The organism is Variovorax sp. MPBD4-3 (assembly GCF_058809745.1).
On the sequence record NZ_JBXASW010000023.1, the window covers coordinates 1 to 54,502 of the forward strand.

Sequence of the window (54,502 nt, forward strand, 5' to 3'; positions counted from 1 at the left end):
CACCCCAACCCTCCCCCGGTAGGGGAGGAAGAAAAACCGTTCAATCCTTCTTGCCGATACCCAGGTAGGTATCAATGATCCGCTGGTCATGCAGCAGGTCGCGCGCCTTGCCTTCGAGCGCCACGGCGCCCATCTCCAGCACATAGGCGCGGTCGGCCACCTGCAGCGCGGCGCGTGCGTTCTGCTCCACCAGCAGCACCGACACCCCGTGGCTCCGCAACTGCGACACCACGCGCAGCACTTCGCGCACCACCAGCGGCGCCAAGCCCAGCGAGGGCTCGTCGAGCATCAGCAGGCGCGGGCGCGCCATCAGCGCGCGGCCGATGGCCAGCATCTGGCGTTCGCCGCCCGAGAGCGTGGAGGCCATCTGAGGGCGGCGTTCCTTCAGGCGCGGGAAGATCTCGAAGATCTCGTCCATGCGCGCGCGCTGGTCGCGCTTGCCCTTGCGCCACTGGTAGAAGCCGCCGAGCAGCAGGTTGTCTTCGACCGACATCTCTCCGAACAGCTCGCGCCGCTCGGGCACCAACGCCACGCCGCGCGCCACCATGGTCTCGACGCCGGGGCGCGCGATGCGCTCGCCGTCCAGCATCAGCTGGCCGGTCGATTGCAGCAGCCCCATGGCCGCGCACAGCAGCGTGGTCTTGCCGGCGCCGTTGGGGCCGATCACCGTGACGATCTCGCCTTCGTTCACCTGCAGGCGCACGCCGTGCACCGCTTCCACGGTGCGGTAGGCGACGCAGAAGTCTTCCAGTTGAAGAATGGGATGGCTCATCGTGCGTCTTCCAGCAATTCGTCGTCGGCGCCGCCCAGGTAGGCTTCGAGCACGCGCGGGTTGGCCTGCACTTCGGCGGGCGTGCCGGTGGCGATGACGGTGCCGAACTCGAGCACCGTGATGCGGTCGGCCAGGTTCATCACGAACTCCATGTCATGCTCCACCACCAGGATGCCGAGGCCTTCGGCGCGCAGCTGGCTCAGCAGCTCGGAGAGCGCGCGCTTTTCCAGGTGGCGTAGGCCGGCGGCGGGTTCGTCGAGCAGCAGCACCGAAGGCTGGGCGGCGAGCGCGCGGGCAATTTCGACCACGCGCTGCTGGCCGAGGGAGAGCGATGCGGCGGGGGTCTCGGCATGCGCGCCGAGGCCGCATCGGTCGATGTGCTTGCGGGCTTCGGCCATCAGCGCGGCTTCTTCGGCGCGGTCCAGGCGCAGCATGGCCGCGAGCCAGCCGCGCTTCGCACGCAGGTGGGCGCCGAGCGCGACGTTCTCGGCCACGCTGCGCTGCCCCAGCAGGCGCACGTGCTGGAAGGTGCGGCCCAGGCCCAGCGCGGCAAAGGCGCGCGAAGGCTTGCCCGACATCGGCTGGCCCACCAGGCGCACTTCGCCCGTGGTCGGGTCGTCCACGCCCGAGATCATGTTGAAGAAGGTGCTCTTGCCGGCGCCGTTGGGGCCGATCAGCGCATGCACCTCGCCGGCCTTCAGCGTCATCGAGATGTCGTTGTTGGCCACCAGGCCGCCGAAGCGCTTGCTCACGCCGTCGGCCTGCAGCAGCAGGGTGCCGGCGGCGGGCACCGCGCGCTGCGCGAGCGGTTCCATCGTCGACGCGGCGGGACCGGCGCCGGCGGCGCGCGGCACTTCGCGCACCCAGCGGCGCGACAGCCGCGCCAGCGTGGGCCACAGGCCGTCGGCAAAGCGCTGCAGCACGAACAGCATCAAGAGGCCGAACACCACCACCTCGAAGTTGCCGCTGGTGCCCAGCAGCGCGGGCAGCACGTCCTGCAGCTTCTCCTTGAGCAGCGTGATCAGCGTGGCGCCGAGCACCGCGCCCCACAGGTGGCCCGCGCCGCCCACCACCGCCATGAACAGCATCTCGATGCCGATGTTGAGGTTGAAAGGCGTGGGGTTCACGAAGCGCTGCATGTGCGCATAGAGCCAGCCCGAGATGGCCGCGAGCAGGGCCGCCAGCACGAACAGCTTGATGCGGTGGCGCGCGGTGTCCACGCCCATCGACTCGGCCATCAGCCGGCCGCCCTTGAGCGCGCGGATGGCGCGGCCCTCGCGCGAGTCGAGCAGGTTGTGCATGGCCCACAGCGCGAGCAGCAGCACGGCCCAGATCACCACGCCCAGCATGCGCGGCGTGGCGAAGGAGACGCCCGCCACCACCAGCGGCGGAACGCCGGTGATGCCGGTCTGGCCGCCGAGGAATTCCATGTTGCCGAGCAGGAAGTACAGGCTCAGGCCCCAGGCGATGGTGCACAGCGGCAGGTAGTGGCCCGAAAGCTTGAGCGTGACTGCGCCGAGGGCCCAGGCCAGCGCGAAGGTCAGCACCAGCCCCAGCAGCAGGCCGAGCCAGGGCACCAGCGCCGAGCCCGCGAGGCCGCCGAGCCAGCCGGCGGCCGTGGGCGAAGTGCAGATCCAGGCCGTGGCATACGCGCCCATGCCGACGAAGGCAGCCTGGCCGAAGGAGGTCATGCCGCCCACCCCGGTCAGCAGCACCAGGCCCACCGCCACCAGGGCGTAGAGGCCGATGTTGCTGAGCACCGAGACGGTGAACTCGGGCAGCCAGCCCCAGGCCAGCGCGAGCGCGACGATGAAGACCAGCGTGAGCACGCGCGGCGTCACCAGCGGGCGGCCCTCGGGCGCCGCGTTCGCGGCGGTGGAAGCGGTGGTCGACGGAGACGGGTTCATTCCTCGTCCTCCACATGATGGCTGTTGAGCGAGCGCCACAGCAGCACCGGAATGATCAGGGTGAAGACCAGCACTTCCTTGTATGCGCTGGCCCAGAAGGAAGAGAAGGCTTCGAGCAGGCCGACCAGCAGCGCGCCCGCGAGCGCCAGCGGATAGCTCGCGAGCCCGCCGACGATGGCGGCCACGAAGCCCTTCAGGCCGATCAGGAAGCCGGTGTCGTAGTAGACCGTGGTGATGGGCGCGATCAACAGCCCCGAGATGGCGCCGATGACGGCGGCCAGCGCGAAGCTCAGGTCGCCCGACAGTTCGGTGGGAATGCCCGACAGCCGTGCGCCCACGCGGTTGATGGCGGTGGCGCGCAGCGCCTTGCCGATCATCGAGCGGCCGAAGAACCAGAACATGGCGATCACCAGCACCAGCGTGACGCCGACCACCACCAGCGACTGTCCGTTGACCGGAATGCCGCCGAGGTCGAAGCGCGCCTCGGAGAACGCGCTGGTGCGCGAACCCTCGGCACCGAAGAAGAAGAGCCCCAGGCCGACCAGCACGCCGTGCAGCGCCACCGAGACGATCAGCAGCATCAGCACGCTGGCGTCGGCCAGCGGGCGATAGGCGACGCGGTAGAGCAGCGGGCCCAGCGGCGCGATCAGCACCAGCGTGGCGAGCGACTGCATCGCGAGCGACGTGGGCTTCAGGCCCAGTATCAGCACGGCGGCCACGGCCGGGAAGCCCACGCACCAGGTCAGCGCCGAGCGCCAGTCGACGACGGCACCGCGCTTCCAGCGCCATGCTTCCACCACCAGCACGATCACCGCCAGCGCCAGCAGCAGCCACAGCGTGGAAGGCGCGCGGCCGCCCTGCAGCGCGGCCATGGAGAGCGCACCGAAGGCGACGAACTCGCCCTGCGGGATGAAGATCACGCGCGTGACCGAAAACACCAGCACCAGCGCGAGCGCCATCAGTCCGTAGACCGCGCCGTTCACGATGCCGTCCTGCCCCAGCAACAGGGCAATCTGCAAATCCATAAAACAACCTTCGGGCGTCGCCCGTGACTCAGTTCAGGAACACCGAGGAACCGGCTTTGCCGGGCCTCAGGTGTTGCCCCCGGCAGGGGGTGGGAGAAGCGACACGAAGTGCGCGGAGCCTGGGGGTGAGCCCAGGATCAGGGTTGATACTTCCAGGCGCCGTTCTCGATCTTCACCATCACGCGCGCACGCTGGTCCAGGCCCAGGTGGTCCTGCGCGGTCATGTTGAACACGCCGTGCGCGCCGGACACATCCTTGGTCTGCTCCAGCGCGTCGCGCAGCGCCGCACGGAATTCGGGCGTGCCGGGCTGCGCCTTCTTCAGCGCGGCCGGCACGGCCGAGCTCATCAGCAGGCCGGCGTCCCAGGCGTGCGCGCCGAAGGTCGAGACCGAGCCCTTGCCGTAGGCGGCTTCATACGCAGCCACATAGGCGAGCGCGGACTTCTTCACCGGGTTGCTGGCCGGCAGCTGGTCGGCCACCAGCACCGGGCCGGCGGGCAGGAAGGTGCCTTCCACGTCCTTGCCGCCCACGCGCAGGAAGTCGGCGTTGGCCACGCCGTGGGTCTGGTACATCTTGCCGCCGTAGCCGCGTTCCTTCAGCGTCTTCTGCGGCAGCGCGGCCGGCGTGCCGGAGCCGGCCACCAGCACCGCGTCGGGCTTGGCGGCCATGATCTTCAGGGCCTGGCCGGTCACCGAGGTGTCGGTGCGGGCATAGCGCTCGTTGGCCACGACCTTGATCTTCTTCAGGTCGGCGGCCTTGGCGAATTCCTGCGACCAGCCTTCGCCGTAGGCGTCGGAGAAGCCGATGAAGGCGACGGTCTTCACGCCGTTGGCGGCCATGTGCTCGGCGATGGCCAGGGACATCATGATGTCGTTCTGCGGCGTCTTGAACACCCACTTCTTCTTGGCGTCCATCGGCTCGATGATGCGCGCCGACGCGGCCACCGAGATCATCGGCGTCTGCGCTTCGCTGGCCACGTCGATCATGGCGAGCGAGGCCGGCGTGGTGGTCGAGCCCAGGATCACGTCGACCTTGTTCTCGGCGATGAGCTTGCGCGTGTTGTTGACGGCCGCGGTGGTGTCGGAGGCGTCGTCCAGCACGATGTAGTTGATCTTCTGCCCGCCGATCGTCTTGGGCATCAGCGAGATGGTGTTCTTCTCGGGGATGCCCAGCGATGCTGCCGGGCCGGTGGCCGAGATGGTGACGCCGACATTGACGTCGGCCCACGAGGCGGCGGCGGTGGCGCACAGCGCTGCGATCAGCAGGGGCTTGAAGAATTTCATTTGGACTTGTCTCCGGGTTGAAAAATTGTTGAGGACTGAAGTATCTATCACCGCTCGTCGAAGGAGAGCGTGACGCATTCGGTGAGGGGGTGCGCCTGGCAGGTCAGCACGAAACCCGCGGCCACCTCATTCTTGTCGAGAGCGAAGTTGCGCTCCATTCGGACTTCCCCGTCCACCAGCTTGGCGCGGCATGTGCCGCACACGCCCGACGTGCAGGAGAACGGCACTTCCAGCCCCGCCGCCGAAGCCGCGTCGAGGATGCTGGGCTGGCCTTCGGTGAAGGTGATCTCGCGCTGCAGGCCGTCGCGCACGATGGTGATGCGCGACTGCTTGGCGTCGCCCGGCTGGGCCTCGTGCACCACCGCGCCCACCTGCGTGGCCGAGGGCAGCGCCACGCCGAAGCGCTCGATGTGGATGCGTTCCTCGGGCACGCCGGCCGCGAGCAGCGCGGCCTCCGCCTCGTCGTTCATCTGGAACGGGCCGCACACGTACACATGGTCGATCTGCGCTGCAGGCACCACGCTGTGCAGGAATTCGCCGATCTTCTCGCGGTTCATCACGCCGAAGCCCAGGGGCGAATCGGTGTGCTCGTCGGAGAACACGTGCTGCAGCACCAGCCGGGTCATGTAGCGGTTCTTCAGGTCCTCGATTTCTTCCTTGAACATCGTGGACTGCAGCTGGCGGTTGCCGTAGATCAGCGTGAAGCGGCTCGCGGGCTCGCGCGCCAGCACCGTCTTCATGATCGACAGGATCGGCGTGATGCCGCTGCCGCCCGCGATGCCGACGTGGTGCCGCGCCGAGGCCGGCTCGATGGGCACGAAGAAGCGGCCCTGCGGCGCCATCACCTGCAGGGTGTCGCCGGGCTGCAGGCTGGCGTTGATCCAGTTGGAGAACACGCCGCCGCGCACCTTGCGCACGCCGACGCGCAGCTCGCCGTCGTCGAGGCCGGCGCAGATCGAATAGGAGCGGCGCAGGTCCTGGCCGTCGATGTCCTTGCGAAGCGTGAGGTACTGGCCTTGCGTGAAGCCGAACACTTCCTGCAGGTCGGTGGGGACTTCGAAGGACACGATGACGGCCTCGGCCGTATCGGGCTCGATGGCCTTCACGCGCAGGGGATGGAAGAGGGTGCTCATCGCGGGGTTGCTTTTCTAGATCGGCTTGAAGTGTTCGAACGGCTCCTTGCACGCCATGCAGCGGTACAGGGCCTTGCAGGCGGTGGAGCCGAATGCGGAGAGGCGCTCGGTGCGCTCGCTCGCGCAGCGCGGGCAGGCGATGCGCTCGCCGGCGATGCGGCCGAAGAGCTTGATCGGCATGGCGGTGTTGGCCGCGGTTTCCGGGGTGAGGTGGGCGGGTGGCGCGATGCCGTAGGCCTTGAGCTTGGCGCGGCCTTCCTCGCTGATCCAGTCGCTCGTCCATGCGGGCGCGCGGCGCAGCGTGGCGCGTGCGCGGCCCAGGCCGGCCTGCTCGACGGCGGCCAGCACGTCGTGCTCGATGGCTTCGGTGGCGGGGCAGCCGGAGTAGGTGGGCGTGAGCACGATCTCCAGGCCGTCTTCGTGCGCGATCACCTCGCGCACGATGCCCAGGTCGCAGACCGACACGGCCGGCACCTCGGGGTCGGGCACCGTGTGGAGCACGGCCCACGCCGCATCGACGCGCGACGCCAGCGCGTTCATCACCACACGCCTCCGGGGAAGCTGCGCTGCAGGTGCTGCATCTCGGCCAGGATGTAGCCCATGTGCTCGCTGTGCACACCGTGCTTGCCGGTACTGCGGAAGGCGGCTTCCTTGGGCATGGCGAGGCCGGCGGCATCCAGCACCTGTTGCATGTCGGCGAGCCAGGGCTCGCGCAGTTCGCTCCAGGCCGGGCCGAGGCCGCTGGCGCTGGCTTCGGCATCCACGGCGTCGCTCTCGAACAGCTCGGGCACGTAGAGCCAGAGCTGCTTCAGCGCTTTCTCCGTGCGGTGGCGCGATTCTTCCGTGCCGTCGCCCAGGCGCACGACCCAGTCGCCCGAGTGCTGTTGGTGGTAACGCGCTTCCTTCACCGCCTTGCCGGCGATGGCGGCCACCTCGGCGTCGCTCGATGCGGCCAGGCGCTGCCACAGCAGCTTGAGCAGCGTCGACACCATGGTGTTGCGCACCACGGCAAAGGCGAAGTCGCCGCGCGGCAGCTCGGCGATGGTGAGGTTGAAGTAGTCGCGCTCCTCGCGCAGGTAGGCGAGCTGGTCTTCGTCATGCTCGCGGCCGGCGCCTTCCAGCTTGCCGGCGTGGGTGAGCAGCGCCCGGGCCTGGCCGACGAGGTCGAGCGCGATGTTGGCCATCGCGATGTCTTCTTCCAGCACGGGCGCGTGGCCGCACCACTCGCCCAGGCGCTGTGCCAGCACGAGGCAGGTGTCGCCGATGCGCAGCAGGTATTGCACGGCGGGCGTGCGGTTCAGTTCGATCGATGCTTGCATGGTCCTGGCCCTGCTCACATGTGGTCGACCGACTTGGGCAGCGCGTAGAAGGTCGGGTGGCGGTAGACCTTGTCTTCCGCCGGGTCGAAGAACATGTCCTTGTCGCCCGGGTCGCTGGCCACGATCTGCTCGGAGCGCACCACCCAGATGCTGCTGCCTTCCTGGCGGCGGGTGTACACGTCGCGCGCCATCTGGATCGCCATCTTCGAATCGGCCGCGTGCAGGCTGCCGCAGTGCTTGTGGTCGAGGCCGGCCTTGCTGCGCACGAAAACTTCCCACAGGGGCCATTCTTGTTTCTGTTCGACGGTCATGCCGCCTCCTTCATCGGTTGCTTGTTGGCATGGGCCATCGCGGCTTCGCGCACCCATGCGCCTTCTTCCCAGGCGTCGACGCGGGCCTGCAGCCGCTCGCGGTTGCAGGGGCCGTCGCCGCCGATCACGCGCCAGAACTCGCTCCAGTCGATGGCGCCGAAGTCGTGCGCCTGGCGCTCCTCGTTCCACTTCAGGTCGGGGTCGGGCAGGGTCACGCCGAGGATGCGCGCCTGCTCCACCGTGGCGTCGACGAACTTCTGGCGCAGCTCGTCGTTGCTGAAGCGCTTGATGCCCCAGCGCATCGACTGCGCGCTGTTGGGCGACTGGTCGTCCGGCGGGCCGAACATCATGATCGAGGGCCACCACCAGCGGTTGACCGCGTCCTGCACCATGGCCTTCTGCGCGTCGGTGCCGTGGGTCATCATGGTGAGCAGGGCTTCATAGCCCTGGCGCTGGTGGAAGCTTTCCTCGCGGCAGATGCGGATCATGGCGCGCGCATACGGCGCATACGAGCAGCGGCAGATCGGCACCTGGTTCATGATGGCGGCGCCATCGACCAGCCAGCCGATGGTGCCCATGTCGGCCCAGGTGAGCGTGGGGTAGTTGAAGATCGAGCTGTACTTGGCCTTGCCGCTGTGCAGCGCGTCGAACATCTGGTCGCGCGAGGTGCCCAGCGTCTCCGCCGCGGCATACAGGTAGAGGCCGTGGCCGCCTTCGTCCTGCACCTTGGCCAGCAGGATGGCCTTGCGCTTGAGCGTGGGCGCGCGGCTGATCCAGTTGCCCTCGGGCAGCATGCCGACGATTTCCGAGTGCGCATGCTGGCTGATCTGCCGCACCAGCGTCTTGCGGTAGTGCTCGGGCATCCAGTCTTTCGCCTCGATGAAGTCGCCGGCGTCGATGTGGGCGTCGAAGCGCTCCTCGAGCCGCATCTCTTCGGCGGAGCGCACGGCCTTCTGCTTGCCGTCGCCTGCGTCCTTGCCCATGGTGTCCATTGCCTGGGTGTACATGTGCGTGTCCTTTGGAAAGAGGGTTGAAGCGGCGCGCGTTCAGCGCGGCCGGGTGTCGAACACGCGCCGGGCCTTGCCGGTCTGCGTGCGTTCGATGGAGTCGGGGTCGAACACGCGCACCGTGGTCGAGATGCCGACCAGCGTCTTCACGCGGTCCTGCACCCAGCTCGCGATGGCCTTGCGTTCGCTCTCGTCGATGCTCGTGCGCGGCTGCAGCTCGCAGTGCACCTCGACCTCGTCGAGCAGCCCGTCGCGGCGCACGTGCACCTGGTAGAGGCCCGACAGGCGCTCGTGCGCGAGCACGATCTCCTCCACCTGCGTGGGAAAGACGTTGACGCCGCGGATGATCATCATGTCGTCGCTGCGCCCGACGATCTTGCCCATGCGGCGGAACGCGCGCGAGGTGGGCGGCAGCAGCCGCGTGAGGTCGCGCGTGCGGTAGCGCACGATGGGCATGGCCTCCTTGCTCAGCGAGGTGAAGACCAGTTCGCCTTCTTCGCCGTCGGCCTTCAGCTCGCCGGTCTCGGGGTCGATGATCTCGGGGTAGAAGTGGTCTTCCCAGATCACGGGGCCGTCCTTGCTCTCCACGCATTCGCTGGCAACGCCTGGGCCCATCACTTCACTGAGGCCGTAGATGTCGACCGCGTCGATGCCGGCCTTGGCCTCGATGTCGCGGCGCATGGCTTCGGTCCACGGCTCGGCGCCGAAGATGCCGATCTTGAGCGAGCTGTCTTTCGCGTCGAGGCCCTGGCGCTCGAACTGCTCGATGATCACCTGCATGTAGCTGGGCGTGACCATGATGATGTCGGGCTTGAAGTCCTGGATGAGCTGCACCTGCTTCTCGGTCTGGCCGCCCGACATCGGGATGACGGTGCAGCCCGCGCGCTCGGCGCCGTAGTGCGCGCCCAGGCCGCCGGTGAACAGGCCGTAGCCGTAGGACACGTGGATCATGTCGCCGGCACGCCCGCCGGCCGCTCGGATGGAACGCGCGACCAGGTCTGCCCAGGTGTCGATGTCGTTCTTCGTGTAGCCCACCACGGTCGGCTTGCCGGTGGTGCCCGACGAGGCATGGATGCGCGCCACCTGCGTGCGCGGCACGGCGAACATGCCGAACGGGTAGTTGTCGCGCAGGTCGCTCTTCACCGTGAACGGAAACTTCGACAGGTCGGCCAGCGACTTCAGGTCGCCCGGGTGCACGCCCTTGGCGTCGAAAGCCTTGCGGTAGTGCGGCACGTTGTCGTACGCGCGCTGCAGCGTGGCGCGCAGGCGGGTCAGCTGCAGTGCCGCGATCTCGTCGCGGCTGGCGGTTTCGATGGGGTCGAGTTCGCCGGGGGCGGGGTGTCTGGCTGTCATGGTCTGGATGTCTCCTCAGGCAGCGACGGCGGGGCGGCCCTTGGCCGTGTAGGAGCGGCCGCGGAACATCGCGATGCGCTCGCCGCGCTGGTTGGTGATTTCGGTGTCGTACACGCCGGTGCGGCCGGCCTTCGACACTTCGTGGCAGCGCGCGGTGAGCAGGTCGCCCTCGCGCGCCGGGGCGATGAAGTCGATGGAAAAGCCCGAGGCCACGGTCAGCTCGTTGTACGAGTTGCAGGCGAAGGCGAAGGTGGAGTCGGCCAGCGTGGCCATGAAGCCGCCGTGGCAGGTGGCATGGCCGTTGAGCATTTCGGAGCGCACGCGCATCTCGATCGTGGCCTGGCCGGGGCCGACCTCGACGATGCGCATGCCCAGGCCCTTGGTGGCGTTGTCGTTGGCGAACATGCCGTCGCGGACGTATTCGGCCGTCTGCTGCGGCGTGCGTTGTGTGTCGGTCATGCTCAGCGGTCCTTGAAGACGGGCGCGCGCTTGGCGCGGAAGGCCTCGACGCCTTCGCGGTAGTCGTCGGCGTTGCCCAGGTCGCGCTGGACGCGGGCTTCTTCGGCGAGGGCGGCGTCCAGGTCCATGTCCTGCGCGGCGGCCATGGCCTGGCGGGTGGCGACGAGGGCGCGGGTGGGCATGCCCGCCAGCTTCGTGGCGAGCGCGGCGGCTGTTTCGGCCAGGGCCGCGTCGTCCACGCACTGCCAGATCAGGCCGATGCGCGCGGCTTCCTCGGCGGGCAGCTTGTCGCCGAGCATCGCGATGCCCAGCGCGCGGGCCGAGCCGACGAGGCGCGGCAGCAGCCAGGTGCCGCCCGTGTCGGGCACGAGGCCGATCTTGGTGAAGGCCTGGATGAAGCTGGCCGAACGGCCCGCCACCACGAGGTCGCAGCACAGCGCCAGGTTGGCGCCCGCGCCGGCGGCCACGCCGTTGACGGCGGCAACCACCGGCACCGGCATCGAGCGCAGGCGCGCGACGAGCGGGGCGTAGTAGCTGGAGATGACATGGCCCAGGTCCTTGGGCGCGGCACCGGGGGTGTGGTCGGGCGCGACCGACGGGTCGGCCAGGTCTTGCCCCGCGCAGAAGGCGCGGCCGGCGCCGGTGAGCACCACGCAGCGCACGCCCTCGTCGTTCGCCGCCGCTTCGAGGGCGGCCATCAGCTCGGCATGCAGCCCGGTGGTGAAGCTGTTGAGCGCCGCGGGGCGGTTCAGGCTCAGCGTGCGCACCGCGCCCGCGTTGCTCATGAGTACCAAAGGCTCAGTCATTGCGTGTCTCTTTCGTCCTTCGTGGGAGGCGGCCTGGCGTGCAAACACTATTGACCGACCGTTCGGTTGATTTTAGGATCGACCTCGATTCCGACACAAGCGGGGTCGCTTCAGGGCAAACCCTGAGACCCGAAGACCAAGGAGACCGAATGCCCAGCTATTCCATCGACGGCGTGATCCCGGTCGTCGATCCGAGCGCCTACGTGCACCCCACGGCCGTGCTGATCGGCGACGTGATCGTCGGCCCCAACTGCTATGTGGGCCCCTGCGCCAGCCTGCGCGGCGACTTCGGCCGCATCGTGCTGGAGGAGGGCTCGAACGTGCAGGACCACTGCTGCGTGCACGGCTTTCCCGACAACGACACGGTGATCGAGGCCAACGGCCACATCGGCCACGGCGCGATCCTGCACAGCTGCATCGTGCGGCGCGACGCGCTGGTGGGCATGAACGCGGTGGTCATGGACGAGGCCGAGATCGGCGAGAAAGCCATCGTCGCGGCCTGCGCCTTCGTGCCGGCCGGCATGAAGGTGCCGGCGCGCTCGCTGGTGGCGGGCATCCCGGCCAAGGTGAAGCGCGAGCTGACCGAGGACGAGATCGCCTGGAAGCTGGAAGGCACGCAGACCTACCAGGCCCTCACGGTACGCAGCCTCGCCAGCCTGCACGAGGTGGCGCCGCTCGCCCGGGTGGAGCAGGGCAGGCCGCGCCTGCCGGCCACCGACGTGCGCTCGCTCATCGCGACCAGGCGCGGCTGATCTCGATCGCGCTTCGTGCAAGATCGCGCGTTGTTCCAACAGCCCAACCCAGGAAACCGACCCGATGCCGCGTGGAAGATCCGCCACCTACGACGACCAGCGTGAACTGATCCTCGCGCAGGCCGCGCAACTGTTCGCGCGCAGCGGCTACCCCGCCACCTCGATGAACCAGGTGGCAGAGGCCTGCGGCCTCTCGAAGGCCACGCTCTACCACTACTACAAGGACAAGAGCAGCCTGCTGATCAGCATCGCCGAGACGCACGTGTCCAAGCTCGCGGCCCTGGTGGCCGAGGAAGAAGCCTCGACGCAGACCGACGAAGAGCGCCTGCGCCGCTTCATCTACCGCATCGTCGAGGAATACGCCGGCGCGCAGGACGCGCACCGCGTGCTGACCGACGACGTGCGTTTTCTCGAAGAGGCCGACCGCGAGCGCGTGCTCGACAAGGAGCGCGAGGTGGTCGCGGGCTTTGCGCGCGCAGTCTCGGCATTGCGCCCCGGCGCGCCGAGCGACGACCTCGCCAAGCCGCTGACCATGCTGCTGTTCGGCATGATCAACTGGATGTTCACCTGGATGAAGCCCGACGGCCGGCTCGACCACGCGGCCATCGCGCCGATCGTGGCCGATCTGTTCCTGGGCGGCATCGGGGCGGTCAAGACGCCGCAGATCACGAAGAACACGCGCTGAAGCATCCGTGGCCTTCCACGGTTCGGCGCTTCTGCACGAACACGCCGTCGCGATCGCTGGCAGTACTCAGGGCGCGACGTGCGTGTGGTAGATCTTGCTGACCACGGTCCACTTGCCGTCGAACTTCAGCAGATTGAAGAAGTCGGTGAAGCAGAAGCCCGAAATGTCGTTGGTGTCGATGCGGGCGCTGGCGGCGGTGCCCACGATGTCGATGCCGACGATCACGCCCTGTGCTTCGGGCGACGGGCGGAAGGCGCTGTCGATGGTGTCGAACAACCCCTGGATCGGGCCGCCCGTCAACTGGCCATCGGCCCCGACGCCAAAGATGGTCGCCTGCTCGCTGAAGGCCGGTTTCATGATGCTGCTGCTGGCCTGCTTGCCGCCTTCGTTGTACTTCTGCAGCACTTCGGCGATGGCCTTGTATTCCTGGACGTAGATGGGATTGCTCATGGTTTTCCTGGTTGAGGTTGGAGAGCGTTGGGCTCCGTCATTCGTTGCGTTGTATTGAACGATTCATTCGATGAATCATTGACCTCTTCATCGATATTTGAGATGCTCGTGCGGTGATTGGCGAACTCAAGACCTTCATCGCGGTGTGCAAGCACGGCACCTTCGCGGCAGCGGGGGACCGCATCGGTCTTACCCAATCCGCGGTGAGCAGCCAGATCAAGCGGCTGGAAGAGGCCTTGGGTTTCGAACTGTTCGATCGAACCGGGCGCTCCGCCACCTTGAACGTTGCGGGGCAGACGACCCTGCCGCGCGCCGAAGAGATCTGCGCGCTGTTCGCAAAACTCGGGGAGCTGCCCGAGGACAATGCCACCAGAGGATTGCTGCGCATAGGCTCGATCGCTTCGGCCCAGCCCACGTTGCTGGCACGCGCGCTCGAAAAGCTCCGCAAGGCCTTTCCACTGGTACGCGTGCATGTGTCGCCGGGCGTTTCGATGCGCTTGATGGATGACCTCGATGCGGGAAAGATCGATGCGGCGGTCATCATCCGCCCACCTTTCGGCCTGCCTTCCGATCTGACGTGGCAGGCGCTGATTCACGAGCCTTATGTGCTGGTGGTACCCAAGGCCTTGCCCGTGACGAAGGACTGGCGCGCGCTGATTCAGCAGCAGCCGTTCCTTCGGTATGACCGGGCTTCTTTCGGCGGCCGCATGGTCGAGGGATTTCTCCGCCGCGAGGCGGTCTCGGTCAACGATGCGATCGAGATCGATGAGATTCCCGGATTGATCCACCTTGCTTCCAAGGGCCTGGGGGTCGCGCTGGTTCCGCTGGTCGAAGCGCACCTTCCCCTGCCTTCCGGAGTCCGTGTCGTTTCGCTCGGGGAGTTCACCTTCTACCGCGAGATCGGCCTGCTGCAACGCAAGCCGCGGGTCAGTCCACCGATCGTGGCGCATTTTGCAGAGCACCTGCGGGAGGCCGCCGATGCGCAGCCGGGCAACCCGCTGCTGCCCACGCGCGGCCGCGCGGGAAAGTCGGGCCGCCTGCGCAAGCCGTAGCCGTGCACCTGGACCAGGCACCCGGGCGGATGGCCGTCCCGCGTGGCGCAAGATGGATGCAGTGCGCGAGGCGGCAACGCGTCGTCTGGGGGCAATGGGGCGCATCAGCGTGCCTCGTAAGCCTCCAGCGGCTTGTCCGACGGAGCGGCCCAGGCGGCCTTGGTCATGGCGTTGGCCGGCAGCCCCACCCTGGCGCCATTGGGAGGGATGGGCTGCATGAACCACTTGTCGTAGATGCGTGAGACTTCGCCACTCCTGGCGAGTGCCAGGATGCTGTCGTCGACCATCTTCTTGAATGCCGGGTCGCCCTTGCGGAACATGATTGCAATGGGCTCGACACTGAAGACCTGATCCAGGAGCCTGTACTTTTCCGGTTCCTTGCTCCTGGAAATCAACGTGGCCAGAATCTGGCCGTCTGCGATGAAGCCCTCGGCGCGGCCACCTTCAAGAAGCAGGAAGCCTTCGCTGTTGTCCTTGGACAGCACTTCGGATACGCCCGCCACGCCGTCGCGCCCGAGCCTTCGCAGCGCTTGCACGGACGTGCTGCCGGTGGTGGCCGCGACCGTCTTGCCGGCCAGCTGCGCAGGTGATGCGATGCCCGAGTTCGTCTTGACGGCGATTCGGATGCCCTCGACATACAACGTGGGCGCGAACGCGACGTCCTTCTGCCGCGCTGCATTGTTGGTGGTCGTCCCGCATTCGATATCCACCGTGCCGTTCTGTACGAGGGGGATTCGGTTCTGCGGTGTCACGAGCTGGTACTTCACGTCGATCTTGTCGAGGTGCAGCGCCTTCCTGATGTCGGCGATGACTCGCTCGCAGATCTCCACATGAAAGCCTGTGTACTTTCCGGGGCCCAGCGTGAAAGACATGGCGCCCGAAGCATCGCGCACGCCCATGGTGATGGAGCTCGACTCCTTGATCTTGCCCAAGGTGTCGGACTGGGCCGAAGCAGAAGCGCAGGCGACCAGTATGGCAGCCAATGCCACCGATTTCGTGTTGCTCGTGGGCATGGCGGGCTTTCAGCGTGCGAACAGCGAGCTCAGGTCGGCAAAGGACTTCATCTCGATCGCGTTGCCCGAGGGGTCGAGAAAGAACATCGTGGCCTGTTCGCCGGGCTCTCCCTTGAAGCGCACGTAAGGTTCGATCACGAACTGTGTCTGACGCGCCACCAGCTTGTCGGCCATGCGCTGCCATTGATCCATCGGCAGGATCGCGCCGAAGTGACGTACCGGCACGTCGTGGCCGTCCACGGCGCTGCTCTGCCGATGACCGCATTCGTCCGGGGCCAGGTGGGCCACGATCTGATGGCCGTAGAAGTCGAAGTCGACCCATTCCGGCGCGCTGCGGCCCTCGGGGCAACCGAGCAGTTCGCCGTAGAACGCTCGAGCTTCGGCAATGTCGCGGACAGGAAACGCCAGATGGAACGGGATGCGGGTGGTCGCGGTGGACATGAAAGTTTCGCCAGTCAGAGTTGAACCGGGCGCAACTTTAAGGAGAGACTTCAATGATCGAAAGTGATTTATTTTCTTGCTGAGCAGCACGAAAATCGATCATTGAAGGCCAGTCTGGCCACCTTCGCCAGGCTCGCGAACCGGGCGCGAGTGCGAAACCGCTGCGGTCGCGGCGGTCGTGTCCGATTACCGCCGGATGACTCCGGACGCTAGAGGATGCGGTTGAACCAGAGCAGCGACAGCCCCGCCGACAGCAGCGTCAGCACCGCCGCGCCGAGCGCGAACAGCGCCGAGATCTCGGTTTCCTTCTTCTCCACGGTGAGCTTGGTGCTCAGCGTTTCGTAGACCTTCTTCAGGTCGCTCGCCGTGCCGGCGTAGAAGTACTCGGCATTGGTCTTCTGCGCGATGGCCTTGAGCGTGTCCTCGTCGAGGCGCACGCGCATCGACCAGCCCTCGAAGCCGATGGTCTCGCCGTCGACGGTGCCCACGCCCACGGTGTAGATGCGCACGCCGCGGTCGGCCGCGGCCTTGGCTGCGTCGAGCGGATCGACGCCGGTGGTGCGCTGGCCATCGGTCAGCATGATGATCGCGGCCGAGGTGAACGAGCCGGGCGCCACGGGCGTGAAGTCCTTGAGCTTCTTCTCCGACGAGTCGATGGCCGCGCCGCGCTGGCGGCTCGGCGCGCTGAACTGCTCCACGTCCAGGCCGGCGTCGGGGAACAGCGTGGCCAGCGACACCACGATGGCATTTCCGGTGGCCGTGGCGCGCTGCAGCTGGAAGCTGTCGATGGCGGTCACCAGGTCTTCATGGTTGGTGGTCGGCAACTGTGCCACCTGCGCGCTGCCGGCGAAGGCCACCACGCCCACCTTCACGCTGCGCGGCAGGTCCTTGATGAAGCTCTTGGCCGCCTCCTGCGCCGCCACCAGCCGGTTGGGCAGCACGTCGGCCGCGCGCATGCTGCCCGACACGTCCATCGCGAGGATGATGGTCTGCTGGTTCGACGGCAGCACCACCACCGCCATCGGCCGGGCCGCGGCGATCAGCATCGCGGCCATGGCCAGCAGGAACAGCGCGGGCGGAATATGGCGGCGCATCGTCTGGCCCGCGCCCATGGCCTCGCGCACGATCGACAGGCTGGCATAGCGCACCGCCAGCTTCTTCTTGCGGCGTATCAGCCAGACGTAGAGCAGCACCAGCAGCGGCAGCGCCGCCAGCAGCCAGAGGAATTGAGGCCAGAGAAAAGTCATGCTGCCACCGCCTTCATGCCTGCGAGGCCGATGCGCGTGCGGCGCTTGCGCATATCGGCGAAACGGACGATGGCTTCCACCAGGTCGTCGCTGGTCGAGAGTTCGAGCGCGTCGACGCCGGCCTTGGCCAGCGCGCCGCGCAAGGCGGCTTCGCGCTCGGCCGCGATGCGGGCGAAGCGCTTGCGAAAGCCCGCGTCGTGGGTGTCGACCCAGAGCTGCTCGCCGGTCTCGGCGTCGCGCAGCGGCACCAGGCCCAGGTCCGGCAGCTCGAGTTCGAGCGGGTCGAACAGGCGCACGGCAACCACTTCATGGCGCTGCGCCAGCTGGCCCAGCGGGCGTTCCCAGCCGGGCTCGCTCAGGAAGTCGGACACCACGAACACGGTGGAGCGGCGCGGCATCAGCGTGGCGGCCGACTTGAGCAGGGTGTCCAGCCGAGTCATGCCCTTCTGCCGGGGCGTGTGCTCCGCCTTGTCGGCACGCTTGTCCATCGCATGCAGCAGGTGCAGCACATGGCGGCGCCCGCTGCGCGGCGGAATCACCGCTTCGAGGTCGCTGCCGTAGACCAGCGCGCCGACCCGGTTGCCGTGCCGGGTGAGCAGCCGCGCGAGCACGCCGACGAAGCCGGCCGAGATCTCGCGCTTGGCCTTCAGGCCCGAGCCGAAGTCGACCGAGCGGCTCAGGTCGAGCACGAACCACGCGGTCATCTCGCGGTCTTCGGTGAACACGCGCACATGCGGCGTCTGCAGCCGCGCGGTGACGTTCCAGTCGATGTGGCGAACGTCGTCGTGGTGCTGGTACTCGCGCAGGTCGGCCAGGTCGAGCCCGGCCCCGCGCATCAGCGTGCGGTAGTCGCCCTGCAGCAGGCCGTCGAGGCGGCGGATCACCGTCCACTCGAGCCGGCGCAGCGCGCGTTCAGCCCCGCCGGCTTCAGCGGCGAGCCGTTCGTCGTTCGCGGCCGCAGGGGCCTTACGCCACCAGCTTTTCATGTTCGAGCGGCTTGGGTGGGGCGGGGACCGCGCGCATGATCTTGTCGACCAGCCCGTCGGGCGTCAGGCCTTCGGACAGGCCTTCGTAGGACAGCGTCACGCGGTGGCGCAGCACGTCGGGCACCAGCGCGGTCATGTCCTCGGGCAGCGCGTAGCTGCGGCCGCGCAGCAGCGCCAGGGCGCGCGCGCCTTCGGTCAGGCTGATGCTGGCGCGCGGGCTGGCGCCGAAGGTGATGAAGCGGCGCAGGTCCTTCAGGCCGTGCTTCTCGGGCGTGCGCGTGGCCGACACCAGCTTCACCGCGTACTGGATCAGCGAAGGGTCGACATACACGCGCCGCGCCTCGGCCTGCAGCTCGGCCAGTTGCTCGGTGGTGGCGACGGGCGTGGCCGTCACCGGCGCGCCGATCACGCGCTGGACGATGACGAATTCTTCCTCGTCGCTCGGGTAGTCGACCATGACCTTCATCATGAAGCGATCGACCTGCGCCTCGGGCAGCGCGTAGGTGCCTTCGGTCTCGATGGGGTTCTGCGTGGCCATCACCAGGAACGGTCGCGGCACCTTGTGGGTTTCGCCGGCGATGGTCACCTGCCGCTCCTGCATCACTTCGAGCAGCGCGCTCTGCACCTTGGCCGGCGCGCGGTTGATTTCGTCGGCCAGCAGCAGGTTGGCGAACACCGGGCCCAGCGAAGTGCTGAATTCGCCGGTCTTCTGGTTGTAGATGCGCGTGCCCACCAGGTCGGCCGGCACCAGGTCGGGCGTGAACTGGATGCGCTTGAACTGGCCGCGCACGGTGTCGGCCAGCGTCTTGATGGTGAGCGTCTTCGCGAGGCCCGGCACGCCTTCCACCAGCAGGTGCCCGCCCGCGAGCATGGCGACCATGACGCGCTCCAGGAAGCGGTCCTGCCCGACGACCACGCGCTTCACCTCGTAGAGGATCTGCTCCATCAGTTCGGCGGTGCCGGCGGGCGTGGGGGCGGCTGTCTCTGTGCTCATGCGAAGGGCTTTCGAAGAAGTAGAGGCTGGGTCTGGCTAGAAGATCGTTCAGAACGGCGGCGAACCGGCGGCCGAGGCGGCGTTCTCGATGGGCACCGCGAAGCCGATGCCGATGAAGGTGCGCTGCTGCGTCGGGTTCAGGATGGCGGTGACGATGCCGAGCACCTCGCCGTCCATGTTGATGAGCGGGCCGCCCGAATTGCCGGGGTTGGCGGCGGCGTCGAACTGGATCAGGTTGCCCAGCTCCTGCTTGCCCTCGGGCGAGCGGAAAGAGCGCTTGAGCCCCGACACCACGCCGGCCGACACCGAAGGCCCGATGCCGAACGGGAAGCCCACCGCGGCCACCTGGTCGCCGGAGCGCAGGTCGGCGGTGGAGCGCATGGTGGCGGGAATCAGGTCGTCGGGCACCTTCTGCGCCTGCAGCACCGCGAGGTCGTTCTCGGGCTGCACGCCGGTGATGGTGGCCACGGCTTCCAGGCCGTCGAAGAAGGTGACCTTGATCTTGTCGGCGCCCGCGACCACGTGCAGGTTGGTGAGGATGACGCCCTTGTCGACGATCACCACGCCGGTGCCCACGCCGCGCTCGACCTCGCCCGACGGGCCGCCGTCGTTGGGTGCTTCCGGCGGCTTGCCCTTGGCCATGTTGCGCCCGCGCTTCTGGACCTTGGCTTCCGGCGTGTTCTTCTCCTCGCCGTAGCTCACCACCCGCACCACCGACGGCCGGATGATGTCGGCCGCCTTGGCGGCGGGCGAGGGCAGGGTGTTGGTCTGCAGCGTGCGCAGCACGGCCGCGTCGATGTCTTTCTGGGTGAGCGCCTTGCCGCCGGGCCGGGGCGCCCACAGCGCGGTGCCGGTGACGAAGGCGGCGCACAGCACGATGAGCAGCGCGAAGCTGCGGCGCCCTGGCTGCCAGCCCGTCCTGGGGGGCTTGGAGGCGACAGGCGGCGGTGCGGCGCCGTCCGCTTCGGACGATGCCGATGCATCCGCCCGATCGGCCGCATCGTCTGCGGCCGGTGGCAGCGTGCGGGGCGATCGGCTGTAGAAAGCAGGCCTGCGCATCGGAGCACCTCCGGCAAAAAATATCGCGTGAAGGAGTTCACAGTAGCACGCTTTCCGAGCCTGCGCATCCCTTCGGGCATCATCGCGCGATGGCTACCTTCATCGATACCCACTGCCACCTGGACGCGCACGAATTCGGTGCCGAGATGCCCGCCATCCGCGCCCGCGCGGCCGAACGCGGCGTGGCCATGTGCGTCATCCCCGCGGTGGCCGCCTTCAATTTCCAGGCCGTGCGGGAGCTGGCCCACCTGCAGGGCGACGCCTACGCGCTGGGCATCCATCCGCTGTGCACCGGCCAGGCCGCGGACGCCGACCTGGAGGCGCTGGACGCCGAACTGACCGCGCGGCGCGACGACCCCCGGCTGGTGGCGGTCGGCGAGATCGGGCTGGACTATTTCGTCGAAGGCCTGGACGGCGACAGGCAGGAGCGGTTTTTTCACACTCAGTTGCAACTTGCACGCAAGCACGGGTTACCTATCCTCATCCATGTGCGGCGTTCGGTCGACAAGGTGCTCAAGCATCTGCGGCAGACGGCGGGCGGCAAGCCGTGGCTGGGCATCGCCCATGCGTTCAACGGCAGCGAGCAGCAGGCCGAGGCGTGCATCGCCCTCGGGCTGAAGCTGGGCTTCGGTGGGGCCGTGACATTCGAGCGCGCCCTCCAGCTGCGTCGGCTGGCGGCAAGCCTGCCGATGGAGTCGATCGTGATGGAGACCGATGCGCCCGACATACAGCCTCACTGGCTCTACCGCACGCAGGCCCAGCGCGACGCCGGCCAGGCGCAGGGCCGCAACGAGCCCGGCGAGCTGCCGCGCATCGCGGAAGTGGTGGCCGGGTTGAGGGGCATCGGCATCGAGGAACTGGCCGCGGCCACCACGCGCAATGCGCTCGAAGTGCTTCCGCGGCTACAGATTCTCATGGCCATGTCGGAACGCGCGCCCCACATCGCGTAGGCCAATGTCCCGACCTGCATCCGTGTATGCAGAGGTTGCAAATTTGCTGTCATCCTTTGGGTTCGCTAGCTCGTTGCTAGACCAGTGGCAAGTCAGTCACTGCTAAAAACTTCATCCAACAAGGAGCCTTTTCATGACCACGTCTTTCATTCGCACGATGCCCGTTGTCCTCGCGCTGGCGCTCGCCTCCATCGGCGTGTCGGCTGTGGCTCAGACCACGGCACCCGCCACCGCCACGCCGGCCACCGCCCAGCCGAGCACCACCGAGAAGGTGAAGGAAGCCGGCAAGGACGCTGTGAACGCCACCGAGCGCGGAGCGGAAAAGGCCTACGACGCCACCAAGCGCACGACCAAGAAGGCCGTGAACGCCACCGAAAATGGCACCAAGAAGGCATGGAACGCCACCAAGCGCACCACCAAGAAGGCCACCAACGCCACCAAGAACGCCGCCGCCAAGACGGGCGAAGTCGTCGAGAACGCCGGCCACAAGACGGCCGACGGCATGCGCTCCACCGGCAAGGCCATCGGCGAGAAGATCCCCGGCACGGCCGAGAACGAAGCCGCCAAGAAGTAAGCAAGCCCGGACCTGTTCCGGCATTTGCAAAAAAACCCGCTCCGGCGGGTTTTTTTCATTTTTGCTCGCTGGCGGAAGGCAGTGGCACGATACCGTCCATGAAGCTTCCCGTCGCACCCGATGCCGCCGCCAGCGCCGTGCTCACCGGCCTGCAGCCCATCGTCTCGCCAAAGACCGTCGTACTCATCCTCGGCAGCTTCCCCGGGGTCAAGTCGCTCGAGCGGCAGCAGTACTATGCACACCCCCAAAACCAGTTCTGGAAGATCCTGCAAGCCGTGTGGCCCGACATTCCCCTTCCCTCGGGCGCCGACAGCTACGGGCCGCGCTGCCGGTGGCTGCTCGATCGCGGCCTGGGCGTGTGGGACGTGTATGCGTCCTGCGAGCGCGAAGGCAGTCTCGACTCCGCCATTCGCGCGCCCGTGGTGAACGACATCGCCGGGCTGCATCTGCCGAAGCTCGCGGCCATCGGCCACAACGGCGGCGAGAGCTTCAAGCACGCGCGCCACACCCGGACGCTGGGCGTGCCGGTCTACCAGCTGCCTTCCACCAGCCCCGCCAATGCGTCATGGAGTTTCGAGCGCAAGCTCGGCGCCTGGCGCGAGGTTCTGGCTGCCCACAATCTAGTCGTCTGATGGCATCGAGCAAAACCCCCGTCTCTCTTCCCGAAGTCAATTTTTCCGACTGGGGCGACATCCGTTATCTGCACCTCGGCACCGAATGGGTCCAGGGCTCGATGAAGATCGACGCGCCCTTCGAGATCGAACTCGAGTACGTGCAGCGCATGATGGCGTGGCTGCTGTTCGCCGACGGCAAGACCGTGGCCAGCCGCCACGCGATGCAGCTCGGCCTGGGCGCCGCCACGCTCACCAAGTTCAGCCGCAAGATCCTGCGCATGCGCACCACCGCGATCGAGCTCAATCCGCAGGTGGTGTCGGCCTGCCGCGGCTGGTTCAAGCTGCCGGCCGACGACCCGAAGCTGCGCGTGGTGATCGCCGACGCGGCGGCCGAGATCCGCAAGCCCGAATGGCACGGCACGGTCGACGCGCTGCAGGTCGACCTCTACGACCACGAGGCCGCGGCGCCCGTGCTCGACAGCGAAGACTTCTACGCCGACTGCCGCGCGCTGCTCACCGATGACGGTTGCATGACCGTCAACCTTTTCGGCCGCTCGTCGAGCTACGAGCGCAGCCTCGAGAAGATTGCGAGTGCCTTTGGCGCGGACGCGGTCTGGGCCTTCAAGCCGACGCGCGAAGGCAACACGGTGGTGCTCGCGCAGCGCACGCCGAGCCGCCCCAAGCGCGAGGTGCTTGCCGAGCGCGCCCAAACGATCCAGACTCGATGGGGCTTGCCCGCACCCAAGTGGCTGCGGGTGTTCAAACCCCAGAACCCGACACTCACCCGAACCACCGGCTCATGAGCGCTGTACCCGCTGCTTCCGTTCCCGCCTCGCCGGCCTCGCGCCACGAAGGTCCGCTCGATCTGCGGCGCCTGATCGAATGGCTCGCCTCCGACGGCGTGATCTCCCCGGTCGAAGCCAAGCGCACCATCGCGCGCTGCGCCCAGGCCGAGAGCCGCCAGGCACCGCTGGTGCGCCTGGCCAACGTGGCGATGACCCGCGAGAGCGACAGCAAGCCGCTCGACCTCGAGATGCTCACGCAATGGCTCGCGGGCCGTGCGGGCCTCACTTACCTGCGCATCGATCCGCTCAAGGTCGACGTGGGCAAGGTGGCCGACACCATGAGCGCGGCCTATGCGGAGCGCCACAAGGTGCTGCCTGTGCAGGTGCTGCCCAACGAGGTGGTGGTGGCCACGGCCGAGCCCTTCCTCACCGACTGGATCGCCGAGGTCGAGCGGCAATCGCGCCGCACGGTGCGCCGCGTGGTCGCCAACCCGGCCGACATCCAGCGCTACACGGCCGAGTTCTTCTCGCTCGCGAAGTCGGTGCGCGCCGCGCAGAAGGCCGGCGGCAACACCGGCGGCGCGAGCTTCGAGCAACTGGTGGAGCTGGGCAAGAGCAACAAGCAGCTCGACGCCAACGACCAGAGCGTGGTGCAGGTGGTCGACTGGCTCTGGCAATACGCCTTCGACCAGCGCGCGAGCGACATCCACCTGGAGCCGCGCCGCGAGCAGGGCGTGATCCGCTTTCGCATCGACGGCATCCTGCATCCGGCCTACCAGATGCCGATGGGCGTGATGAACGCGATGGTCGCGCGCATCAAGCTGCTCGGCCGCATGGACGTCGTCGAGAAACGCCGCCCGCTCGACGGCCGCATCAAGACCCGCAACATGCGCGGCGAAGAAGTCGAAATGCGCCTGTCGACCTTGCCCACCGCCTTCGGCGAGAAGATGGTCATGCGCATCTTCGACCCCGACACCGCGGTGAAAGACCTCGACGCGCTGGGCTTCTCGCAGCACGACGCGCAGCGCTGGGAACAGCTGGTCACGCGGCCCAACGGCATCATCCTGGTGACCGGGCCCACGGGCTCGGGCAAGACCACCACGCTGTACTCCACGCTCAAGCGCGTGGCCACCGAAGAGGTCAACGTGAGCACGGTGGAAGACCCGATCGAAATGATCGAGCCGTCGTTCAACCAGACGCAGGTGCAGCCGCAGCTCGACTTCGGCTTCACCGAGGGCCTGCGCGCGCTGATGCGGCAGGACCCGGACATCATCATGGTCGGCGAGATCCGCGACCTCGCCACCGCCGAGATGGCGGTGCAGGCCGCGCTCACCGGCCACCTGGTGTTCAGCACGCTGCACACCAACGACGCGCCGAGCGCCATCACGCGGCTCATGGAGCTGGGGGTGCCTTCCTACCTCATCAACGCGGTGATGCTGGGCGTGCTCGCGCAACGCCTGGTGCGCACGCTGTGCCCGCACTGCAAGCAGCCCGACGACACCGTCACGCGCGAGAGCCTGGAGACCATCGTCAAGCCGTGGCAGATCACGGGCTCGGTGCGCGCGTACAAGCCGGTGGGCTGCGTCGACTGCCGCATGACCGGCTACATGGGCCGCATGGGTCTCTACGAACTGCTGAGCATCAGCGAGCCATTCAAGACGCAGGTGACGAAAGAGCCCAACCTGGCGGGCCTTCGTCGCCAGGCCGTGATCGACGGCATGCGCCCGCTGCGCCTGGCCGGCGCGCTGCGCGTGGCCGAGGGCGTGACCACCATCGAGGAAGTGCTCAGCGCCACGCCGCCGCTCGAATAGCGACGCAAAGCCACGCAAAGGCCCGTGTGGCCTTTCGGGTTATCCCTAGGCCTTCGGTTAGTGGAACCCACATCGGGCTGACCGGGAGCTGACTCCACAATCGCCTCCATCGAAAATATTCGAGGAGTTCGGTTGTGAAAATCAAAAGTCAGAAAGACTTTTTCTCGGGTCTGATGTTCACGGTCGTGGGCGTGGCGTTCGCATGGGGCGCCACCACCTACAGCGTGGGCAGCGGCGCCCGCATGGGTCCGGGTTACTTCCCGTTGATGCTCGGCATCCTGATGGCTCTCATCGGCCTGGGGATCATGTTCAGCGGCCTCACCGTCGAAACCAACGACGGCGAAAAGATCGGCAAGTGGGCCTGGAAGCAGGTGGTGTTCATCCTGGGCGCCAACCTCGCGTTCGGCATTCTGCTCGGCGGCCTGCCGAGCATCGGCGTGCCGGCCATGGGCATGATCATCGCGATCTACGCGCTGGTGATCATCTCGAGCCTCGCAGGCAACGAGTTCGACCTCAAGAAAGTGCTGATCCTCGCGACCGTCCTGGCCGTGGGCAGCTACGTTGCATTCATCTGGGCGCTGAAGCTCCAGATCCAGGTCTGGCCGACCTTCATCACCGGCTGAGAAGAAAGCTGCTCACATCATGGAATTGGTTGAACACCTCTCGATGGGTTTTGGCGTTGCCTTTACCTTCACCAACCTGCTGTACTGCCTGGTCGGCTGTATCCTGGGTACGCTGATCGGCGTGCTCCCCGGCATCGGCCCGGTCGCGACCATCGCGATGCTGCTGCCCGCCACCTACGCGCTGCCCCCCGTGTCGGCGCTGATCATGCTGGCCGGCATCTACTACGGCGCGCAATACGGCGGCTCCACCACCGCCATTCTTGTGAACCTGCCGGGCGAGTCATCGTCGGTGGTGACCGTGATCGACGGCTACCAGATGGCACGCAAGGGCCGCGCGGGTCCGGCACTCGCTGCCGCGGGCCTGGGCTCGTTCTTCGCGGGCTGCGTGGGCACGCTGATCCTGGCCGCCTTCGCGCCGCCGCTGACCGAGCTGGCCTTCAAGTTCGGCCCGGCCGAATACTTCTCGCTGATGATCCTGGGCCTGATCGGTGCCGTGGTGCTGGCTTCGGGCTCGCTGCTCAAGGCCATCGCGATGATCGTGCTGGGCCTGCTGCTCGGCCTGGTCGGTACTGACGTGAACTCCGGCGTGGCGCGCTACAGCTTCGACATTCCGGAGCTGACCGACGGCATCGGCTTCGTGGCCATCGCCATGGGCGTGTTCGGCTACGGTGAAATCATCGCCAACCTCTCGCGTCCCGACGACGAGCGTGAAGTGTTCACTGCCAAGGTCTCGGGCCTGTTCCCGACCAAGGAAGACTTCAAGCGCATGATTCCCGCCGTGCTGCGCGGCACTGCGCTGGGTTCGGCACTGGGCATCCTGCCCGGCGGCGGCGCGCTGCTGGCGGCTTTCGCGGCGTACACGATCGAGAAGAAGACCAAGCTGAAGCCGGGCGAAGTGCCCTTCGGCAAGGGCAACATCCGCGGCGTGGCGGCTCCCGAGTCGGCCAACAACGCCGGCGCGCAGACCTCCTTCATCCCGCTGCTGACGCTGGGCATTCCGCCCAACGCGGTGATGGCGCTGATGGTGGGTGCCATGACGATCCACAACATCCAGCCGGGCCCGCAGGTGATGACCAGCAACCCCGAACTGTTCTGGGGCCTGATCGCCTCGATGTGGATCGGCAACGCGATGCTGATCATCCTGAACCTGCCGCTGATCGGCATGTGGATCAAGCTGCTGTCGGTGCCGTACAAGTACCTGTTCCCGGCGATCGTGCTGTTCTGCGCGATTGGCGTGTACTCGACCAACAACAACACCTTCGACGTGTGGATGGTCGGCATCTTCGGTCTGGTGGGCTACACCTTCTTCAAGCTCGGATGCGAACCCGCGCCGCTGCTGCTGGGCTTCATCCTGGGCCCGATGATGGAAGAGAACCTGCGCCGTTCGCTGCTGCTGTCGCGCGGCGACTGGAGCGTGTTCGTCACGCGTCCGATCTCGGCGAGCCTGCTGGCTGCAGCTGCATTGCTGCTTATCATCGTGCTGTTGCCGGCTGTGAAGTCGAAGCGCGAAGAAGCTTTCGTCGAAGACTGATCTTCCAGTTTTTTTGCACGCTTCAAGACGGCGCCTTCGGGCGCCGTTTTTGTTTGTGCTGTTGTCGATGGTGGGGCTGCTGTTCAGGGCGGGTGCGCAGGCCACCGGGTGCTCCCCTCCGCGAATGTCCCCCGGCCTGCGGCCTCCTCCTTTATTTCGCTGCGGGGAGCACCCGGCGCCCTGCGCACCTGGACGCGGCTTGGGCGTTCAGGCCGGGCCTAGCTTTGGCGCTGAGCGCCTCGCCGTTTCGGTCAGCTGGAAGAGTTGGCCTGCCTTGCGGGAGAGGTCGGCGGCCAGCCAGAGCAGGTTGTCGAGTTGTCGGGGTGCGTCACCGCTGCACCAGTCGATGTCTTCTCCGTGGTAGACCCACAGGAGGGCTTCGAGCTGGGAGAGTGTGTTTTCGAGAAGATCCGCGGGGTCTTGGGCGGTGTCTTCGGGAGATACCGGCGTGCGAGGCCGGGCTATAGTCTTGGTAGCCATTTTTGTGCGGTTCCTTCTAGGGGTGTGCACGAACTTGGTTAGACGGTCGGGGTGCTTCGAACACCCCGGCCGTCGCCTTTGATACCTCGCATCTGCATCGCTGCTTTCGCACCGATGACCTGCCGCGAGGCAAGCAGCCTTCGAACATTCAATTGGCTTGTGTGGAGTTGCGCCCCCAGGCGGGGTGTGGAGTGACAGGGGCATTCACTCTAGAGAAGAACCAGGCGAAAGAGCTGCATTGCGCGGCACGAAGTCTCGCCAATCGCCAACAAATGCAGCTTCCACAGCGGCGCTCAACGATCAGGCCGATGGGGTGCCTTGCGCAGCGAAATAAAGGAGGAGCGGCGAAGCCGCGGGGGACATTCGCGGAGCAAGGTACCCCGTCGGCGTGATCGCGCCCTGAACGACAGAGAGCTAGGGCCTGATGGAACGCGGCGGCTTCATGTGCTGCCGCGCCATCGCCAGGAAAGCCATCGCCGCCGGGCTCAGCGGATGCTTGGCCAGCCGTATGGCGACCACGGGGTATTCGAGCGTGGGCCGCGTGACGGCCACTGCGCGCAGGTTGGGCGGCATCAGCACTTCCACATAGCGCGGCGCCAGCGCCACGCCCGCGCCCGCCTGGATCAGGCCGAACGCGGTCGACAGCATCGACACATGGTGCACCACGTGCGGGTACACGTTGGCCGCGCTCGCGAGCTGGCGGCTCACGGCGCGCCACACGTTGGCGTCGGGGTTGACGTGGATGAAAGGCAGGCCCTCCAGATGCCGGGCCTCGACCACCGCGTGCTGCGCCAGCGGATGGTCGTCGCGCACGAACAGCGCCATGCGCTCGGAGAACAGCGGCTCGGTCGCGAGTTCGGAGTGCTTCTGGCCGATGTCCGAACCGAAGCCCAGGTCGGCCTCCTGCGAGAGGATGCGCGAGATCATCTGCTCGGCCGTGCTGTCGAGCAGCGTGGTCGCGAGCGTCGGGTGCTTCTGCGAAAAGCGGCCGAGCAGCGGCGGCAGCAGGGCACCGGCCGTGAGGTGCCCCACCGCCAGCACGATGCGGCCCTCGCGCAGTTGCGACTGCGAGCGGCAGGCGTCCACCGAGTCGTCGATCAGCCGCAATGCGCGCACGGCGGTGTCGACCATCATCTGGCCCGCGTTGGTCATGCGGATGCGGCGCCCGCGCACCACCAGCGGCTGTGCCAGCTCTTCCTCCAGCCGCTTGATCAGGTGGCTGATGGCAGGCTGGGTGAGTTGCAGCGCCTCGGCCGCGAGCGTGAAGCTGCCTGTTTCGGCCACCGCCGTCAGCGCGCGCAGCTGCTGCAGCGAGATGTCTTCGGCGGCACCCTTGGTCATAAACAGCATTGATAGTTGAATAAGCGGAATTATCTGGCTTGATGCGCTGCCGCTGCATAGCATTCTTTTTTTACACAGGCACAGAATTCCCCGCACATGAAACGCCTCCGCTTCCTCCAGGTGCTTGCCGTCGCGCTCGGCATGGCCGCGTCTTCCGCCGTCCTGGCCCAGGGCTATCCGAACAAGCCGATACGCCTGATCGTTCCGTTCCCGGCAGCCGGTGCCACCGACCTGTTCGCCCGCACGCTGGGACAGAAGATGAGCGAGAAGCTCGGCACCACGCTGGTGGTCGACAACAAGCCCGGCGCCGGCGGCGCCATCGGTTCCGACCAGGCCGCGAAGGCAGCGCCCGACGGCTACACCATCCTGCTGGCCACCACCAGCACCCACTCCATCGGCCCGGCCGTCAGCAAGCTGCCCTACGACACGGTGCGCGACTTCACGCCCATCGCGCACGTGGGCGACGCGGCCAGCATCATGCTGGTGCCGGTCAATTCGCCGGCGAAGACGGTGCGCGAGTGGATCGACTACGCCAAGAAGAACCCCGGCAAGCTCAACTACGCATCGAGCGGCAACGGCACCATCGTGCAGCTCACGGCGGAGCTGTTCAAGGCGCAGGCCGGCGTGTTCGTCACGCACATCCCCTACAAGGGCACGGCACTGGCCATTCCCGACCTGATCAGCGGCAAGGTCGACGTGCTGTTCGACTCGCTGCCCACCGGCATGCCGCATGTGCGCGACGGCCGCCTGCGCGCGCTGGGCGTCACTTCGCTCAAGCGCAGCCCGCTGGCGCCCGAGCTGCCGCCCATTGCCGACACGCTGCCCGGCTACGAGTCGAACACCTGGTTCGGCTTCTATGGCCCGAAGAACCTGCCGGCGGACATCGTCGCGAAGATCAACAAGGCCGCGAACGACTCGCTGGCCGACCCCGAAGTGAAGGAAAAGCTCGCGCGCCTGGGCATCGAACCCGCCACGCCGGGCACGCCCGACCAGTTCGCGAAGATGGTGGCCGTCGATGCCGCCAAGTGGAAAAAGATCGTGGTCGACCGCAAGATCACCAACGAATAACGCAGAGCACATCGAAATGAACTTCGACTTCAACAACCCCTACCTCTCCACCCGCATCCCGATCTTCGCGCGCAACGTGGTGTCGACCTCGCACCCGCTGGCCTCGCAGGCCGGGCTGCGCATCCTGCAGCAGGGCGGCAACGCGGTCGATGCGGCCATTGCCACCGCGGCGGTGATGACGCTGGTCGAGCCGGTGAGCAACGGCCTGGGCAGCGATGCGTTCTGCATCCTGTGGGACGGCAAGGAACTGCACGGCCTCAATGCCTCGGGCCCGGCGCCCAAGGCCTGGACGCCCGAATACTTCAAGGCCAAGTACGGTGCCGACGCGGCCAATCCGCCCATGCGCGGCATCGACTCGGTCACGGTGCCGGGCGCGGTGCGCGGCTGGGTTGCGATGAGCGAGCGCTTCGGCAAGCTGCCTTTCGCCGACCTGCTGGCGCCGGCCATCGACATCGCCGAGCGCGGCTACCTGGTGCCGCCGGTGGTGCAGGGCAAGTGGGCCTCGGCCACGCCGGTGCTGCAGTCGCAGCCGGGCTTTGCGCAGACCTTCCTGCCCTGGGGCCGCGCGCCCGAAGTGGGCGAGCTGTTCCGCTTCACCGCCGCCGCGCGCGCGCTCAAGGCCATCGCCCGCACCAAGGGCGAGGCCTACTACAGCGGCGAGATCGCCGAGGCGCTCGCCAAGTTCTCGGCCGAGCAGGGCGGCGCGCTCACCGTGGCCGACCTCGCGGCCTATCAGCCCGAGTGGGTCAAGCCCATCTCGCGCGACTACCGCGGCCACACGCTGCACGAGATCCCGCCCAATGGCCAGGGCATCGCGGCGCTGATCGCGCTGGGCATCCTGGAGAAGTTCGACATCGCTTCGCTGCCGGTCGATTCGGTGCAGTCGCAGCATCTGCAGATCGAGGCCATGAAGCTGGCCTTTGCCGACGTGTACCGCTACGTGTCGGAGCGCAAGACCATGGAAGTCACGACCGAGCAGATGCTCGACGACGCCTACCTCGCCTCGCGCGCGCGCCTCATCGACGTGAAGAAGGCGCAGGACTTCAAGGCCGGCAACCCGGTGAAGGGCGGCACCATCTACCTCACGGCGGCCGACGAGAGCGGCATGATGGTGAGCTTCATCCAGAGCAACTACATGGGCTTCGGCTCGGGCTGCGTGGAGCCCGAGTTCGGCATCAGCCTGCAGAACCGCGGCCACGGCTTCAGCCTGAAGGCCGAGAGCCCCAACGTGGTGGCGCCGGGCAAGCGCCCGTTCCACACCATCATCCCGGCCTTCCTCACCAAGGACGGCCAGCCGGTCATGAGCTTCGGCGTGATGGGCGGCAACATGCAGCCGCAGGGCCACATGCAGACGCTGGTGCGCATGCTCGACTACAAGCAGAACCCGCAGGCCGCCTGCGACGCACCGCGCTGGCGCTTCAACGCGGGGCTGGAGATCAACGTCGAGGCGGCGATGAACCCGGCCACGGTGCAGGGCCTGCGCGACCTGGGCCATCACCTGGAAGTGATCAACGACTCCTACCAGGACTTCGGCGCGGGCCAGTTCATCTGGCGCGCGGGCGAGCCTTCGGTCGAAGGCTACGTGGCCGCCAGCGATCCGCGCCGCGACGGCGTGGCCGCGGGTTACTGAGCACGAGCGAGGGTTTGAGCTTGCCGCGATGATCGGGGGATGAACAAGACAGCCGCGACGGCCGGCATCCCCCCTCGACCCTCCCACGATGCCGCCAGGAAGGGCATCGCCACCGGCCTGATCCTGGCCACGCTGGGCGCCATCGCGTTCAGCGGCAAGGCCATCATCGTCAAGCTCGCGTACCGCTACGGCGTGGACGCGGTGACGCTCATCATGCTGCGCATGCTGTTCGCGCTGCCGCTTTTCGCGGTCATGGCGTGGTGGGCCGGGCGCGGCAAGCCGTCGCTCACCGCGCGCGACTGGCTCGGCGTGGCGGGGCTCGGCTTCTCGGGCTACTACCTCGCGAGCTTCCTCGACTTCGCGGGGCTGGCCTACATCTCGGCCAGCTTCGAGCGGCTCATTCTTTATCTCAACCCGACGCTGGTGCTGTTCTTCGGCTGGCTGCTGTACCGGCGCCGCCCGACGCGGCCGCAGGTGCTCGGCATGATCGTGAGCTACGCCGGCGTGCTGCTGGTGTTCGGCCATGAGCTGTGGACCGGTGGCGGCGGCAAGGGCGGCGGTGCCGCGGCCTGGGGCGCGTTCCTGGTGTTCCTGAGCGCCGTGAGCTATGCGGGCTACCTCGTCTACAGCGGCGAGTTCGTCAAGCGGCTGGGCTCGCTGCGGCTCGTGGGGCTGGCGACCACCGTGGCCTGCGTGCTGTGCATCCTGCAGTTCGTGCTGACGCGGCCCATGAGCGTGGCTTTCGGGCTCGCGCCCGAGGTCATCTGGCTGTCGGTGCTCAACGCCACGCTGTGCACGGCGGTGCCCGTCCTCATGGTGATGATGGCCATCGAGCGCATCGGCCCCGCGGTGGCCGCGCAAACCGGCATGATCGGGCCGCTGTCGACCATCCTCATGGGGGTGTTGATACTCGGCGAGCCGTTCACGCCGTGGATCGCGGCCGGCACCGTGCTCGTCATCGCGGGCATTTTCGTTTTCACGCGCAAGGGGCGCTGAAGCCCCTTGCCGCAATCATTGGAGAAACACGACATGGATCTGGGTATTGCAGGCAAGACCGCGCTGGTGTGCGGCGCGAGCAAGGGGCTGGGCTACGGCTGCGCCGAGGCGCTGGTGCGCGAGGGCGTGAACGTGGTGATCGTCGCGCGCGGCGCCGAGGCGCTCGAAGCCGCGGCGAAGAAGCTGGCCGAGGCTGCGGGCGCATCGGGCCCGTTCGTGAAGCACGTGGCCGCCGACATCACCACCGAAGCCGGACGCGCGGCGGTGTTCGCGCTGGGCCACGACTTCGACATCGTCGTCACCAACGCCGGCGGCCCGCCGCCCGGCGACTTCCGCAACTGGGACCGCGAAGCGTGGATCAAGGCGGTCGACGCCAACATGCTCACGCCCATCGAACTCATCAAGGCCACGGTCGACGGCATGGCCAAGCGCGGCTTCGGGCGCATCGTGAACATCACGTCGAGCTCGGTGAAGTCGCCGATCGACATCCTGGGCCTGTCGAACGGCGCGCGCAGCGGCCTCACCGGCTTCGTGGCCGGCGTGGCGCGCACGCCCATCGCGGCGCAGGGCGTGACCATCAACAACCTGCTGCCCGGCTCGTTCGACACCGACCGGCTGAAGGGCACCATGGCCGGCACGGCGCAGAAGACGGGCCAGGATTTCGACACCGTGTGGGAAGCCCGCAAGAAGAACATTCCTGCAAAGCGCTTCGGCACCCCGACCGAGTTCGGCGCCATCTGCGCCTTCCTGTGCAGCATGCAGGCCGGCTACATGACCGGCCAGAACGTGCTGGCGGACGGCGGCGCCTACCCCGGCACGTACTGACCGGCGGGGGGGGGGGGGGGGCGCCTTCAGCGCCGCGACGCCACCACGATCCCGCCCACGATCAGCAGGAATGCCGCGCCGTGGTACCAGTGCGGCAGTTCGCGCAGGAACGCGGCGGAGAGCACCGCCGCGAACAGCGGCGTGAGGTTCATGAAGATGCTCGCGGCCTGCGGGCCCGCGCGCTGCACCGCGGTGCCCCAGCAGCGGTAGGCGAGCACCGCCGGGCCGATGCCGATGAACAGCATGGCGGCCACCAGCGGCCAGCCGAGGTCGATGTGCGCGTCGGTCAGCGTCCATTCGCCGGCTGCCAGCGCGCCCGACCAAGCAATGCCGAACACCAGCTGCGCCATCAGGAAGGCGGACCAGTCCTGCCGCACGCCTTTGGGTTCGTGCGTGCGCGCCAGCATCCAGCTGTAGAAGGCCCACGCGATGGAGCCGAGGATCATGTAGAGATCGCCCGGCACCAGCCGCAGCGCCATCAACTGCCGCCATTCGCCGCGGCTGAGCACCAGCAGCACGCCCGCCATCGACAGCAGTGCGCCGCCGACCTCGCGCGCGCTGATGCGCGCACCGAAGAAGAGGGCGCCGGTCGCCAGCATCCACAGCGGCGCGCTCGAGCCCACCAGCGTGACGTTGATCGGCGTGGAGGTCTGCAGCGCGAGGTACTGGAACGCGTTGTAGAGGCCGATGCCGAGCAGGCCCAGCAGCGCGTAGCGCCGCCAGTGCGGCCACAGGGCGCTGTCGCGGCGCAGCACCGGCGCGGCCAGCGGCAGCACGATGACGAACGCGATGATCCAGCGCACGAAGTTCAGCGTGAGCGGCGACACCAGCTCGCGAACGAGGCGCCCGACGACGGCGTTGCCTGCCCACAGAAGCGGCGGAACGACCAGCATGAAAACGACGAGGGGTGTGAGGCGCTGCGGCTGTGTCTGCATGGGCGCCGACTCTACCGGTCGGCAATGCCCCGTGCTGTCGCGGGAAAGGCAAACATGGCAGGATGCCCCTCTTCTTTTTTCCTGCGCGTGGAGACTGCCATCATGAAGAGCAAAGCCGTCCGTATCGATCGCCCCGGCGGTCCCGAAGAACTGAAGATCGTCGAGGTCGAGGTCGGCGAACCCGGCCCCGGCGAGATCCGCATCCGCCACAAGGCGGTGGGCCTGAACTTCATCGACACCTACCAGCGCAGCGGGCTCTATCCGTTTGCCATGCCGCTGCAACTGGGCATGGAAGCCTCCGGCATCGTCGAGGCGGTGGGCGAGGGCGTGACGCACCTGAAGGCCGGCGACCGCGCCGCCTATGCCAGCCCGCCGCCCGGCTCGTACTGCGAACTGCGCGTGATGCCGGCCAAGTGCGTGTGCAAGCTGCCCGACGACATTTCCTTCGAGACCGGCGCGGCCATGATGCTCAAGGGCCTCACCACGCAGTACCTGCTGAAGAAGACGCTGCCCGCCGAAGGCCTGCAGGCCGGCGACTTCATCCTGTTCCATGCTGCCGCGGGCGGCGTGGGCCTCATCGCCTGCCAGTGGGCCAAGGCGCTCGGCCTGCAGCTCATCGGCACTGCCGGCAGCGACGCCAAGTGCAAGCTAGCGCTCGAACACGGCGCGGCGCACGCCATCAACTACAGCACCGAGAACTTCGCGGCGCGGGTGAAGGAAATCACCGGCGGCAAGGGCGTGAAGGTGGTGTACGACTCGGTCGGCAAGGACACCTTCGAAGGCTCGATCGACTGCCTGCGGCCCTTCGGCCTGCTGGCGGTATTCGGCAACGGTTCGGGTCCGGTGCCGCCGGTGAACCTCGGCACGCTGGCCTCCAAGGGCTCGCTGTACGTGACCCGGCCCACGCTGTTCACCCACATGTCCACGCGCGAGAGCACCCAGGCCATGGCCGACGACCTGTTCGCGGTGGTGCGAAGCGGCGCGGTGAAGATCCCGATCGACCAGCGCTATGCACTGGACGACGTGCAGCAGGCGCACCGCGACCTCGAGGCGCGCAAGACCACGGGCTGCACGATCCTCACGCTCTGATAAGTCGGAAAGGACAGTCTTGTCCTACCCGGGCAGTGGTGTCATGCCTTCGACTTGTGACTGGCGCACTTTGTAGCCTTGGGTCAAAGCTCAGAGGCAAAGCCGCATGAACACCGTTCGCACATACATCGTCGAAGACAACCCCACCATTCGCGAGAACCTGGTGGGCACCTTGCGCGAGGTAGCGCGGGTAGACCCCATCGGCCAGGCCGAATCCGAAGCCGAAGGCCTGCGCTGGCTCACGCGAAATCCGACCCAGTGGGACCTGGCCATCATCGACCTGTTCCTGAAGGACGGCACCGGTTTCCGCGTGCTCGAAGCCTGCCGCGACCGTCATCCGATGCAGAAGATGGTGGTCCTGAGCAACTACGCGACGCCCGAAATGCGCCGGAAGTGCGCCCTCCTTGGCGCCGACGCGGTGTTCGACAAGGCCACCGAGGTGGAAGACCTGATCGATTTCTGCGTGCGACAGCGGCAGGCGCGGCTCAGCCATCCTTCTGCGTCGTCGAACCGGGCGCCGCTGACGCACTGAGCGCAGCGGTCTCCCGTACGATGCCCCACACCCGCTCCGCGAGCGGCGAAAGCGCCCGGTTTCGGCGCCGGATCAGCATGATCGCCCGCTGAACGCGCGGCACCAGCGGCCGCACCACGAGCTGCGGCAAACCCTCCGGCGGCAATGAAAGCTCCGGCATCACGCTGATGCCGATGCCCGCCTCGACCATGCGGAACACGGTGGTCGGGTGGCCGAGCTGCTGCTTCACTTCGCAGTGCGCGCCATGCCGCTCCAGCGCCTGGTCGATCAGCCGGCGGCTGCCCGAGGCATGGTCGAGCAGTACCAGGGATTCGCCGTCCAGCGCGGTCCAGCGCACCGATGCCTTCTGCGTGAGCCGATGCGCGGGCGGCACCACGAGCACGAATGGGTCGTCGAGGATCGCTTCGCAATGCAGGTCCTCGGCCTCCGAGGGCTCGATGACCACGCCGAAATCGACCTCGCCGCTGCGCACGCTGTCGAGCACGTCCTGCTGGATGCGGTCGAGCAGAAGAAACTGGATGCCCGGCGCCTGTACCGCGCAGGTGGCAATGCAGCCGGGCATCAGGTTGGCCGACAGCGTGGGGCTGCTCGCCACCCGCACCTTGCCGCCGCGCGCGCTGGCCAGGCCCGCCACGTCCTGCAGGGTCTGGTCGAGGTCGTCGAGCACGCGGTCGAGCCGTGCCGCGAGCGACTGGCCGGCTTCCGTCAGAACCACCTCGCGGGTGGTGCGGTCGAGCAGCTTGAGCCCGAGCTGCGACTCCAATTCCAGGATCGAGCGGCTGACCGCCGGCTGGCTCAGGCCGACCTGGTCGCCGGCGCGGCTGAAATTGCGTCCCTCGGCCACCGAGCGGAACACGCGAAGCTGGCGCAGCGTGACATTCATGCGCTCGAATCATATATCCATCAGATAAATCCATTTCTCTTTTGAATGCCGCCGACGTCCAATGCTTGCCATGGCCCGTTCACGCTTCCTCCCCGACAACTTCACGCTCGCGCTCGTCACGGTCGTGACCATTGCCAGCCTGCTGCCCGCCAGCGGGCGCACGGCGCATTTCTTCGAAGGCCTGACCACGGTCGCCATCGGACTGCTGTTCTTCCTGCACGGCGCCAAGCTGTCGCGCGAGGCGATCATGGCGGGCATCACCCACTGGCGGCTGCACCTGCTGGTGTTCGCGAGCACCTTCGTCCTGTTCCCGTTGCTGGGGCTCGCGCTCAAGCCCGTGCTGTCGCCGCTGGTGACGCCCGAGCTCTACACCGGCCTGCTGTTCCTGTGCGTGCTGCCGGCCACGGTGCAGTCGGCCATCGCCTTCACCGCGATGGCCCGGGGCAACATGCCGGCCGCCATCTGCAGCGCCTCGGCGTCCACGTTGCTGGGTGTGTTCATCACGCCCGTGCTGGTGAACCTGGTGGTGCTGCCGCACAACGGCGGCGCGACCTCGTCCTTCGACTCGATCGGCCGCATCCTGCTGCAGCTGATGGTGCCCTTCCTGGCCGGCCACCTGCTGCGCCCGGTCATCGGCAAGTGGGTGCAGAAGCGCGCGGCGGTGCTCAAGTTCGTGGACCAGGGTTCGATCCTGCTGGTGGTCTACACCGCGTTCAGCGCGGCGGTGATCGAGGGGCTCTGGAAGCAGATTCCCGTGAGCGCGCTGCTGGGCCTGCTGCTGGTGTGCGCCGTGCTGCTGGCACTGGCGCTCACGCTCACGACCTTCACCGCGCGCAAGCTGGGTTTCGACAAGGCGGACGAGATCACCATCGTCTTCTGCGGCTCCAAGAAGAGCCTCGCGAGCGGCATTCCCATGGCGAAGGTGCTGTTCGCTTCGCATGCCGTGGGCGCCATCGTGCTGCCGCTGATGCTGTTCCACCAGATGCAGCTGATGGTGTGCGCGGTGCTGGCGCAGCGCTATGCGCGGCGGGGGCAGGAAGCCGCCCCGGCGCTGAAGCCTGCCGGGCAGAAGTAGCTTCCTTCCGGCCGGGGCGCTGTCAGCTCAGCTCTCCACCTGGCCCAGCTGGGGATCCTTCAGCCGGCTCGGCGCCAGCGCCCCGGCCGACTCCAGGATCGGATACGCGATCGAGCAGATGTGCGAGTTGATGCGCTTCAGGTCGCTGATCAGGTCGATGTGCAGCGAACTGGTCTCGATGCTCAGCGTGGTCCGGTCGGACAGGCGGTCCAGGTGGGTGGTGGCGTAGGCCCGTTCCAGGTCGCGGAAGCGCGCCTTTTCCTCGAGCAGCTTCTGGGCGTCGCGCACGTTGCCGTTCAGGAACACGCTCATGCTCAGCCGCAGGTTGGCGATCAGCCGGCCATGCAGCTCCACGATCTCGGCCATGCCGGCTTCCGAGAAGTTGCGCTGCGGCTTGATCTTCTTGTCCTCGATGTCGATGATCACCCGCTCGATGATGTCGCCGATCTGCTCCATGTTGATCGTGAAGCTGATGATGTCGGTCCAGCGCCGGCTTTCTTCCTCGCCCAGCGCCTCGCGCGAGATGCGCGTCATGTAGTACTTGATGGCCGAGTACAGCTCGTCCACCGCATCGTCGAGCTGCCGCAGCTCCTGCGCCAGCCGTAGGTCGTTGTGGCGGATCACGTCGAGCGTGCCGATGAGCATGGTCTCCACGATGTCGGCCTGGTGCAGCGCCTCGCGCGCGGCGTTCGAAATGGCCAGCGAAGGGGTCGACAGCGCCGATGGGTCGAGGTGGTGCAGCCGCATGGCGCCGGCCGGCTGCTGCGGCACCGGCAGCAGCCGCGTCACCAGCTTGGCCACCCATTGGGTGAGCCCGATGAACCCCACGCTGATGATGACGTTGAAGCCCAGGTGGAACAGCACCACGCCGTGCGCCTGGTTTGGCAGCTCGGGCTGCACGTGGCGGATCCACAGGCCGATGAAGGGCGCCACGATGGCCACGCCCAGCGCCTTGAACAGCAGGTTGCCGACGGTCACCTGCCGCACCGACACCGCCGACTTGGCCGTGGTCAGCACCGCCAGCAGGCCGCTGCCGAGGTTGGCGCCGAGCACCAGGCCCAGTGCCACGTCCAGCGGCACCACGTTCGAGGTGGCCATGGCCGCCACCAGCAGCACCACCGCCAGGCTCGAATAGGCCACGATGGCCAGCACCGAGCCGATGGTGATCTCCAGCAGCACGTCGCTGTTGAGCGAGGCCAGCAGCGTGCGCACGGCGGGCGACGAGAACAGCGGCTCGGTCGCTTCCACCACCAGCTGCAGCGCCAGCAGCATGAGGCCCAGGCCGATGAGCACCCGGCCCACGCGCCCCGCCACCGAGGCCGAGCGGGTGATGAACAGCACCACGCCCACGAAGATGAACATCGGCGACAGCCAGGACAGGTCGGCCGAGAACAGCACGGAAATCAGCGCGGTGCCCACGTCGGCGCCGCGCATCACCGCCAGCGCAGCCGGCAGCGTGACCAGGCCCTGCCCGACGAAGGACGAGGTCATGAGGGAGGTGGCCGTGCTCGATTGCACCAGGGCGGTCACGCCGATGCCCGAAAGGGCGGCGGTGAAGCGGTTGCGCATGCTCTGCACGAGGATCTTGCGCAGGTTGGCGCCGAATACGCGCAGCACGCCAGTACGAACGAGGTGCGTACCCCACACCAGCAATGCGACTGCCGCCAGCAGGTTCAGAAGATGCTTCATGGGTGTCGGGTTCTATCCTTTTCGTTTTGGTTCGTTTTGACCCCATTTTCCACAAGATAGCGAATCAGTCGATAAGCGCTCCGTTATCGTGGAAGGGATAGGGGCCTTCGAAGCTACCGCAAGCCGCCAGATGCGTCACCAGCCGGCGGTTGCGCGGCAGCCACGCATGGACGCGGAAGCCGGGCGGTTCCAGCGTCCAGGCCGAGGGCGCGTCCGGCGCCAGATCGAGGCAGACCTGGTGCGCCTGCGCCGGCGAGGTCGAGGCGATGGTGCCGCCGAAGCGCACGTCGATGGCGCGGTGCAGGTGGCCGCAGATGATGCGCTCGACGTTGGGGTAGCGCGAGACCAGCGCCTCCAGCGCCTCCGAGCCCTGGAGCAGGCCGATTTCGTCCATGTGGCCGATCAGCGTCTCGAACGGCGGATGGTGCATGGCGATCACCACGGGTTCGCCGCGGCAGGCCTCGAGCTGGGCTTCGAGCCAGGCCAGGCGCTTCTCGCACAGCGAGCCGTGGCTCGCGCCGGGCACGCAGGTGTCGAGCGTGAGCAGGCGCAGCGGGCCGACGCGCACCGAGTACTGGATGAAGCCGTCGGTGCTGGCGCCCGTGCCCAGGTAGGCGTGGCCGGGGAAGCTGCGGCGCAGCTGGTCGCGGTCGTCGTGGTTGCCGGGCATCAGGTAGACCGGCATGGTCAGCGGGGCCAGCAGGCGCGCGAGGTGTTCGTACTCGGCCGCGCGGCCGAAGTCGGTCAGGTCGCCGGTGACGACCACCGCGTCGGGCGGCTGGCGCAGCGCCAGCACCGACTGCACGGCGCGCTCCAGGTAGGGCGCGGTGTTGATGCGGCCGTAGGCCAGCCGGCCCGGCTCGCGGATGTGCAGGTCGGTCAGCTGGACCAGGAAGGTGGTGTCTTGGGGTGTGTTGCTTGTCGTCATGCGGTGGTGGTCTCCTGCGACGTCATCAGGCGGTCGGGGTGGATGCGAAAGCCCACGGTGTCGCCTGGCTTGAAGGGCTTGTCGCGACCCACGTCGGCCACCAGCAGGGGCTGGTCCTGCGCGAGCAGGTGCAGCTGGACGCGGTCGCCGAGGAAGGTGCGGCGCTCGACGATGCCGGCGGCCCAGTCCAGCTGGGGCGCGCCGACTTCGATGTCTTCGGGGCGCACCAGCAGGGTTGCATGGTCGCGCCAGGCGCCCGGGCAGGGCAGGGTGGTTCCGCCGAGCCGCACGACGCCCTGCGCAATGGCCTCGGCCGTGCGCTCCAGCCGGTTGACCCGGCCCAGGAACTCGGCCACGAAGGGGTGCGCGGGGGCGCGGTAGAGGTCTTCGCCGCGGCCCACCTGCACGATGCGGCCGGCGCGCATCACCGCGAGGCGGTCGGCGATGGCCAGGGCCTCCTGCTGGTCGTGCGTGACGTGGATGGCCGTGATGTGCAGGCGGCGCAGCAGCTCGGCCAGCTCGTCGCGCAGCGATTCCTTGAGCTTGGCGTCGAGCGCGGCCAGCGGCTCGTCGAGCAGCAGCACGCGCGGGCGCACGGCCACGGCGCGCGCCAGGGCCACGCGCTGGCGCTGGCCTCCAGAAAGCTCGGCGGGGCGCTTGTTCTCCAGGCCGCCCAGGCGCACCAGGTCGACCAGCTCGCCCACGCTGCGCTTCTCTTCTTCCGGCGAGACGCCGCGAATGCGCAGGCCGTAGCCGATGTTGGCCGCCACCGTCATCTGCGGGAAGAGCGCGTAGCTCTGGAACACCATGCCCACGCCGCGGTGCTCGACCGGGCGCTGGGTCACGTCCTGTTCGCCGAAGACGATGCGGCTGCCCGCGTCGGGCGCCTCCAGCCCGGCAATCAGCCGCAGCAGCGTGGTCTTGCCGCAGCCAGAAGGGCCCAGCAGCGCCAGCACTTCGCCGGCTTCCACCCGCAGGTTGGTCGGCTGCAGGCCGCGCGTGCCGTCGGCATAGGTCTTTGCGCAGTTGGCGATGTCGATGGTGATGCGTTCAAGTTCCATGGCGTTTCTGCATGAGGTTGGCAAGGTACTGCAGGGCCCACAGCACCGGAAGGATGACGGCAAAGAAAACCAGCGTGTAGGCCGATCCGATCTCGATGCGCATGGAGGCATAGCTGTCGGCCAGCCCTACGGGCAGCGTGCGCGTGAGCGGCGTGTGCAGCATCCACGTGAGGTTGAATTCGCCGACCGAGAGCGTGAACACCATCAGGCTGCCGGCCACGATGGCGGGGAACACGGCCGGCACCAGGATGCCCATGAAGCGCTGGCGGAAGTTCGCGCCCAGCGAGCGCGCGGCTTCTTCCAGCGCGAGCAGGTCGTCGCGCTCGAAGGCCGAGCTGACGGTGCGCACCATGAACGGCAGCGTGAAGACGATGTGGCCCACGAGGATGAAGGCGAAGCTCTGGCGAAAGGCCGTGAGCTGGCCGTAGGCGAGGATCAGCGCGAGCGCCGTGGCCAGGCCCGGCACCGCGACCGGCAGCGTCAGCAGCTCCTCGAAGATGCGTGCGGCGCGCGAGCGGCTGCGCGCCAGCGCATAGGCGCAGGGCACGCCGATGAGCACGGTGCCGATCACGCAGGCCACGGCCAGCGCGAGCGACCAGCCGACGGTGCCGCCGTAGTTCTCCCACACCTCGCCGAGCCAGCGCAGCGTGAAGCCGCTCTTGAGGCCGGTGCTGTAGTTGTTGACCAGGCCCGCCATCACCGACAGCAGCATCGGCGCGATCATGAAGAGGCTCACGATCAGCGTGACGGCGAGCAGGAAGGGCGCCTTGGCCTGAGTGTTCTTTCGCATGGTGGATGTGCCTCAGCGTGCGACGGGATTGGCGCCGAAGCGGCGCGCCACGAACAGCACCAGCCAGGTCACGATGCCCAGCGAGATCGACAGCGACGCGGCGAGCGCGAAGTTGGCGTAGTTGGTGAACTCGTTGTAGATGGTGATGGGAATGACCTCGAACTTGCTGGCCAGCGTGAAGGCTGTGCCGAAGGCGCCCATCGACGTGGCGAACAGGATCGCGCCGCAGGCCAGCGTGGTGGGCGCGAGCTCGGGCATCCACACGTCGCGCGCCACGCGCAGCCGCGAGGCGCCGAGCGAACGCGCGGCTTCCTCGAGCTGGGTGTTCATCGACTCGGCCGCCGCTGCGTAGGTGGCGATGGCGCGCGGCAGCGAAAAATAAAGGTACGCCAGGAACAGCCCGAGCAGGCCGTAGGCGAAGGTGATGCGCTGTCCGATCAGGCTGTCGCTGAGGTCCGCGACCACGCCTTGGCGCCCGCCCAGCAGGATCACGAAGAAGCCGATGATCACGCCCGGGAACGACAGCGGCAGCGTGAGCAGCGACAGCAGCATGCGCTTGCCGACGAAGGCATGCCGCGCGAGGTAGATGCCCACTGCCGCGCCAAGTACCAGGGTGGCGAGGGTGACCGTGATGGAGAGCACCACCGTGTTGGCCATGCTCGCGAGGTAGCGTGAATCCGTGAGCACGGCGAAATAGGTTGCCCAGCCTTTGTCGGCGGGCAGCGTCAGCAGGCGCACGACCGGCAGCAGCCAGAAGGCCGCGAAGAAGGCGGCAGCGGGCGCTGCGCAGGCCAGCAGGCGCCAGCTTGGGTTCCAGGAGTTGTTGGACTTCATGTCGGCTTTTTCGCCTTGTCTTGTTGCTTGAGGCTCTTCTTCAGGGCGTGTGCACAGGCCATCGGGTACTCCCCTCCGCGAATGTCCCCCGCCCTGCGGGCTCCTCCTTTATTTCGCTGCGGGGAGCACCCGACGTCCTGTGCACTGGACGCGCCGCCGGCGTGAGCGCGCCCCGAAAAGCGCGCCCCCGCAACGAAGCACAAAGAGTTAGCGCACTTCCTTCAAGTACTCATCGGAGAAAGCGCGTTGCGCGGCAGCCATGCGCCCATAGTCCACGCTCTTCGCACGGGCGTAGTCGCTGGCGGGCAGGAACTGGGCTTCGATTTCCTTGGGCATCGCGCTGGCGCGCACCGGCCGCAGGTAAGCCTTGGCCCAGATGGCCTGGCCTTCGTCGGACAGCGTGAAGTCGAGCACCTTCCTGGCGTCCGCCGCGTGCGGGGCCTTGGCGACCAGGCTCATCACGTAGGGCACGGCCAGCGTGCCTTCGCTCGGGATCACGAACGCGACGTTGGCCTTATCCTTGTACTTGGCGCGGTAGGCGTTGAAGTCGTAGTCCAGCAGGATCGCGATTTCGCCCGACAGCACGCGCGCATACGACGTCTGCTTCGGCACGATCGGCTCGTTCTTCTGCAGCGCCTTGAAGTAGTCGATTGCCGGCTTGAAGTTGTCGAGCGTGCCGCCGCGCGCTTCGTTCACCGCGACCGCGCCGACATAGCCCACGAAGGCCGAGGCCGGGTCGAGATAGCCGATCAGGCCCTTGTATTCGGGCTTGAGCAGGTCGGCCCACGACTTCGGAATCGGCTTGCCCTTGAGCGCGTCGACGTTGACCATGAAGCCGAGCGTGCCCGAGTGGATGGTGAACCAGTTGCCGGCCGGGTCCTTCATGCCCTCGGGAATGTCTTTCCACGCTGCCGGCTTGTAGGGCTCGACCAGGCCGTCCTTGGCGGCCTGCACCGCGAAGGTCACGCCGAGGTAGGTGACGTCGGCCACGGGGCTGGCCTTCTCGGCCGCCAGCTGGGCCAGCGACTGGCCCGAGTTCTTGTTGTCGGGCGGCACGGTGACGCCCGTCTTGGCCTTGATGGCCTTCAGCTGGGTGCCCCAGTCGGCCCATTCGGTCGGGCAGTTGTAGCAGATGGCGGTCTGGGCCATGGCGCTGCCGGCGGCGAGCGTGGCGGCGATCAGGCCCAGGCGGGCCAGGCGATGGAAGCGGGAGGACATGCGGGAGCTCCTTGGAGGATGAGTCGGAGAAAGAGGTTGGTGAGGTCAGAAAGTCGCGGCGTTGTTGTCTTCGCGCGCCGAAGCGCACGACTCGCCGTCTCGGAAGGCATGGGGAAGCAGCAGGCTCGAATCCGCCCGCAGCGTGGTGCCGCCGGCAATGGCCTGGATCAGCAGTTCGACGCCCTGGCGGCCGATGTCGCTGTTGGGCTGGGTGATGCTGGTGAGTGCGGGCGTGAGGTCTTCGCCGAGCGCAATGCCGTCGAAGCCGACCACGCTGAGGTCCTCGGGCACCGACAGGCCGCCGAGGTGGGCGGCGCGGATGCTGCGGATGGCCAGCAGGTCGTTCGAGCAGATCAGTGCGGTGGGGCGCTGGCGTGCCTGCAGGTGGGTGCAGAGCGCGTCGACGGCGGTCTCGACGAAGGGCACTTCGATCACCGGCTGTGCGTCGAGCCCGGTGTCGGCCATGCCCTTGAGGTAGCCGCGGTAGCGCTGCTGCGCGCGGTCCGATGCGGCCAGCGTGCCGCTGACCATCGCGATGCGCCGGTGGCCCAGCAGCACGAGCCGGCTGACCGCGTCGGCCACCGCGCCTTCGCTGTCGACCGACACGCAGGGGTGCTCCGCATGGCGGTTGTAGGCCAGCACGTAGGGCACGCCGGCGGCCTGGAGCCGGGGCAGCGCCGCCGAGGTCGAGGGGTTCGACACCACCAGGATCAGCCCGTCGACGTTGCCCGCCAGCAGCAGGTGGACGGCGCGCTCCTCCTCGTCGAGCCGGTAGCCGGTGGTGACGGGAATGATCGCGTAGCCGCCCGCCACGGCGGCCCGCGCGATGCCCTGCAGGCATTCGGCAAAGGTCGGGTTCAGCAGCGTCGGCAGCACGATGCCGAGCACGCGGCTGCGTTGCGTGCGCAGGGTGCGCGCACTGGCGTTGGGCAGGTAGTTGAGTTCTTGCGCCACGCGCTCCACCAGTTCGCGGGTGGCGGGCGTGACCTTGTCGGGAAAGTTGAAGGCGCGCGAGACCGTGGCCACGGAGACCCCGGCTTTGGCTGCAACGTCTTGGATACTCATCTTGCGATGTTCATGTAATCGATTACATTGGACCGCCGGAGTATGACTTTGTTATGACATCGCCTGAAAGGGGGAAAAACCCGAAGGGCCTGGGCGAGGGAAAAGCCCCAAGAAGAAGGGGCCCCGCGGGGCCCCTGAGAAAACCTACTTGCCCCGGCGAACCCGCCGGATCTCGTCCAGTATCAGGCAGATGGCCCCGAGCGTGATCGCACTGTCCGCGGCGTTGAATGCCGGGAAGTACCAGTTCCCCGCGTGGAAGCTCAGGAAGTCGACCACGTAGCCGTGCATCATCCGGTCGACCACGTTGCCGATGGCGCCGCCCAGGATGCAGGCCATGGAGAACGAAAACAGCTTCTGCCCCGCGTGCGACTTCAGCATCCACACGATGAACACCGCCGCCGCCACGCCGATGGCAGTGAACAGCCAGCGCTGCCAGCCCGAGTGATCCGCGAGGAACGAGAAGGCAGCCCCCGTGTTGTGCGCGCGCACGACGTTGAAGAAGCTCGTCACGTAGGTCGCGTCACCGAGCTTGTAGTAGCCCAGGATCAGCGTCTTGGTGAACTGGTCGATGATCACGATGATCACCGCCAGCCCCAGCCAGGGCCAGATGCTGCTGCCGCGCGAACGCGAGGCCGACATGGAGCGGGCGGCGGCCATCAGGCAAAGCTCCGCGATTCGCCGGCGCCGAACAGGTTGCTGGTGCAGCGCCCGCAGATCGTCGGATGGGCCGCATCGTGGCCCACGTCGTCGCGGTAGTGCCAGCAGCGCTCGCACTTCTGCGCGGCGCTCGGGGTCACCACCGTCGACAGCGTCTCGCCGGCCGCCAGCGCGATGGCCGAGGTGATGAAGACGAACTTCAGGTCGTCGCCCAGCGTATCCAGCAGCGCGAAGTCGCCGGCCGGTGCCGTCAGTTGCAGGTTGGCCTGCAGCGACGAGCCGACCTTGCCTTCGGCGCGGACCGTCTCGATGTCCTTGTTCACCACGTCGCGGATCTCGCGGATGCGGTTCCACTTGGCGAGCAGGGCCTCGTCGGGCGCGTCGAACTTGCTGTAGGTCTGCGTGAAGATCGATTCGCCCGGCTTGCCGGTGCCCACGAACTTCCATGCCTCTTCGGCCGTGAAGCTCAGGAACGGCGCCATCCAGCGCAGCATGGCTTGCGAGATGTGCCACAGCGCCGTCTGCGCGCTGCGCCGTGCCAGCGAGCCCGGTGCCGTCGTGTAGAGGCGGTCTTTCAGGATGTCGAGGTAGAAGCCGCCCAGGTCTTCCGAGCAGTAGATCTGCAGCTTGGCCACCACCGGATGGAACTCGTACACCTTGTAGTGCGCGAGGATCTCGGCCTGGAACTGCGCCGCGCGCGACAGTGCGTAGCGGTCGATCTCGAACAGCTGGTCGAGCGGCACGCCGTCTTTCTCGATGTCGAAGTCGCTGGTGTTCGCGAGCAGGAAGCGCAGCGTGTTGCGGATGCGGCGGTAGGCATCGACCACGCGGGCGAGGATCTTGTCGTCGCCGGCGATGTCGCCCGAATAGTCGCTCGCGGCCACCCACAGGCGGATGATTTCCGAGCCCAGCTTGTTGCTGATTTCCTGCGGGTCGATGCCGTTCTTGAGCGACTTGCTCATCTTGATGCCCTTGGCATCGACCGTGAAGCCGTGCGTCAGCAGGCCGCGGTAGGGCGCGCGGTCTTCCAGCGCGCAGGCGATCAGCAGCGACGAGTGGAACCAGCCGCGATGCTGGTCGTGGCCTTCGAGGTACAGATCGGCTTCGGGCCCCGTCTCGTGGTGCACCGTGGGGTGCGTGCCGCGCAGCACGTGCGAGAAGGTCGAGCCCGAGTCGAACCACACCTCGAGGATGTCGGTGCTCTTGGTGTAGTGCGGCGCGTCTTCGGCGCCGAGGATTTCCTCGACCGTGACGCGGCTCCAGGCCTCGATGCCACCCTTCTCGACGATGTCGGCGGCCTGGTCGAGGATTTCCATGGTGCGCGGATGCAGCTCGCCCGAGTCCTTGTGCAGGAAGAACGGGATCGGCACGCCCCAGCTGCGCTGGCGGCTGATGCACCAGTCGGGCCGCCCGGCGATCATGTCGTGCAGGCGGGCCTTGCCGTTCTCGGGGTAGAAGCTGGTCTGCTCGATGGCGTCGAGCGCGGTCTGGCGCAGCGTCTTGGGCGCCTTGTCCTTGGTGAACACGCCTTCGCCCTCGTCCATGCGCACGAACCACTGCGCCGCGGCGCGGTAGATCACCGGCGTCTTGTGGCGCCAGCAGTGCGGGTAGCTGTGGGTGATGGTCTCGGTGGTCAGCAGGCGGTTGGCATCGCGCAGCGCGGCGATGATGACCGGCACGGCCTTCCAGATGTTCTGGCCGCCGAACAGCGGGAAGTCGGGCGCGTAGCTGCCGTTGCCCTGCACCGGGTTCAGGATGTCGTCGTACGCCAGGCCGTGGGCGATGCAGGAGTTGAAGTCGTCCACGCCGTAGGCAGGCGAGGAGTGCACCAGGCCCGTGCCGTCGGTGGCGGTGGCGTAGTCGGCCAGGTAGATGGGCGACAGGCGCCTGTAGCCGGCGTCCGCGTCATACAGCGGATGCTCGAATTCGAGGCCGCCCAGCTTCTCGCCCTTGACCGTGGCCAGCACCTTGCCGTCGAGCGCATAGCGCGTCATGCACATCTCGACCAGCGAGTTGGCCAGGATGAGCAGGCCGCGCTCGGTGTCGACCAGCGAGTACTCGAGCTCGGGGTTGAGGTTGATCGCCTGGTTGGCGGGGATGGTCCACGCGGTGGTGGTCCAGATCACGGCGAAGATGTCGCCCAGGATCGTGTGGTCGGTGCCGAAGGCCTTGAGCACCTTATCGCGCTCGTGCGCCTTGAAGGCGACGTCGATGGTCTGGCTCTTCTTGTCGGCGTATTCGATCTCGAACTCGGCCAGCGAGGAGCCGCAGTCGAAGCACCAGTACACCGGCTTCAGGCCGCGGTAGACGAAGCCGCGCTCGATGACGCGCTTGAACACGCGCAGCTCGCCGGCCTCGTTGGCGAAGTCCATGGTCTTGTAGGGATGGTCCCATTCGCCCAGCACGCCCAGGCGCTGGAAGTCGGCCATCTGCTGTGCGATCTGCCCGGTGGCGAAGGCGCGGCTCTTGGCCTGCATCTCGTCGCGGCTCAGGTTGCGGCCGTACTGCTTTTCGATGGCGTTCTCGATCGGCAGGCCGTGGCAGTCCCAGCCCGGCACGTAGAGCGCGTCGTAGCCTTCGAGCTGGCGCGCCTTGGTGATCATGTCCTTGAGGATCTTGTTCACCGCGTGGCCCATGTGGATCTGGCCGTTGGCGTACGGCGGGCCGTCGTGCAGGATGAACTTGGGCGCGCCGTGGCGGGCGTCGCGCAGGCGGTGGTAGCGGCCTTCGTCGTTCCATTCCTTCACCCAGCCCGGTTCGCGCTTGGGCAGGTCGCCGCGCATCGGGAAGGGGGTGTCGGGCAGGTTCAGCGTGGAGCGGTAATCTTTGGGGGAAGCAGCGTCAGACATGTTGGGGTGCGAAGCAGAAGGCTTCTAGGGGGCTTCGACAGGCTCAGCCCGAACTGCATGAAGCGTGTCGGTGCGGAAGGTATAGCCGTTCGCCCTGAGCTTGTCGAAGGGCGGCAGCACGGGCGTGCAGGGCTAAATTCGGTCGCGCGTGGTCTGGCGGTGGGTTTCGGCGTGGGTGGACGCAAAGAACGCACGTGCGTCGCGCCCATCCTTCGCGATGCCCGCTGTGAGGGCCTCGAGGCTGGTGTAGCGCAATTCGTCGTGCAGTTTGTGCAGGAGTTCCACGCGCACGATTTTACCGTAGGCCCCTTCGGTCCCCAGATGCGAGGGCCACTCCAGGCAATGGGTTTCCAGCAGAACCCGCCCGCCGTTGACGTCATTGGCGTCCAGCGAGGGGCGCACGCCCAGGTTCGCCACGCCCGGCAGCGGCTGGTCGGCCAGCCCGTGGACCAGCACCGCGAAGATGCCGCTGGCGGCCGGCTTCCAGTGCTTGAAGCGCAGGTTGAGGGTGCGGAAACCGTCGTCCAGGCCCGGCGCCGAGGCACCCAGCGCGCGGCCGAGCTTGCGGCCGTGGACCACGTGGCCGGAGATCGTGTAGGGCCGCCCGAGCAGCGTCTGGGCGTCGGCCATGCGGCCTTCGGCCAGCGCCTCGCGCACGGCGGAGCTGGAAACCCGCAGGCCATGCACCTCGTAGCTGTTCATGCGCGCCACGTCGAAGCCGCGGGCGTCGCCTGCCGCGTCGAGCATGGCGTAGTCGCCGGCCCGCTTGGCGCCGAAGCGGAAATCGTCGCCCACCAGCACATAGCGCGCGCCCAGGCCGTCGACCAGCACGTTCTGGATGAATTCTTCCGGCGTCTGGGAAGCCAGCCGGCTGTCGAACGGCAGCACGATGGTCTGTGCCACGCCGCAGGCGGCCAGCTCGCTGAGCTTGTCGCGCAGCGTGCCGATGCGCGCCGGTGCCAGGTCGGGCTTCTTGGTGAGCGCGGCGAAGTAATCGCGCGGATGGGGCTCGAAGGTGAGCACGCAGCTCGGCAGCCCGCGCTGGCGGGCCTCGGTCTGCAAGAGCGCGAGCATGGCCTGGTGGCCACGGTGCACGCCGTCGAAATTGCCAATGGTGAGGGCGCAGGCGGGGGCTACGCCCGGGTGCCGGAAGCCGCGGAAAACCTGCATCGGTGAGTATCTTTTTGATAGCGCCTTTCGCCCGTCGATTGGGCGAATCAGGCCGATTTGTCACAAAGCCGGTATATTGTGACGCAGTGCGTTGACCGGCGTGGGTCTCCAACGCGCTCCGTGTCCCTGGTCTTTCCGTGTTCTCTCACTTTTCGAGGAGGCGTGTGTGAAGGTCTTGAAGCTGTCGGCCCAAGGGCTGCCCCAGTCATGGATTTCGCTGGAACAGGCGGTGATCCACTATGCGGCGGACGAAGTTCGCTGGGAAGTGGGCGCGCAGGTGGCTGTGTTCCGTGGCGGCCACAATGCCATCACGGGCGAGCAATCGCAGATCGCGATCAACAGCATCATCGGCACCAAGGGCGTGCCGCGCATCAATCCCTTCACGCAGCGGCCGGGGCTGACCAACAGCAAGCTGTTCTCGCGCGACCGCAACGTCTGCGCCTACTGCGGCGGGCACTTCCATGAAGACGAGCTCACCCGCGAGCACATCATTCCCTTTGCCCAGAGGGGCATCGACACCTGGATGAACGTGGTCACGGCCTGCAAGCCGTGCAACCACCGCAAGAGCAGCCGAACGCCCGAGCAGGCCGGCATGCCGCTGCTCTACGCGCCGTACGTGCCCAGCCTCTGGGAAGACTTCATCCTGCGCAACCGGCGCATCCTGGCCGACCAGATGGAGTTCCTGATGGCGCACCTGCCGCAAAGCTCGCGGCTGCACGACACCTAGCTTCAGCGCTTCCAGGAAGGCGGGCGCTTCTCGATGAAGGCCTGAACGCCTTCCAGCGCGCTCTCGTCCATCATGTTGCAGGCCATGGTCCGGCTGGCGTCTGCAAGGGCGGCCTCGATGCCGGTTTCGAGCTGGCGGTAGAACAGGGCCTTGCCCAGCGCCAGCGCCTTGCGCGGCTTGGCGACGATGCTCGCCACCAGCGCCTCGACGGCCGCGTCGAGTTCCGCGGGTGCTGCCACCCGGTTGACCAGCCCCTTCTCGCGCGCTTCTTCCGCGCCGATGAATTCGCCCGTCACGAGCATCTCGAAGGCTTCCTTGCGCCCGAGGTTGCGCGACAGCGTGACGCTGGGCGTGGCGCAGAACAGCCCCACATTCACGCCGCTGACCGCGAAGCGGGCTTCGCTCGATGCCACCGCCAGGTCGCACACGGCGACCAACTGGCAGCCCGCCGCGGTCGCAATGCCGTGCACGCGCGCGATCACCGGCACGTCGAGCTTCTGGATCGACAGCATCATCGCCCCGCACAGCTCGAACAGCTGCTGGTAGTAGCCGAGCGAGGGTTCGGCGCGCATTTCCTTCAGGTCATGGCCGGCGCAGAAGGCCTTACCCGCCGCCGCGATGACTACGGCGCGCACGCTTTCGTCGGCCGCTATGTCGCCGAGCGCCTGTTCCAGCGCGCCCAGCATGCCTTCCGACAGCGCGTTGAACGAGGCCGGGCGGTTGAGCGTCAGCGTGACCACGCCGCGCGCGTCGCGCGACTGCAGCACGAAGGGGGCGGCGGAGTCGGTCATGGCGGGTGCCTCTTCAGTAGGTCAGCTCGAGCACCGTCACGTGCTCCTGGGCGGCCGGCCACGTCAGGCCGGTGATGCGCTCGCCGTTGAATTCGCCCGTCACCGCGCGGGGCGCACCGCCACCCTCCAGCCGCAGCCTGGAAGTGGCCACGCCCGCGCCCTTGGGCGGCACGCCGGGCGGCGGGCTCTTGCCGTCGAAGCGCATGGTGTCGCGCTGGGCATCGAAGTAGCCGCGCGGACGCGTGAAGACGACGACGGAGCTCGCACCGTTGTCGGCCGGCGTGATGCGCTCCGGCCGCAGGTGCACGAAGCTGCCGCTGCGCGGGAAGGGGCTGCGGTAGATGTGCGTGGTGCCGTAGCCCGGCGCGCTCAGGACGAATTCATAGGCGGTGTCGCCGCGCGCGTTGAACGGGCCCCAGCGGCCATCGGCGCCGACCGGCTTGGTGTGCACGGCCTCGCCGCGCCGCGCGCCGGTTGCCGGGTCCACGGCATAGACCGTGACCTGCGCGCCGTTCAGCGCGAGGTTTTCGGCGCCGATCGCCCGGCCGTCGAGCACGACCTTGGTGTCCGGAACCACGGCGGTGGTGCGCGGCGCTTCTCCGGTCAGGAGTTGCCATGTGGCCGCGAATGCCGCGGGCGAGAAAGAAGTCTCGCGGTGATCCACGCGCGGCAGCACGACGTTGGTCGCGCCCTTGAGCGCAGGGCCGTCGAAGCCGATGTTGGTCGGCTTGCCGGGGGCGCCGATCCACACGCCGTCGGGCTGCGCGTACTTGTCGTTGTTGTCGGAGCGCAGGGTCATCCACTTCACGCCCGGCGTTACCTCCTGGCCGTCCGGGCCTTTGGGCGCATTGAGCTGCTGCATGAAGCCCGACAGCCCCGAGAACTCGTTGTTCTCGCGGAAACCCTTCACCGCCCAGATGCCGTGCGCGGGGTTGCCGCCCAGCACCACGTGGCTCACCACGGCCGCGCCGCCGCCGTTCTGCACGTAGTTGCGGATGGTGTTGCCGCCGCGCGAATTGCCGATCAGCACCACCTTGGCGGCGCCCGTGGCCTTCAGCACCTTGTCGACCTGCGCCTTGAGGAACGCCGCCGATTCGGCCGTCGAACTGCGTCCGGGCTGGGCCACGGCATCGTCGTCGCGCGCGAGCGGGTTCGGCTGGTCGAATGCAAACAGCCGGTCGGCCGGCCAGCCGTTGGACTCGAAACGCCAGATCGTCGTCTGCCAGAGCGCGGCCGAATCGCCGTTGCCGTGGACGAACACGACGGGCGGCCGCTCTGCATACGACGGCGAGGGCGACGAAGAGGTGGCGCAGGCGGTCAGCATGGCGGTGGCGGCGGTCCCGATGACGGCCATGGCTAGAAGGGTGCGGCGGGATTGCATGTTTCGTTCCTGGGGCTGGAGTCCACGTGAAAACGCCCGTCGGCGCGAGGCGGGCGGGCGTTGGATGCTATCGGAACACCGTGAAACCGGCGTTGCCGGGTTGCGGGTGTCGCCGTCGTCGTCAGGCGAAGACGCCGGCGGTGTCCTGCATGCGGGCCGACACTTCACCCAGGTGGTGGAGCGTGTCGCCGAAAGTCAGCTCGAGCTGCGTGAGCTTGCGGAAGTAGTGGCTGCCGATGTATTCGTCGGTCACGCCGATACCGCCGTGCAGCTGCACCGAATTCGCGGCCACGTAGCGCATGGAAACGCCGAGCTGGTACTTGGCGCGTGCCAGTGCCTGGCGGCGTTCGTCGGCCGGGGCGTTGAGCTTGAGCGTGGCGTAGTAGCTCATCGAGCGCGCCAGTTCGAGCTGCATCTTCATGTCGGCGACACGATGGCGCAGCGCCTGGAAGGTCGAGATGGTCACGCCGAACTGCTTGCGCTGGTTCATGTAGTCGACGGTGAGGGCCACGGTCTTGTCCATCACGCCCACTGCCTCGGCGCAGGTGGCGGCAATGCCGACGTCCACCGCGTATTCGAGCGCTGCCAGGCCGTCGAGCGTGACCAGCGTGGCGTCGGCCTTGTCGAACACCACCTCGGCCGCGCGGCCGCCGTCCTGCGTGCCGTAGCCGCGGGCCTCGACGCCGCTGGCGCTGCGCTCGACGAGGAAGAGGGCGATCTTGCCGTCGACCTTGGCGGGCACGAGGTAGGCGTCGGCTTCGTCGCCGACCGGCACCACGCTCTTGGCGCCGTTCAGCGACCAGCCGCTGCCGCTCTTCGCGGCGTGGGCGTCGCACACGTCCAGGCGGTAGCGCGCCTTGCGCTCCTGGTAGGCCAGCACCACGATGGCCTGGCCGCCGGCGATGCGCGGCAGCCAGCCTTCCTTGGTGTTCGCGTCGGCATAGCCGCTGAGCACCGCGCCGGCGATCAGCGTCTGCGCGAACGGCTCCAGCACGATGCCGCGGCCGAGTTCTTCCATGACGACCATGCCGGCCACCGGGCCCATGCCCAGGCCGCCGTCGTCTTCGCTGATGTACAGGCCGCCCAGGCCGAGTTCGGCCAGTTCGTCCCAGGCTTCCCGGGAGAAGCCGCCCTTGGCCTCGATGCCGCGGCGGCGCTCGAAGTCATAGCCCTTGTCGACCCACTTGCGAACCGCGTCGCGCAGTTGTTCCTGGTCGTCGGAAAAATTGAAATCCATGTTCGTGTCTCCTCAGCCCAGAACCGTCTGCGCGACGATGTTGCGTTGCACTTCGTTCGAGCCACCGTAGATGGTCGTCTTGCGCATGTTGAAGAAGGTCGACGTCAGCGGCGCGAGCGCCGGGTTGCCGCCCGGGAAGTCGCCTTGCCAGCCGGCTTCCATTGCCTCGCGGATCAGCGGCAGCGAATAGGGGCCGCCTGCCAGCATCATCAGTTCGCTGTAGCGCTGCTGGATCTCGCTGCCGCGGATCTTGAGCAGGCCCGCCACGTCGAGCGAGTTCTTGCCCGAGGTGGCGGCCGAAAGCACGCG

The 54,502-nt window shown here is 67.5% G+C and carries 55 protein-coding genes (1 of these 55 cut by a window edge); 18 read left to right on the forward strand and 37 right to left on the reverse strand.

What is annotated here, in order from left to right; genetic code table 11:
* Positions 1-40: 40 nt before the first annotated feature.
* The 12 genes from AC1RVW_RS15535 to AC1RVW_RS15590 all read right to left on the reverse strand — a co-directional run bounded on the left by AC1RVW_RS15535 (position 41) and on the right by AC1RVW_RS15590 (position 11,375).
* A complete protein-coding gene (locus AC1RVW_RS15535; RefSeq protein ID WP_081266386.1) occupies positions 41-772 on the reverse strand; it encodes an ABC transporter ATP-binding protein in 732 nt (243 codons plus the stop codon).
* Positions 769-2,679, reverse strand: a complete 1,911-nt coding sequence (locus tag AC1RVW_RS15540; RefSeq protein WP_285412255.1) for a branched-chain amino acid ABC transporter ATP-binding protein/permease — start codon at positions 2,677-2,679, stop codon at positions 769-771. The genes AC1RVW_RS15535 and AC1RVW_RS15540 overlap by 4 nt, the downstream gene beginning before the upstream one ends.
* Positions 2,676-3,704 carry a branched-chain amino acid ABC transporter permease gene (locus AC1RVW_RS15545; protein WP_493200933.1) on the reverse strand — a complete coding sequence of 343 codons (1,029 nt, stop codon included), beginning with the start codon at positions 3,702-3,704 and terminating at the stop codon, positions 2,676-2,678. Before AC1RVW_RS15545 ends, AC1RVW_RS15540 begins: the two co-directional genes overlap by 4 nt.
* A 137-nt stretch (positions 3,705-3,841) precedes the next feature.
* The gene (locus AC1RVW_RS15550) at positions 3,842-4,987 is read right to left on the reverse strand and encodes an ABC transporter substrate-binding protein (protein ID WP_493200935.1); all 1,146 of its coding nucleotides are present in this window, start codon (positions 4,985-4,987) and stop codon (positions 3,842-3,844) included.
* A gap of 47 nt (positions 4,988-5,034) precedes the next feature.
* Entirely contained in the window at positions 5,035-6,120 is a 1,086-nt protein-coding gene (gene paaE / locus AC1RVW_RS15555) for a 1,2-phenylacetyl-CoA epoxidase subunit PaaE (protein WP_081265688.1), read from the reverse strand.
* 15 nt (positions 6,121-6,135) lie between these two features.
* Entirely contained in the window at positions 6,136-6,660 is a 525-nt protein-coding gene (gene paaD / locus AC1RVW_RS15560; RefSeq protein ID WP_493200936.1) for a 1,2-phenylacetyl-CoA epoxidase subunit PaaD, read from the reverse strand.
* Complete coding sequence (gene paaC, locus AC1RVW_RS15565) at positions 6,660-7,439, reverse strand: 1,2-phenylacetyl-CoA epoxidase subunit PaaC (protein WP_493200938.1); 780 nt, start codon at positions 7,437-7,439, stop codon at positions 6,660-6,662. The genes paaD and paaC overlap by 1 nt, the downstream gene beginning before the upstream one ends.
* A 14-nt stretch (positions 7,440-7,453) precedes the next feature.
* A complete protein-coding gene (gene paaB / locus AC1RVW_RS15570; protein ID WP_081265691.1) occupies positions 7,454-7,750 on the reverse strand; it encodes a 1,2-phenylacetyl-CoA epoxidase subunit PaaB in 297 nt (98 codons plus the stop codon).
* Entirely contained in the window at positions 7,747-8,757 is a 1,011-nt protein-coding gene (gene paaA / locus AC1RVW_RS15575) for a 1,2-phenylacetyl-CoA epoxidase subunit PaaA (protein ID WP_081265692.1), read from the reverse strand. The genes paaB and paaA overlap by 4 nt, the downstream gene beginning before the upstream one ends.
* 39 nt (positions 8,758-8,796) lie before the next feature.
* Entirely contained in the window at positions 8,797-10,110 is a 1,314-nt protein-coding gene (gene paaK / locus AC1RVW_RS15580) for a phenylacetate--CoA ligase PaaK (RefSeq protein WP_106935491.1), read from the reverse strand.
* 15 nt (positions 10,111-10,125) lie between these two features.
* On the reverse strand, positions 10,126-10,569 hold the full coding sequence (paaI, locus tag AC1RVW_RS15585; protein ID WP_106935490.1) for a hydroxyphenylacetyl-CoA thioesterase PaaI: 444 nt from the start codon (positions 10,567-10,569) through the stop codon (positions 10,126-10,128).
* 2 nt (positions 10,570-10,571) lie between these two features.
* On the reverse strand, positions 10,572-11,375 hold the full coding sequence (locus AC1RVW_RS15590) for an enoyl-CoA hydratase-related protein (RefSeq protein ID WP_493200942.1): 804 nt from the start codon (positions 11,373-11,375) through the stop codon (positions 10,572-10,574).
* 149 nt (positions 11,376-11,524) lie between these two features.
* Here AC1RVW_RS15590 and AC1RVW_RS15595 point away from each other — a divergent pair, with 149 nt between their 5' ends.
* Together AC1RVW_RS15595 and AC1RVW_RS15600 are read left to right on the forward strand one after the other, a co-directional pair.
* The gene (locus tag AC1RVW_RS15595; RefSeq protein WP_205367873.1) at positions 11,525-12,127 is read left to right on the forward strand and encodes a phenylacetic acid degradation protein PaaY; all 603 of its coding nucleotides are present in this window, start codon (positions 11,525-11,527) and stop codon (positions 12,125-12,127) included.
* A 64-nt stretch (positions 12,128-12,191) separates the two neighbouring features.
* The gene (locus AC1RVW_RS15600) at positions 12,192-12,812 is read left to right on the forward strand and encodes a TetR/AcrR family transcriptional regulator (protein WP_106935487.1); all 621 of its coding nucleotides are present in this window, start codon (positions 12,192-12,194) and stop codon (positions 12,810-12,812) included.
* 66 nt (positions 12,813-12,878) lie between these two features.
* Here the strand turns inward: AC1RVW_RS15600 and AC1RVW_RS15605 are convergent, their stop codons facing one another.
* Positions 12,879-13,262 carry a nuclear transport factor 2 family protein gene (locus AC1RVW_RS15605; protein WP_493200945.1) on the reverse strand — a complete coding sequence of 128 codons (384 nt, stop codon included), beginning with the start codon at positions 13,260-13,262 and terminating at the stop codon, positions 12,879-12,881.
* A 113-nt stretch (positions 13,263-13,375) separates the two neighbouring features.
* On the opposite strand from AC1RVW_RS15605, the gene AC1RVW_RS15610 reads away from it, so the two are divergent.
* Positions 13,376-14,314, forward strand: a complete 939-nt coding sequence (locus AC1RVW_RS15610) for a LysR family transcriptional regulator (RefSeq protein WP_081265699.1) — start codon at positions 13,376-13,378, stop codon at positions 14,312-14,314.
* A 104-nt stretch (positions 14,315-14,418) separates the two neighbouring features.
* On the opposite strand, the gene AC1RVW_RS15615 is transcribed toward AC1RVW_RS15610, so the two are convergent.
* From AC1RVW_RS15615 to AC1RVW_RS15640, 6 genes are all read right to left on the reverse strand, one after another.
* On the reverse strand, positions 14,419-15,327 hold the full coding sequence (locus tag AC1RVW_RS15615; protein WP_493200948.1) for an amino acid ABC transporter substrate-binding protein: 909 nt from the start codon (positions 15,325-15,327) through the stop codon (positions 14,419-14,421).
* 9 nt (positions 15,328-15,336) lie between these two features.
* Entirely contained in the window at positions 15,337-15,714 is a 378-nt protein-coding gene (locus tag AC1RVW_RS15620) for a VOC family protein (RefSeq protein WP_409196338.1), read from the reverse strand.
* Positions 15,715-15,977: 263 nt separating this feature from the next.
* Positions 15,978-17,015: a VWA domain-containing protein gene (locus AC1RVW_RS15625; protein ID WP_081265702.1), complete on the reverse strand. Its 1,038-nt coding sequence runs from the start codon at positions 17,013-17,015 to the stop codon at positions 15,978-15,980.
* Positions 17,012-18,001, reverse strand: coding sequence for a DUF58 domain-containing protein (locus tag AC1RVW_RS15630; protein ID WP_081265703.1), 990 nt, complete (start codon positions 17,999-18,001; stop codon positions 17,012-17,014). The genes AC1RVW_RS15625 and AC1RVW_RS15630 overlap by 4 nt, the downstream gene beginning before the upstream one ends.
* Positions 17,982-18,995 carry an AAA family ATPase gene (locus AC1RVW_RS15635; protein ID WP_493200951.1) on the reverse strand — a complete coding sequence of 338 codons (1,014 nt, stop codon included), beginning with the start codon at positions 18,993-18,995 and terminating at the stop codon, positions 17,982-17,984. The genes AC1RVW_RS15630 and AC1RVW_RS15635 overlap by 20 nt, the downstream gene beginning before the upstream one ends.
* Positions 18,996-19,043: 48 nt before the next feature.
* Positions 19,044-20,054 (reverse strand): S1C family serine protease, encoded by a 1,011-nt coding sequence (locus AC1RVW_RS15640; protein ID WP_493200953.1) that lies wholly within the window; start codon positions 20,052-20,054, stop codon positions 19,044-19,046.
* Between the two features lie 89 nt (positions 20,055-20,143).
* Here AC1RVW_RS15640 and AC1RVW_RS15645 point away from each other — a divergent pair, with 89 nt between their 5' ends.
* The 7 genes from AC1RVW_RS15645 to AC1RVW_RS15675 all read left to right on the forward strand — a co-directional run bounded on the left by AC1RVW_RS15645 (position 20,144) and on the right by AC1RVW_RS15675 (position 26,942).
* Complete coding sequence (locus AC1RVW_RS15645; RefSeq protein ID WP_081265706.1) at positions 20,144-21,004, forward strand: TatD family hydrolase; 861 nt, start codon at positions 20,144-20,146, stop codon at positions 21,002-21,004.
* Positions 21,005-21,137: 133 nt separating this feature from the next.
* Entirely contained in the window at positions 21,138-21,578 is a 441-nt protein-coding gene (locus AC1RVW_RS15650; protein ID WP_081265707.1) for a hypothetical protein, read from the forward strand.
* 98 nt (positions 21,579-21,676) lie between these two features.
* The gene (locus AC1RVW_RS15655; protein ID WP_081265708.1) at positions 21,677-22,210 is read left to right on the forward strand and encodes a DNA-deoxyinosine glycosylase; all 534 of its coding nucleotides are present in this window, start codon (positions 21,677-21,679) and stop codon (positions 22,208-22,210) included.
* On the forward strand, positions 22,210-22,995 hold the full coding sequence (locus AC1RVW_RS15660; protein WP_493200956.1) for a class I SAM-dependent methyltransferase: 786 nt from the start codon (positions 22,210-22,212) through the stop codon (positions 22,993-22,995). Before AC1RVW_RS15655 ends, AC1RVW_RS15660 begins: the two co-directional genes overlap by 1 nt.
* Positions 22,992-24,788 (forward strand): type IV pilus assembly ATPase TfpB, encoded by a 1,797-nt coding sequence (gene tfpB / locus AC1RVW_RS15665; RefSeq protein WP_493200958.1) that lies wholly within the window; start codon positions 22,992-22,994, stop codon positions 24,786-24,788. The genes AC1RVW_RS15660 and tfpB overlap by 4 nt, the downstream gene beginning before the upstream one ends.
* Positions 24,789-24,922: 134 nt before the next feature.
* Entirely contained in the window at positions 24,923-25,411 is a 489-nt protein-coding gene (locus AC1RVW_RS15670) for a tripartite tricarboxylate transporter TctB family protein (protein WP_081265711.1), read from the forward strand.
* 19 nt (positions 25,412-25,430) lie between these two features.
* Positions 25,431-26,942 (forward strand): tripartite tricarboxylate transporter permease, encoded by a 1,512-nt coding sequence (locus AC1RVW_RS15675; protein ID WP_081265712.1) that lies wholly within the window; start codon positions 25,431-25,433, stop codon positions 26,940-26,942.
* Positions 26,943-27,149: 207 nt separating this feature from the next.
* On the opposite strand, the gene AC1RVW_RS15680 is transcribed toward AC1RVW_RS15675, so the two are convergent.
* Complete coding sequence (locus tag AC1RVW_RS15680; RefSeq protein ID WP_493200961.1) at positions 27,150-27,422, reverse strand: hypothetical protein; 273 nt, start codon at positions 27,420-27,422, stop codon at positions 27,150-27,152.
* Positions 27,423-27,836: 414 nt separating this feature from the next.
* Positions 27,837-28,763 carry a LysR family transcriptional regulator gene (locus AC1RVW_RS15685; protein ID WP_493201019.1) on the reverse strand — a complete coding sequence of 309 codons (927 nt, stop codon included), beginning with the start codon at positions 28,761-28,763 and terminating at the stop codon, positions 27,837-27,839.
* Between the two features lie 96 nt (positions 28,764-28,859).
* On the opposite strand from AC1RVW_RS15685, the gene AC1RVW_RS15690 reads away from it, so the two are divergent.
* The 4 genes from AC1RVW_RS15690 to AC1RVW_RS15705 are packed head-to-tail and all read left to right on the forward strand — an operon-like array spanning position 28,860 to position 33,282.
* The gene (locus AC1RVW_RS15690; RefSeq protein WP_081265715.1) at positions 28,860-29,831 is read left to right on the forward strand and encodes a Bug family tripartite tricarboxylate transporter substrate binding protein; all 972 of its coding nucleotides are present in this window, start codon (positions 28,860-28,862) and stop codon (positions 29,829-29,831) included.
* 16 nt (positions 29,832-29,847) lie between these two features.
* Complete coding sequence (locus AC1RVW_RS15695; RefSeq protein ID WP_493200964.1) at positions 29,848-31,461, forward strand: gamma-glutamyltransferase family protein; 1,614 nt, start codon at positions 29,848-29,850, stop codon at positions 31,459-31,461.
* A 39-nt stretch (positions 31,462-31,500) separates the two neighbouring features.
* Positions 31,501-32,457, forward strand: coding sequence for a DMT family transporter (locus AC1RVW_RS15700; RefSeq protein ID WP_493200966.1), 957 nt, complete (start codon positions 31,501-31,503; stop codon positions 32,455-32,457).
* 33 nt (positions 32,458-32,490) lie between these two features.
* The gene (locus tag AC1RVW_RS15705) at positions 32,491-33,282 is read left to right on the forward strand and encodes an SDR family oxidoreductase (protein WP_493200968.1); all 792 of its coding nucleotides are present in this window, start codon (positions 32,491-32,493) and stop codon (positions 33,280-33,282) included.
* 26 nt (positions 33,283-33,308) lie between these two features.
* Here the strand turns inward: AC1RVW_RS15705 and AC1RVW_RS15710 are convergent, their stop codons facing one another.
* Positions 33,309-34,217, reverse strand: coding sequence for a DMT family transporter (locus AC1RVW_RS15710; RefSeq protein ID WP_493200970.1), 909 nt, complete (start codon positions 34,215-34,217; stop codon positions 33,309-33,311).
* A gap of 102 nt (positions 34,218-34,319) precedes the next feature.
* Here AC1RVW_RS15710 and AC1RVW_RS15715 point away from each other — a divergent pair, with 102 nt between their 5' ends.
* Entirely contained in the window at positions 34,320-35,306 is a 987-nt protein-coding gene (locus tag AC1RVW_RS15715; RefSeq protein WP_285412238.1) for a quinone oxidoreductase family protein, read from the forward strand.
* A gap of 106 nt (positions 35,307-35,412) precedes the next feature.
* Positions 35,413-35,838, forward strand: coding sequence for a response regulator (locus tag AC1RVW_RS15720; protein ID WP_081265720.1), 426 nt, complete (start codon positions 35,413-35,415; stop codon positions 35,836-35,838).
* On the opposite strand, the gene AC1RVW_RS15725 is transcribed toward AC1RVW_RS15720, so the two are convergent.
* Positions 35,792-36,721, reverse strand: a complete 930-nt coding sequence (locus AC1RVW_RS15725; RefSeq protein WP_493200973.1) for a LysR family transcriptional regulator — start codon at positions 36,719-36,721, stop codon at positions 35,792-35,794. The genes AC1RVW_RS15720 and AC1RVW_RS15725 overlap by 47 nt on opposite strands.
* A 70-nt stretch (positions 36,722-36,791) precedes the next feature.
* Here AC1RVW_RS15725 and AC1RVW_RS15730 point away from each other — a divergent pair, with 70 nt between their 5' ends.
* Entirely contained in the window at positions 36,792-37,796 is a 1,005-nt protein-coding gene (locus AC1RVW_RS15730) for a bile acid:sodium symporter family protein (RefSeq protein WP_493200975.1), read from the forward strand.
* Positions 37,797-37,823: 27 nt separating this feature from the next.
* Here AC1RVW_RS15730 and AC1RVW_RS15735 read toward each other — a convergent pair whose 3' ends face one another.
* The 10 genes from AC1RVW_RS15735 to AC1RVW_RS15780 all read right to left on the reverse strand — a co-directional run bounded on the left by AC1RVW_RS15735 (position 37,824) and on the right by AC1RVW_RS15780 (position 50,057).
* A complete protein-coding gene (locus AC1RVW_RS15735; RefSeq protein WP_493200977.1) occupies positions 37,824-39,485 on the reverse strand; it encodes a Na/Pi cotransporter family protein in 1,662 nt (553 codons plus the stop codon).
* 64 nt (positions 39,486-39,549) lie between these two features.
* Entirely contained in the window at positions 39,550-40,413 is an 864-nt protein-coding gene (locus AC1RVW_RS15740; RefSeq protein WP_493200979.1) for a phosphodiesterase, read from the reverse strand.
* Complete coding sequence (locus AC1RVW_RS15745; RefSeq protein ID WP_493200981.1) at positions 40,410-41,474, reverse strand: ABC transporter ATP-binding protein; 1,065 nt, start codon at positions 41,472-41,474, stop codon at positions 40,410-40,412. The genes AC1RVW_RS15740 and AC1RVW_RS15745 overlap by 4 nt, the downstream gene beginning before the upstream one ends.
* Entirely contained in the window at positions 41,464-42,264 is an 801-nt protein-coding gene (locus AC1RVW_RS15750; RefSeq protein WP_106935474.1) for an ABC transporter permease, read from the reverse strand. Before AC1RVW_RS15750 ends, AC1RVW_RS15745 begins: the two co-directional genes overlap by 11 nt.
* A gap of 12 nt (positions 42,265-42,276) precedes the next feature.
* The gene (locus tag AC1RVW_RS15755; RefSeq protein ID WP_106935473.1) at positions 42,277-43,098 is read right to left on the reverse strand and encodes an ABC transporter permease; all 822 of its coding nucleotides are present in this window, start codon (positions 43,096-43,098) and stop codon (positions 42,277-42,279) included.
* A gap of 207 nt (positions 43,099-43,305) precedes the next feature.
* A complete protein-coding gene (locus AC1RVW_RS15760; RefSeq protein ID WP_106935472.1) occupies positions 43,306-44,316 on the reverse strand; it encodes an ABC transporter substrate-binding protein in 1,011 nt (336 codons plus the stop codon).
* Between the two features lie 45 nt (positions 44,317-44,361).
* Positions 44,362-45,381 (reverse strand): LacI family DNA-binding transcriptional regulator, encoded by a 1,020-nt coding sequence (locus AC1RVW_RS15765; RefSeq protein ID WP_493200984.1) that lies wholly within the window; start codon positions 45,379-45,381, stop codon positions 44,362-44,364.
* Between the two features lie 144 nt (positions 45,382-45,525).
* Positions 45,526-46,038: a signal peptidase II gene (lspA, locus tag AC1RVW_RS15770; RefSeq protein ID WP_081265729.1), complete on the reverse strand. Its 513-nt coding sequence runs from the start codon at positions 46,036-46,038 to the stop codon at positions 45,526-45,528.
* Positions 46,038-48,887 carry an isoleucine--tRNA ligase gene (ileS, locus tag AC1RVW_RS15775; protein ID WP_493200987.1) on the reverse strand — a complete coding sequence of 950 codons (2,850 nt, stop codon included), beginning with the start codon at positions 48,885-48,887 and terminating at the stop codon, positions 46,038-46,040. Before ileS ends, lspA begins: the two co-directional genes overlap by 1 nt.
* Before the next feature lie 132 nt (positions 48,888-49,019).
* Positions 49,020-50,057, reverse strand: coding sequence for a bifunctional riboflavin kinase/FAD synthetase (locus tag AC1RVW_RS15780; protein ID WP_081265731.1), 1,038 nt, complete (start codon positions 50,055-50,057; stop codon positions 49,020-49,022).
* 166 nt (positions 50,058-50,223) lie between these two features.
* Here AC1RVW_RS15780 and AC1RVW_RS15785 point away from each other — a divergent pair, with 166 nt between their 5' ends.
* Positions 50,224-50,784, forward strand: a complete 561-nt coding sequence (locus AC1RVW_RS15785) for an HNH endonuclease (RefSeq protein WP_081265732.1) — start codon at positions 50,224-50,226, stop codon at positions 50,782-50,784.
* Positions 50,785-50,786: 2 nt separating this feature from the next.
* Here AC1RVW_RS15785 and AC1RVW_RS15790 read toward each other — a convergent pair whose 3' ends face one another.
* The 4 genes from AC1RVW_RS15790 to AC1RVW_RS15805 all read right to left on the reverse strand — a co-directional run.
* Complete coding sequence (locus AC1RVW_RS15790; protein WP_493200989.1) at positions 50,787-51,575, reverse strand: enoyl-CoA hydratase; 789 nt, start codon at positions 51,573-51,575, stop codon at positions 50,787-50,789.
* A 13-nt stretch (positions 51,576-51,588) separates the two neighbouring features.
* Positions 51,589-52,956, reverse strand: coding sequence for an alpha/beta fold hydrolase (locus AC1RVW_RS15795; RefSeq protein ID WP_493200991.1), 1,368 nt, complete (start codon positions 52,954-52,956; stop codon positions 51,589-51,591).
* Positions 52,957-53,077: 121 nt separating this feature from the next.
* On the reverse strand, positions 53,078-54,193 hold the full coding sequence (locus tag AC1RVW_RS15800) for an acyl-CoA dehydrogenase family protein (RefSeq protein WP_493200993.1): 1,116 nt from the start codon (positions 54,191-54,193) through the stop codon (positions 53,078-53,080).
* A gap of 12 nt (positions 54,194-54,205) precedes the next feature.
* A protein-coding gene (locus AC1RVW_RS15805) for an acyl-CoA dehydrogenase family protein (RefSeq protein ID WP_081265736.1) crosses the window boundary here: on the reverse strand, positions 54,206-54,502 show its final stretch. The gene runs 885 nt beyond the window's last position; the window shows 297 of its 1,182 coding nt (coding positions 886-1,182); its start codon lies beyond the right edge, outside the window — the gene reads right to left on this strand; the stop codon is at positions 54,206-54,208.

Bases quoted from the DNA above. Each gene is read 5' to 3' on its own strand.
- AC1RVW_RS15535 (WP_081266386.1), bottom strand. From the start codon at position 772: ATGAGCCATCCCATTCTTCAACTGGAAGACTTCTGCGTCGCCTACCGC.
- AC1RVW_RS15540 (WP_285412255.1), bottom strand. From the start codon at position 2,679: ATGAACCCGTCTCCGTCGACCACCGCTTCCACCGCCGCGAACGCGGCG.
- AC1RVW_RS15545 (WP_493200933.1), bottom strand. From the start codon at position 3,704: ATGGATTTGCAGATTGCCCTGTTGCTGGGGCAGGACGGCATCGTGAAC.
- AC1RVW_RS15550 (WP_493200935.1), bottom strand. From the start codon at position 4,987: ATGAAATTCTTCAAGCCCCTGCTGATCGCAGCGCTGTGCGCCACCGCC.
- paaE (WP_081265688.1), bottom strand. From the start codon at position 6,120: ATGAGCACCCTCTTCCATCCCCTGCGCGTGAAGGCCATCGAGCCCGAT.
- paaD (WP_493200936.1), bottom strand. From the start codon at position 6,660: ATGAACGCGCTGGCGTCGCGCGTCGATGCGGCGTGGGCCGTGCTCCAC.
- paaC (WP_493200938.1), bottom strand. From the start codon at position 7,439: ATGCAAGCATCGATCGAACTGAACCGCACGCCCGCCGTGCAATACCTG.
- paaB (WP_081265691.1), bottom strand. From the start codon at position 7,750: ATGACCGTCGAACAGAAACAAGAATGGCCCCTGTGGGAAGTTTTCGTG.
- paaA (WP_081265692.1), bottom strand. From the start codon at position 8,757: ATGTACACCCAGGCAATGGACACCATGGGCAAGGACGCAGGCGACGGC.
- paaK (WP_106935491.1), bottom strand. From the start codon at position 10,110: ATGACAGCCAGACACCCCGCCCCCGGCGAACTCGACCCCATCGAAACC.
- paaI (WP_106935490.1), bottom strand. From the start codon at position 10,569: ATGACCGACACACAACGCACGCCGCAGCAGACGGCCGAATACGTCCGC.
- AC1RVW_RS15590 (WP_493200942.1), bottom strand. From the start codon at position 11,375: ATGACTGAGCCTTTGGTACTCATGAGCAACGCGGGCGCGGTGCGCACG.
- AC1RVW_RS15595 (WP_205367873.1), top strand. From the start codon at position 11,525: ATGCCCAGCTATTCCATCGACGGCGTGATCCCGGTCGTCGATCCGAGC.
- AC1RVW_RS15600 (WP_106935487.1), top strand. From the start codon at position 12,192: ATGCCGCGTGGAAGATCCGCCACCTACGACGACCAGCGTGAACTGATC.
- AC1RVW_RS15605 (WP_493200945.1), bottom strand. From the start codon at position 13,262: ATGAGCAATCCCATCTACGTCCAGGAATACAAGGCCATCGCCGAAGTG.
- AC1RVW_RS15615 (WP_493200948.1), bottom strand. From the start codon at position 15,327: ATGCCCACGAGCAACACGAAATCGGTGGCATTGGCTGCCATACTGGTC.
- AC1RVW_RS15625 (WP_081265702.1), bottom strand. From the start codon at position 17,015: ATGACTTTTCTCTGGCCTCAATTCCTCTGGCTGCTGGCGGCGCTGCCG.
- AC1RVW_RS15630 (WP_081265703.1), bottom strand. From the start codon at position 18,001: ATGAAAAGCTGGTGGCGTAAGGCCCCTGCGGCCGCGAACGACGAACGG.
- AC1RVW_RS15635 (WP_493200951.1), bottom strand. From the start codon at position 18,995: ATGAGCACAGAGACAGCCGCCCCCACGCCCGCCGGCACCGCCGAACTG.
- AC1RVW_RS15640 (WP_493200953.1), bottom strand. From the start codon at position 20,054: ATGCGCAGGCCTGCTTTCTACAGCCGATCGCCCCGCACGCTGCCACCG.
- AC1RVW_RS15645 (WP_081265706.1), top strand. From the start codon at position 20,144: ATGGCTACCTTCATCGATACCCACTGCCACCTGGACGCGCACGAATTC.
- AC1RVW_RS15650 (WP_081265707.1), top strand. From the start codon at position 21,138: ATGACCACGTCTTTCATTCGCACGATGCCCGTTGTCCTCGCGCTGGCG.
- AC1RVW_RS15655 (WP_081265708.1), top strand. From the start codon at position 21,677: ATGAAGCTTCCCGTCGCACCCGATGCCGCCGCCAGCGCCGTGCTCACC.
- AC1RVW_RS15660 (WP_493200956.1), top strand. From the start codon at position 22,210: ATGGCATCGAGCAAAACCCCCGTCTCTCTTCCCGAAGTCAATTTTTCC.
- tfpB (WP_493200958.1), top strand. From the start codon at position 22,992: ATGAGCGCTGTACCCGCTGCTTCCGTTCCCGCCTCGCCGGCCTCGCGC.
- AC1RVW_RS15675 (WP_081265712.1), top strand. From the start codon at position 25,431: ATGGAATTGGTTGAACACCTCTCGATGGGTTTTGGCGTTGCCTTTACC.
- AC1RVW_RS15680 (WP_493200961.1), bottom strand. From the start codon at position 27,422: ATGGCTACCAAGACTATAGCCCGGCCTCGCACGCCGGTATCTCCCGAA.
- AC1RVW_RS15685 (WP_493201019.1), bottom strand. From the start codon at position 28,763: ATGACCAAGGGTGCCGCCGAAGACATCTCGCTGCAGCAGCTGCGCGCG.
- AC1RVW_RS15690 (WP_081265715.1), top strand. From the start codon at position 28,860: ATGAAACGCCTCCGCTTCCTCCAGGTGCTTGCCGTCGCGCTCGGCATG.
- AC1RVW_RS15695 (WP_493200964.1), top strand. From the start codon at position 29,848: ATGAACTTCGACTTCAACAACCCCTACCTCTCCACCCGCATCCCGATC.
- AC1RVW_RS15700 (WP_493200966.1), top strand. From the start codon at position 31,501: ATGAACAAGACAGCCGCGACGGCCGGCATCCCCCCTCGACCCTCCCAC.
- AC1RVW_RS15705 (WP_493200968.1), top strand. From the start codon at position 32,491: ATGGATCTGGGTATTGCAGGCAAGACCGCGCTGGTGTGCGGCGCGAGC.
- AC1RVW_RS15710 (WP_493200970.1), bottom strand. From the start codon at position 34,217: ATGCAGACACAGCCGCAGCGCCTCACACCCCTCGTCGTTTTCATGCTG.
- AC1RVW_RS15715 (WP_285412238.1), top strand. From the start codon at position 34,320: ATGAAGAGCAAAGCCGTCCGTATCGATCGCCCCGGCGGTCCCGAAGAA.
- AC1RVW_RS15720 (WP_081265720.1), top strand. From the start codon at position 35,413: ATGAACACCGTTCGCACATACATCGTCGAAGACAACCCCACCATTCGC.
- AC1RVW_RS15725 (WP_493200973.1), bottom strand. From the start codon at position 36,721: ATGAATGTCACGCTGCGCCAGCTTCGCGTGTTCCGCTCGGTGGCCGAG.
- AC1RVW_RS15730 (WP_493200975.1), top strand. From the start codon at position 36,792: ATGGCCCGTTCACGCTTCCTCCCCGACAACTTCACGCTCGCGCTCGTC.
- AC1RVW_RS15735 (WP_493200977.1), bottom strand. From the start codon at position 39,485: ATGAAGCATCTTCTGAACCTGCTGGCGGCAGTCGCATTGCTGGTGTGG.
- AC1RVW_RS15740 (WP_493200979.1), bottom strand. From the start codon at position 40,413: ATGACGACAAGCAACACACCCCAAGACACCACCTTCCTGGTCCAGCTG.
- AC1RVW_RS15745 (WP_493200981.1), bottom strand. From the start codon at position 41,474: ATGGAACTTGAACGCATCACCATCGACATCGCCAACTGCGCAAAGACC.
- AC1RVW_RS15750 (WP_106935474.1), bottom strand. From the start codon at position 42,264: ATGCGAAAGAACACTCAGGCCAAGGCGCCCTTCCTGCTCGCCGTCACG.
- AC1RVW_RS15755 (WP_106935473.1), bottom strand. From the start codon at position 43,098: ATGAAGTCCAACAACTCCTGGAACCCAAGCTGGCGCCTGCTGGCCTGC.
- AC1RVW_RS15760 (WP_106935472.1), bottom strand. From the start codon at position 44,316: ATGTCCTCCCGCTTCCATCGCCTGGCCCGCCTGGGCCTGATCGCCGCC.
- AC1RVW_RS15765 (WP_493200984.1), bottom strand. From the start codon at position 45,381: ATGAGTATCCAAGACGTTGCAGCCAAAGCCGGGGTCTCCGTGGCCACG.
- lspA (WP_081265729.1), bottom strand. From the start codon at position 46,038: ATGGCCGCCGCCCGCTCCATGTCGGCCTCGCGTTCGCGCGGCAGCAGC.
- ileS (WP_493200987.1), bottom strand. From the start codon at position 48,887: ATGTCTGACGCTGCTTCCCCCAAAGATTACCGCTCCACGCTGAACCTG.
- AC1RVW_RS15780 (WP_081265731.1), bottom strand. From the start codon at position 50,057: ATGCAGGTTTTCCGCGGCTTCCGGCACCCGGGCGTAGCCCCCGCCTGC.
- AC1RVW_RS15790 (WP_493200989.1), bottom strand. From the start codon at position 51,575: ATGACCGACTCCGCCGCCCCCTTCGTGCTGCAGTCGCGCGACGCGCGC.
- AC1RVW_RS15795 (WP_493200991.1), bottom strand. From the start codon at position 52,956: ATGCAATCCCGCCGCACCCTTCTAGCCATGGCCGTCATCGGGACCGCC.
- AC1RVW_RS15800 (WP_493200993.1), bottom strand. From the start codon at position 54,193: ATGGATTTCAATTTTTCCGACGACCAGGAACAACTGCGCGACGCGGTT.